This window comes from Thermopolyspora sp. NPDC052614 (genome assembly GCF_040678635.1).
Lineage (GTDB): Bacteria > Actinomycetota > Actinomycetes > Streptosporangiales > Streptosporangiaceae > Thermopolyspora.
The window spans coordinates 510,141-567,811 of record NZ_JBFATZ010000004.1 but is presented as its reverse complement, the minus strand read 5'-3'; the positions used below and the strand labels follow the sequence as shown (position 1 = coordinate 567,811).

45 protein-coding genes (1 of these 45 only partly in view) are annotated in these 57,671 nt (G+C 69.1%); 21 read left to right on the top strand and 24 right to left on the bottom strand.

All coding sequences use genetic code 11. The features are described from left to right. Positions 1 to 18: 18 nt before the first annotated feature. Positions 19 to 411, bottom strand: a complete 393-nt coding sequence (locus AB0K60_RS12150) for a hypothetical protein (protein WP_364052060.1) — start codon at positions 409 to 411, stop codon at positions 19 to 21. A gap of 268 nt (positions 412 to 679) precedes the next feature. Here AB0K60_RS12150 and AB0K60_RS12145 point away from each other — a divergent pair, with 268 nt between their 5' ends. From AB0K60_RS12145 to atzF, 8 genes are read left to right on the top strand one after another with little or no spacing between them, the layout of a single operon-like run. Next, positions 680 to 1,387: a GntR family transcriptional regulator gene (locus tag AB0K60_RS12145; RefSeq protein WP_364052057.1), complete on the top strand. Its 708-nt coding sequence runs from the start codon at positions 680 to 682 to the stop codon at positions 1,385 to 1,387. Beyond that, positions 1,359 to 2,876 carry an ABC transporter ATP-binding protein gene (locus tag AB0K60_RS12140; RefSeq protein ID WP_364052054.1) on the top strand — a complete coding sequence of 506 codons (1,518 nt, stop codon included), beginning with the start codon at positions 1,359 to 1,361 and terminating at the stop codon, positions 2,874 to 2,876. Before AB0K60_RS12145 ends, AB0K60_RS12140 begins: the two co-directional genes overlap by 29 nt. Continuing rightward, positions 2,873 to 4,066 carry an ABC transporter permease gene (locus AB0K60_RS12135; protein WP_364052051.1) on the top strand — a complete coding sequence of 398 codons (1,194 nt, stop codon included), beginning with the start codon at positions 2,873 to 2,875 and terminating at the stop codon, positions 4,064 to 4,066. The genes AB0K60_RS12140 and AB0K60_RS12135 overlap by 4 nt, the downstream gene beginning before the upstream one ends. Continuing rightward, a complete protein-coding gene (locus tag AB0K60_RS12130; RefSeq protein ID WP_364052048.1) occupies positions 4,053 to 4,967 on the top strand; it encodes an ABC transporter permease in 915 nt (304 codons plus the stop codon). Before AB0K60_RS12135 ends, AB0K60_RS12130 begins: the two co-directional genes overlap by 14 nt. A gap of 11 nt (positions 4,968 to 4,978) precedes the next feature. Beyond that, on the top strand, positions 4,979 to 6,127 hold the full coding sequence (locus AB0K60_RS12125; RefSeq protein ID WP_364052045.1) for a BMP family ABC transporter substrate-binding protein: 1,149 nt from the start codon (positions 4,979 to 4,981) through the stop codon (positions 6,125 to 6,127). Continuing rightward, positions 6,124 to 6,747 (top strand): isochorismatase family cysteine hydrolase, encoded by a 624-nt coding sequence (locus AB0K60_RS12120; protein WP_364052042.1) that lies wholly within the window; start codon positions 6,124 to 6,126, stop codon positions 6,745 to 6,747. The genes AB0K60_RS12125 and AB0K60_RS12120 overlap by 4 nt, the downstream gene beginning before the upstream one ends. After that, on the top strand, positions 6,744 to 7,436 hold the full coding sequence (locus tag AB0K60_RS12115) for an isochorismatase family cysteine hydrolase (RefSeq protein ID WP_364052039.1): 693 nt from the start codon (positions 6,744 to 6,746) through the stop codon (positions 7,434 to 7,436). The genes AB0K60_RS12120 and AB0K60_RS12115 overlap by 4 nt, the downstream gene beginning before the upstream one ends. Positions 7,437 to 7,447: 11 nt before the next feature. Next, positions 7,448 to 9,223, top strand: a complete 1,776-nt coding sequence (atzF, locus tag AB0K60_RS12110; RefSeq protein ID WP_364052036.1) for an allophanate hydrolase — start codon at positions 7,448 to 7,450, stop codon at positions 9,221 to 9,223. A gap of 308 nt (positions 9,224 to 9,531) precedes the next feature. On the opposite strand, the gene AB0K60_RS12105 is transcribed toward atzF, so the two are convergent. From AB0K60_RS12105 to AB0K60_RS12090, 4 genes are all read right to left on the bottom strand, one after another. Next, positions 9,532 to 10,467 (bottom strand): SAM-dependent methyltransferase, encoded by a 936-nt coding sequence (locus tag AB0K60_RS12105; RefSeq protein WP_364052033.1) that lies wholly within the window; start codon positions 10,465 to 10,467, stop codon positions 9,532 to 9,534. A gap of 60 nt (positions 10,468 to 10,527) precedes the next feature. Beyond that, a complete protein-coding gene (locus AB0K60_RS12100; protein WP_364052030.1) occupies positions 10,528 to 11,430 on the bottom strand; it encodes an SAM-dependent methyltransferase in 903 nt (300 codons plus the stop codon). A gap of 91 nt (positions 11,431 to 11,521) precedes the next feature. Further along, positions 11,522 to 11,833: a GNAT family N-acetyltransferase gene (locus tag AB0K60_RS12095; RefSeq protein ID WP_364052027.1), complete on the bottom strand. Its 312-nt coding sequence runs from the start codon at positions 11,831 to 11,833 to the stop codon at positions 11,522 to 11,524. A gap of 87 nt (positions 11,834 to 11,920) precedes the next feature. Continuing rightward, a complete protein-coding gene (locus AB0K60_RS12090) occupies positions 11,921 to 12,916 on the bottom strand; it encodes an NAD(P)-dependent alcohol dehydrogenase (RefSeq protein WP_364052024.1) in 996 nt (331 codons plus the stop codon). A gap of 264 nt (positions 12,917 to 13,180) precedes the next feature. On the opposite strand from AB0K60_RS12090, the gene AB0K60_RS12085 reads away from it, so the two are divergent. Beyond that, on the top strand, positions 13,181 to 13,891 hold the full coding sequence (locus tag AB0K60_RS12085) for a DUF2306 domain-containing protein (protein WP_364052021.1): 711 nt from the start codon (positions 13,181 to 13,183) through the stop codon (positions 13,889 to 13,891). A 33-nt stretch (positions 13,892 to 13,924) separates the two neighbouring features. Here the strand turns inward: AB0K60_RS12085 and AB0K60_RS12080 are convergent, their stop codons facing one another. From AB0K60_RS12080 to AB0K60_RS12070, 3 genes are all read right to left on the bottom strand, one after another. Next, on the bottom strand, positions 13,925 to 14,581 hold the full coding sequence (locus AB0K60_RS12080; protein ID WP_364052018.1) for a response regulator transcription factor: 657 nt from the start codon (positions 14,579 to 14,581) through the stop codon (positions 13,925 to 13,927). Continuing rightward, positions 14,578 to 15,714, bottom strand: coding sequence for a sensor histidine kinase (locus AB0K60_RS12075; protein WP_364052015.1), 1,137 nt, complete (start codon positions 15,712 to 15,714; stop codon positions 14,578 to 14,580). Before AB0K60_RS12075 ends, AB0K60_RS12080 begins: the two co-directional genes overlap by 4 nt. Before the next feature lie 158 nt (positions 15,715 to 15,872). After that, positions 15,873 to 16,517, bottom strand: coding sequence for a hypothetical protein (locus AB0K60_RS12070; protein ID WP_364052012.1), 645 nt, complete (start codon positions 16,515 to 16,517; stop codon positions 15,873 to 15,875). A gap of 415 nt (positions 16,518 to 16,932) precedes the next feature. Between AB0K60_RS12070 and AB0K60_RS12065 the strand changes: the two genes are divergently transcribed. The 4 genes from AB0K60_RS12065 to AB0K60_RS12050 all read left to right on the top strand — a co-directional run bounded on the left by AB0K60_RS12065 (position 16,933) and on the right by AB0K60_RS12050 (position 24,515). Next, positions 16,933 to 19,449, top strand: a complete 2,517-nt coding sequence (locus tag AB0K60_RS12065; RefSeq protein ID WP_364052009.1) for an FAD-dependent oxidoreductase — start codon at positions 16,933 to 16,935, stop codon at positions 19,447 to 19,449. 10 nt (positions 19,450 to 19,459) lie between these two features. Further along, positions 19,460 to 20,674: a sarcosine oxidase subunit beta family protein gene (locus tag AB0K60_RS12060; protein WP_364052006.1), complete on the top strand. Its 1,215-nt coding sequence runs from the start codon at positions 19,460 to 19,462 to the stop codon at positions 20,672 to 20,674. Continuing rightward, positions 20,674 to 20,955: a sarcosine oxidase subunit delta gene (locus AB0K60_RS12055; protein ID WP_364052004.1), complete on the top strand. Its 282-nt coding sequence runs from the start codon at positions 20,674 to 20,676 to the stop codon at positions 20,953 to 20,955. Before AB0K60_RS12060 ends, AB0K60_RS12055 begins: the two co-directional genes overlap by 1 nt. A gap of 86 nt (positions 20,956 to 21,041) precedes the next feature. After that, entirely contained in the window at positions 21,042 to 24,515 is a 3,474-nt protein-coding gene (locus tag AB0K60_RS12050; RefSeq protein WP_364052002.1) for a 2Fe-2S iron-sulfur cluster-binding protein, read from the top strand. 17 nt (positions 24,516 to 24,532) lie between these two features. On the opposite strand, the gene AB0K60_RS12045 is transcribed toward AB0K60_RS12050, so the two are convergent. Together AB0K60_RS12045 and AB0K60_RS12040 are read right to left on the bottom strand one after the other, a co-directional pair. Next, the gene (locus AB0K60_RS12045) at positions 24,533 to 25,795 is read right to left on the bottom strand and encodes an ATP-binding protein (protein WP_364051999.1); all 1,263 of its coding nucleotides are present in this window, start codon (positions 25,793 to 25,795) and stop codon (positions 24,533 to 24,535) included. A 192-nt stretch (positions 25,796 to 25,987) separates the two neighbouring features. Then, complete coding sequence (locus tag AB0K60_RS12040) at positions 25,988 to 26,482, bottom strand: ATP-binding protein (RefSeq protein WP_364051996.1); 495 nt, start codon at positions 26,480 to 26,482, stop codon at positions 25,988 to 25,990. Between the two features lie 299 nt (positions 26,483 to 26,781). On the opposite strand from AB0K60_RS12040, the gene AB0K60_RS12035 reads away from it, so the two are divergent. After that, entirely contained in the window at positions 26,782 to 28,392 is a 1,611-nt protein-coding gene (locus tag AB0K60_RS12035) for a hypothetical protein (protein ID WP_364051993.1), read from the top strand. A gap of 152 nt (positions 28,393 to 28,544) precedes the next feature. Here the strand turns inward: AB0K60_RS12035 and AB0K60_RS12030 are convergent, their stop codons facing one another. From AB0K60_RS12030 to AB0K60_RS12010, 5 genes are read right to left on the bottom strand one after another with little or no spacing between them, the layout of a single operon-like run. Next, the gene (locus tag AB0K60_RS12030) at positions 28,545 to 30,098 is read right to left on the bottom strand and encodes a protein kinase (RefSeq protein ID WP_364051990.1); all 1,554 of its coding nucleotides are present in this window, start codon (positions 30,096 to 30,098) and stop codon (positions 28,545 to 28,547) included. Between the two features lie 52 nt (positions 30,099 to 30,150). Further along, positions 30,151 to 33,267 (bottom strand): type I restriction endonuclease, encoded by a 3,117-nt coding sequence (locus AB0K60_RS12025; protein WP_364051986.1) that lies wholly within the window; start codon positions 33,265 to 33,267, stop codon positions 30,151 to 30,153. Positions 33,268 to 33,299: 32 nt separating this feature from the next. Then, positions 33,300 to 34,589: a hypothetical protein gene (locus tag AB0K60_RS12020; RefSeq protein ID WP_364051983.1), complete on the bottom strand. Its 1,290-nt coding sequence runs from the start codon at positions 34,587 to 34,589 to the stop codon at positions 33,300 to 33,302. Next, positions 34,586 to 36,607 carry a class I SAM-dependent DNA methyltransferase gene (locus tag AB0K60_RS12015; RefSeq protein WP_364051980.1) on the bottom strand — a complete coding sequence of 674 codons (2,022 nt, stop codon included), beginning with the start codon at positions 36,605 to 36,607 and terminating at the stop codon, positions 34,586 to 34,588. The genes AB0K60_RS12020 and AB0K60_RS12015 overlap by 4 nt, the downstream gene beginning before the upstream one ends. After that, positions 36,604 to 38,622 (bottom strand): N-6 DNA methylase, encoded by a 2,019-nt coding sequence (locus tag AB0K60_RS12010; RefSeq protein ID WP_364051977.1) that lies wholly within the window; start codon positions 38,620 to 38,622, stop codon positions 36,604 to 36,606. Before AB0K60_RS12010 ends, AB0K60_RS12015 begins: the two co-directional genes overlap by 4 nt. A 148-nt stretch (positions 38,623 to 38,770) precedes the next feature. On the opposite strand from AB0K60_RS12010, the gene AB0K60_RS12005 reads away from it, so the two are divergent. From AB0K60_RS12005 to AB0K60_RS11990, 4 genes are all read left to right on the top strand, one after another. Continuing rightward, positions 38,771 to 39,289, top strand: coding sequence for a hypothetical protein (locus AB0K60_RS12005; RefSeq protein ID WP_364051974.1), 519 nt, complete (start codon positions 38,771 to 38,773; stop codon positions 39,287 to 39,289). A gap of 143 nt (positions 39,290 to 39,432) precedes the next feature. Beyond that, positions 39,433 to 42,075 (top strand): AAA family ATPase, encoded by a 2,643-nt coding sequence (locus AB0K60_RS12000; protein WP_364051971.1) that lies wholly within the window; start codon positions 39,433 to 39,435, stop codon positions 42,073 to 42,075. Positions 42,076 to 42,108: 33 nt separating this feature from the next. Further along, on the top strand, positions 42,109 to 42,300 hold the full coding sequence (locus tag AB0K60_RS11995) for a helix-turn-helix transcriptional regulator (RefSeq protein ID WP_364051968.1): 192 nt from the start codon (positions 42,109 to 42,111) through the stop codon (positions 42,298 to 42,300). Positions 42,301 to 42,459: 159 nt separating this feature from the next. Beyond that, on the top strand, positions 42,460 to 42,942 hold the full coding sequence (locus AB0K60_RS11990; RefSeq protein ID WP_364051965.1) for a hypothetical protein: 483 nt from the start codon (positions 42,460 to 42,462) through the stop codon (positions 42,940 to 42,942). A 166-nt stretch (positions 42,943 to 43,108) separates the two neighbouring features. On the opposite strand, the gene AB0K60_RS11985 is transcribed toward AB0K60_RS11990, so the two are convergent. Beyond that, positions 43,109 to 44,290: an FAD-dependent oxidoreductase gene (locus AB0K60_RS11985; RefSeq protein ID WP_364051962.1), complete on the bottom strand. Its 1,182-nt coding sequence runs from the start codon at positions 44,288 to 44,290 to the stop codon at positions 43,109 to 43,111. Positions 44,291 to 44,507: 217 nt separating this feature from the next. On the opposite strand from AB0K60_RS11985, the gene AB0K60_RS11980 reads away from it, so the two are divergent. Further along, on the top strand, positions 44,508 to 45,092 hold the full coding sequence (locus tag AB0K60_RS11980; RefSeq protein ID WP_364051959.1) for a DUF488 domain-containing protein: 585 nt from the start codon (positions 44,508 to 44,510) through the stop codon (positions 45,090 to 45,092). A 60-nt stretch (positions 45,093 to 45,152) separates the two neighbouring features. On the opposite strand, the gene AB0K60_RS11975 is transcribed toward AB0K60_RS11980, so the two are convergent. Together AB0K60_RS11975 and AB0K60_RS11970 are read right to left on the bottom strand one after the other, a co-directional pair. Further along, positions 45,153 to 46,088, bottom strand: coding sequence for a sigma-70 family RNA polymerase sigma factor (locus tag AB0K60_RS11975; RefSeq protein WP_364051956.1), 936 nt, complete (start codon positions 46,086 to 46,088; stop codon positions 45,153 to 45,155). 10 nt (positions 46,089 to 46,098) lie between these two features. After that, on the bottom strand, positions 46,099 to 46,470 hold the full coding sequence (locus AB0K60_RS11970) for a hypothetical protein (protein ID WP_364051953.1): 372 nt from the start codon (positions 46,468 to 46,470) through the stop codon (positions 46,099 to 46,101). 304 nt (positions 46,471 to 46,774) lie between these two features. Here AB0K60_RS11970 and AB0K60_RS11965 point away from each other — a divergent pair, with 304 nt between their 5' ends. Then, positions 46,775 to 47,245 (top strand): hypothetical protein, encoded by a 471-nt coding sequence (locus AB0K60_RS11965; protein WP_364051950.1) that lies wholly within the window; start codon positions 46,775 to 46,777, stop codon positions 47,243 to 47,245. A gap of 325 nt (positions 47,246 to 47,570) precedes the next feature. On the opposite strand, the gene AB0K60_RS11960 is transcribed toward AB0K60_RS11965, so the two are convergent. From AB0K60_RS11960 to AB0K60_RS11935, 6 genes are all read right to left on the bottom strand, one after another. After that, entirely contained in the window at positions 47,571 to 49,124 is a 1,554-nt protein-coding gene (locus AB0K60_RS11960; protein ID WP_364051947.1) for a serine/threonine-protein kinase, read from the bottom strand. Positions 49,125 to 49,325: 201 nt separating this feature from the next. Next, positions 49,326 to 49,946, bottom strand: a complete 621-nt coding sequence (locus tag AB0K60_RS11955; RefSeq protein ID WP_364051944.1) for a DUF4276 family protein — start codon at positions 49,944 to 49,946, stop codon at positions 49,326 to 49,328. Next, positions 49,943 to 51,232 (bottom strand): AAA family ATPase, encoded by a 1,290-nt coding sequence (locus tag AB0K60_RS11950; protein ID WP_364051941.1) that lies wholly within the window; start codon positions 51,230 to 51,232, stop codon positions 49,943 to 49,945. The genes AB0K60_RS11955 and AB0K60_RS11950 overlap by 4 nt, the downstream gene beginning before the upstream one ends. Next, a complete protein-coding gene (locus AB0K60_RS11945) occupies positions 51,229 to 51,375 on the bottom strand; it encodes a hypothetical protein (protein ID WP_364051938.1) in 147 nt (48 codons plus the stop codon). Before AB0K60_RS11945 ends, AB0K60_RS11950 begins: the two co-directional genes overlap by 4 nt. Positions 51,376 to 51,524: 149 nt before the next feature. Continuing rightward, positions 51,525 to 53,561, bottom strand: a complete 2,037-nt coding sequence (locus tag AB0K60_RS11940) for a class I SAM-dependent DNA methyltransferase (protein ID WP_364051935.1) — start codon at positions 53,559 to 53,561, stop codon at positions 51,525 to 51,527. Between the two features lie 38 nt (positions 53,562 to 53,599). Continuing rightward, positions 53,600 to 55,804 carry an N-6 DNA methylase gene (locus tag AB0K60_RS11935; protein ID WP_364051932.1) on the bottom strand — a complete coding sequence of 735 codons (2,205 nt, stop codon included), beginning with the start codon at positions 55,802 to 55,804 and terminating at the stop codon, positions 53,600 to 53,602. A 417-nt stretch (positions 55,805 to 56,221) separates the two neighbouring features. Between AB0K60_RS11935 and AB0K60_RS11930 the strand changes: the two genes are divergently transcribed. After that, a protein-coding gene (locus tag AB0K60_RS11930) for a DUF6119 family protein (protein WP_364051929.1) crosses the window boundary here: on the top strand, positions 56,222 to 57,671 show its 5' portion. 197 nt of this gene lie beyond the right edge of the window; the window shows 1,450 of its 1,647 coding nt (coding positions 1–1,450); the start codon lies at positions 56,222 to 56,224; the stop codon falls past the right edge of the window.

The window sequence follows — 57,671 nt, the reverse complement described above, 5'->3', positions numbered from 1 at the left end:
TTCCCGGCCCTGCCGCCATCAGCCCGGTCGGTGACGATGGTGGAGGAACCAACTGGCGAGGATCACAGGAAACGAGATGGCGACGGCAACGAGCGCGCATGTTACCAGTGACCACGGCGCCAGGTAAGAGACCGAGATGAACGTCAGGGGAGGCAGCGCCGACAGCGATGCCAGCGGGTGAGCCCGGGAGAAGGCCACCTTGCGATCCCAGGCGAGCGTGCCCACCGCGAGCATGCCCCACACCAGCCCGGTCAGCACGGCCATGCCGAGCCCCCGCGTCTCCGCCAGCCCCCACGTGACCAACGCCGCCAGCGGCACCATCAGCGCCCGCAGCCACAGCGGCGGCTTGACCACCCTGGCCCCCCTGGGTGCCGCCGTGCCGTCCGCGGCCGGGCTTCCTTGTCTTTCCATGCCGTTCATTCGCGGCCTCTTCTCCCCGTTCGCGTCCCCGTCTTCTGGCGGGGATCACCTGCTTGGGAGGGCGTGACATTCCGTTCCACTCCGGTACTCGGCGCGCGGGCGGCCGTGCCGCGCGTACCGCACCGCGGCCGAGGGGTTTGGTGAGAAGAACGCCACGTCGAATTAACGTCGGCCGACTTATCGGGAAACGTCCCCTTTCTACCTTCAGGGCATGGATACGGGGCTGTATACAACGTCGGACACGACACCGGACACACCGGTGAAGCTGCGGCGTGACCAGGTGTACGGGGAGTTGCGCCGCAGGCTCATGCTGGGCGAGTTCGCGATCCGGACGCGCCTGGTGGAGGAGCGGGTCGCCGCCCTGCTCGGCGTCTCCCGCACGCCCGTGCGCGAGGCGATGGTCCGCCTGCTCGCCGACGGCCTGGTCGAGCGCGGCCCCGACGGCGGCTACTACGTGGCCCAGCCCGACCTGTCCGACCTCCGTGACCTGTACGAACTGCGCATCACCCTCGAACTGCGCGGCATCAGCCGCGCGCTCGACGCCAACGTCCGAGGGCACGACCCCGCCATCCTGGAGCCGCTGCGCGACCAGTGGCGGGCGCTGCGCGACGACCAGCCCGAGCCCGACCCCCAATTCGTGCTGATGGACGAGGACTTCCACGTCACGATGAGCCGCGCCTCCGGAAACGCGGTCCTCACCAGCACGCTGGCGTCCGTGAACGCGCGCATCCGCCAGGTGCGCATGTACGACTTCCTCACCGCCGACCGCATCACCCTGACGATCCTGCAGCACCTGGAGATCGTCGAGGAGGTCCTGGCGGGCCGCCTCACCGAGGCGCTGACCGCGATGCAGCGGCACGTGGGGGAGTCGATGGACGTCGTGGAGCGGCGCGCCGCCCACGCGATCACCCAGATGGCCCTCAACCGAGGCAGGCGCCATGACCCTGACCGAAACCGCCACCCCTGAGATCACCGAGAAACCCCTGCTCGCCGTGCGCGGGCTCACCCGCCGCTTCGGCGAGGTCCTCGCCAACGACGCCGTCGACTTCGACGTGCGGGCCGGCGAGGTGCACGCCCTCGTCGGCGAGAACGGCGCCGGCAAGAGCACCCTGCTCAAGCTCGTGTACGGTCTGCACCGCCCGGACGCCGGCGAGGTCCACGTCGCCGGCGAGCCGGTGCGCATGACCGGCCCCGCCCAGGCCCGCCGCCTCGGCATCGGCATGGTCTTCCAGGACCTGCGCCTCGTCCCCGCCCTCACCGTCGCCGAGAACGTCGCCCTCGCCCTGCCCGGCCGCCCCCGCCTGGAGCGGCTCACCCGCCGCATCGCCGAGGCCGCCGCCGAGCACGGCCTCGCCGTCGATCCGCGCGCCCGCGTCGCCCACCTGTCGATCGGCGAGCGGCAGCGCGTCGAGATCCTCAAGGTGCTGATGACCGGCTCGCGCGTGGTGATCCTCGACGAGCCGACCAGCGTGCTCGCCCCGCAGGAGGTCGGCGCCCTGTTCGAGGTGATCGGCCGCCTCGCCGCGAACGGCTACGGCGTCGTCATCGTCACCCACAAGCTGAACGAGGTGCGCGCCATCGCCGACCGGGTGACCGTGCTGCGCGGCGGCCGGGTCGTGCTCGGCGGCGTGGACCCGGCCGACTACGGCGACGCCGAGCTCATCGAGGCCATGGTGGGCCGGGCCGTACCGCCGCTGGCGGGCGAGCGGCCCGAGCCGCCCGAGGGGGATCATCCGCCCGCGCTGCGCCTCGCCGGGGTCGGCGCGTACGGCGACAGCGGCGTGCTGCGCCTGCGCGACGTCGATCTGGAGGTACGGCCCGGCGAGATCGTCGGCGTGGCCGGGGTCGCGGGCAGCGGCCAGCGGGAGCTGTGCGAGGTCGCCTGCGGCCTGCGCCCGGTCGCGTCCGGCACGGTCACGGTGGCGGGCGGGGATCCGCTGCGCGCCGGAGTCGCCGAGGTCCCCGAGGACCCGATCGCGGACGCCGTCGTCGCGGGCCTCGACGTCACCGAGCACATCGCCCTCGGCCTGCCGCAGATCCCGCGCCGCCGCCTCAACGTCGACTGGCGCCGCGTCGCCGCGGTCCGCGACGCGCTGAACGAACGCGTCGGCTTGCGCATGGCGCCGCCGCACCGCCGGGTGGCCGAGCTGTCCGGCGGCAACATCCAGCGCGTCATGCTCACCCGGGCGCTCGGCCGCGAGGACACCGCCCTGGTCGTCGCCGCCTACCCCAGCCGCGGGCTCGATGTCGCCACCACCCGCCGTACCCAGGAACTCCTGCTCGAACGCCGCAACGCCGGCGCGGGCGTGCTGGTCGTCTCCGAGGACCTCGACGAGCTGATGGCGGTCAGCGACCGCATCGCCGTCATGTACGACGGCCGCGTCGCGGGAATCGTCCGCGCCGACGCCGCCGACCGGCAGCAGCTCGGCCGCCTCATGCTCGGAGGGGCGGCATGAGCGCCCCGACCCCGGACGGCACCGTCTCCAGCGCCGTCGGCTCCGCGAACGGGGCCACCGAGGGCACAGCGGTCGAGAACGCGGCGACCGGCAGCGCGACGGTCACGAAGACGGCGACCGACCGTCCCGCGGCCTTGAACGCGGGAGCGAGGTCATTGCCCGCCATATCGGCCTCGTCCACCGTGCTGAGCACGGTCGGTCGATGGGCCGCGGCGATCGCCGGAGCGCTGGTGATCTTCAGTGCGCTCGTGCTCGTCAAGGGCGCCGACCCGATCGCGACGCTCGCCGACATGGTCGTGTCGATCCTCATCCCGGCGAGCATCGAGCAGATCGCGATCAAGGCAGCGCCGCTGATCCTCGCCGCGATGGCCGTGGTGCTCCCGGCCCGCGCCGGGCTCGCCAACGTCGGCGGCGAGGGCCAGATCATCATCGGCGCGGTGTGCGCCGCCGGGGTCGGCCTCGCCATCGACTCGGCCGGGCCGATCGCCCTGGTGGCGATGCTCGCGGCCGGGGCGCTCGGTGGGGCGCTGTGGGCCGGGATCGCGGCGGTGATGCGGCTCACCGTCGGCGTCAACGAGGCCGTCACGACGCTGCTGCTCAACTACGTCGCGCTCGACGTGATGCTCTACCTGATCTACGAGCCGTGGAAGGACCCGAACGGGTCCGGCCAGCCCGCCACCCGGCCGCTGGAGGTCGCGGCCCGGCTGCCGCTGATCGGCACCACGGCCGTGCACGTCGGCATCGTGATCGCGCTGGTCGCGGCGCTCGTCGTCTGGCTGGTGCTGCGCGGCACCGCGTTCGGGTTCCGGCTCGGCGTGACCGGCGGCAACCCGGAGGCGGCCCGCCGGGCCAGGCTGCCGGTGGCGCGGCTGCTGCTCATCGCGATGCTGCTCGGCGGCGCGCTCGCCGGGCTCGCCGGGGTCGTGCACCTGGCCGGGGTCGAGTTCAAGCTGCGCCCCGGGCTGACCGCCAACATCGGCTACATCGCCTTCCTCGCCGCCTGGCTGGCGCGGCACCGCCCGCTCCCGGCCGTCGGTGGAGCGTTCCTGCTCGCCGCGATCGTCGTCGGCGGCGACAGCCTCCAGCTCGACAGCGGCCTGCCCGCCGCGACCGTGAACGTGCTGATGGGGCTGGTGCTGCTGGCCGTACTCGGATGGACCTCAAGGAGGCCGCGCCATGCTGCTGGTTGACGTTCTCGCGGGCGGAGTGCGCGGCGGGACCGCGATCATGTTCGGCGCCCTCGGGGAGACCGTGTCGGAACGCGCCGGCGTGGTGAACCTCGGCACCGAGGGCTGCATGCTCCTCGGGGCGCTCGGCGGCTACGCGGTCGCCGCCGAGACCGGCAGCCCGTGGCTCGGCCTGCTCGCCGGGGCGGCGGCGGGCGCGCTGCTCGCCACGATCCACGCGCTGCTGGTGGTCTGGCGCGGCGCCGACCAGTTCGCCACCGGTCTGACGCTGATGTTCCTCGGCCTCGGCCTGACCAGCCTGTACGGCGCCGCGTACGTCGGCGAGGCCGCCCCCGGCTTCGCCCCCGTCCCGGTGCCGGTGCTCGCGGACGTCCCCGTCGTCGGCGAGGTGCTGTTCCAGCACGACCCGGTCACCTACCTGGCCTTCGTCGCGGCCCCCGCCCTGTGGTGGTGGCTGCGCTCCACCAAGGGCGGCCTGCTGCTGCGCACGGCGGGGGAGCGCGCCGACGCCCTGCACGTGCACGGCTACAACCCCGCCCTGATCAGGACCCTGGCGGTGATCGCCGGCGGCGCGCTGGCGGGGATCGGCGGGGCCCAGCTCTCCACGGCCTACGCCCACGCCTGGTTCGAGGGCATGACCGCCGGACGCGGCTTCATCGCCGTCGCCCTGGTCATCTTCGCCGCCTGGCGGCCCCTGCGGGTGATGGCCGGCTCCTACCTGTTCGGGGCGGCGCTCGCGCTCGCCCCGGCGCTCCAGGCGCGCGGCTACGCGCTCAACCAGTTCGCCCTCGACGTCCTGCCCTTCGTGATCACGCTCGTGATCCTCGCCGTCCTCGGCAAGCGCACGCTGCGCGCCGCGCCCGAGGAACTGCGCCGAGTTTTCCAGTCCGCACCATCCCGGTAGGAGACCCCCACATGCGTAAGCTCGTCATCATCGGCGCGGCGGCGCTGCTCGCCGCCGCCTGCTCGGCCAACACCGCCGGAACCACCCAGGCGGATCCGTCCGGGCCCGGAGCGGCCTCCGCCGCCCCCGGCAAGGACGCCACCGCGGTCGGCTTCATCTTCGTCGGCCCCAAGGACGACTACGGCTACAACCAGGCCGCGTACCAGGGCAGCCAGGAGGTCGCCAAGGCGTTCCCCGATGTCAAGGTGCTCACCGCCGAGAACGTTCCCGAGGACGACAACGCCGCCCGCGTGATGAACTCGATGATCGCCAAGGGCGCGAAGATCATCTTCGCCACCTCGTACGGCCACCTCGACGCGGCGCTGAAGGTCGCCGCCGAGCACCCGGACGTCGCGGTCGTGCAGCAGGGCAACCTGATCACCGGCACGCCGCCGAAGAACGCCGGAACGTTCTTCGGCACCGTGTACGAGCCCGTCTACCTGGCCGGGATCGCCGCAGGCAAGGCCACCAAGACCAACAAGCTCGGCTATGTGTACGCCTTCCCCATCAGCCAGACCCTCGACAACATCGACGCCTTCCAGCTCGGGGCGCGCTCGGTGAACCCGAAGGTCCAGACGTACACGGTGAACACCTCCTCCTGGTGCGACCCGGCCAAGCAGGCCGAGGCCGTCGCGAACCTGCTCAAGCAGGGCGTGGACGTGATCAGCCAGCACCAGGACTGCACCGCCACCGTCATCAAGGCCACCGAGGCGGCCGGCAAGTACACCGTCGGCTACCACGCCGACGCCTCGTCCATCGCCCCCAAGGGCTGGCTCACCGGCTCGCAGTGGAACTGGGGGCCGCTCTACACCGACATCGTCAAGACCGCGCGCTCGGGCGGCTTCACCGGCTCCAAGTACAACGGCAACTTCCGGGTCGGCTACAAGACCGGCGAGAACCCCTTCGTCCAGTCCCCGTACGGCCCCGCCGTCGACGACGAGACCAAGGCCCAGATCGAGAAGGCCCGCGAGGAGCTCACCAAGAGCTCGCCGTTCGCCGGTCCCGTGCTCGACCAGAAGGGCGAGGTCCGCATCCCCGAGGGGACCATCCCCGACTACGAGACCATCGAGAAGATCGACTACTTCGTCGACGGCGTCGTCGGCACCCTTCCCAAGTCATGACGCTCGTAGCCGGAACCACGCCCTATCCGTGGCCCTGGGACGGCGGGCTCGACCCCGCGCGGCTGGCCCTGCTCGCCGTGAGCTGCCCCGGGGGACCGGCGGAGGAGGACGATATCGCCCAGCGGATCGCCCTCCTCGCCGGGATCGTCCGCCGCGCGGGCGGCCTGGTCCTCGCGATCGAGGTCCAGGCCCCCGCCGCGGCCCGCCTCCGGCGGCCGAAGCCCGCCGCCGTTCCACGTCCGCCGTCCCCCGAGCCCGGGGACCGGGCCACCGCGTCGGCGCGATTCCCGCTTCGGCCGGATCATGTGCTGCGGGCCGCCGGATGGAGCGGCTTCCACGGCACCGGCCTCGACGCGGTGCTGCGCGCCGAGCGCCGCGACCTGCTGCTGCTGACCGGCTGCTGCCTGGAGATCGGGGTGCACTCCACGATGCGGGCGGCCAACGACCGGGGCTACGAGTGCCTGCTCGTCGCCGACGCCTGCGCGAGCACCGATCCCGGCCTCACGGCGAACGCGCTGTCCACGATCGAGATGTCGGGCGGGATCTTCGGGGCGGTCGGCGACGGGACGGCCGTCGCCGAGGCCCTCCTGCCCCTGGTGACCGAGAGGACAATGTCATGACATTTCCGATAGTTGACGCCGAGCCGTACGGCTGGCCGTACAACGGCACGATCGACCCCGCGACGACGGCGCTGATCTGCATCGACTGGCAGGTCGACTTCTGCGGCCCCGGTGGCTACGTCGACATGATGGGCTACGACCTGTCCCTCACCCGCGCGGGCCTGGAGCCCACCGCCGCCGTCCTCGCGGCCGTCCGCGAACGCGGCTTCACGGTCATCCACACCCGCGAGGGCCACCGCCCCGACCTGTCCGACTGCCCGCCCAACAAGCTGTGGCGCTCCCGGCGCATCGGCGCGGGCATCGGCGACACCGGCCCGTGCGGACGCATCCTGGTCCGCGGCGAGCTCGGCTGGGAGATCGTCCCCGAGGTCGCCCCGATCGACGGCGAAATGATCATCGACAAGCCGGGCAAGGGCGCCTTCTACGCCACCGACCTGGACCTGCTGCTGCGCACCCGCGGCATCACCCACCTCATCCTGACCGGCATCACCACCGACGTGTGCGTGCACACCACGATGCGCGAGGCGAACGACCGCGGCTACGAGTGCCTGCTGCTCACCGACTGCACCGGGGCCACCGACAAGGGCAACTACGAGGCGGCGCTGAAGATGGTGACGATGCAGGGCGGCGTCTTCGGCGCGATCGCGCCCTCGTCGGCGCTGCTGAAGGCGCTGGGGGCGGGAGCGTGACGCGGCACATCATGCGAAAGCCCCTGCGCGACACCACATCGGTCACCGGCACCACGCGGAAGGTCATGGGGGACGGCGACGGAGACGAGGCGGAGCACGGCGGCGGCGTCGACCCGGCCGAGGCGCGGGAACGCGCGGCGGCCGGGGTCGCCGAGACCTACCGGAGGATCAAGGAACGCGGCGACGACGGCGTGTGGATCACGCTGCGCCCGGAGGAGGACGTGCTCGCCGACCTGGACCGGCTCGACCCCGGCGGGCCGCTGTACGGCATGACGTTCGCCGTCAAGGACAACATCGACGTGGCCGGGCTGCCCACCACGGCCGCCTGCCCCGGCTACGCCTACCATCCGAAACGCACCGCGCCGCTGGTGAAGCGGCTGCTCGCGGCCGGCGCGCTGCTGGTCGGCAAGACCAACCTCGACCAGTTCGCCACCGGTCTATCGGGCACGCGCAGCCCGTACGGCGCGTGCGAGTCGCCGCTCGCGCCCGGCCTGATCGCCGGGGGGTCGAGCTCGGGGTCGGCGGTCGCGGTCGCCGCCGGCCTCGTCGACTTCGCCATCGGCACCGACACGGCGGGCTCGGGCCGGGTGCCCGCCGCGATGACCGGGACGGTCGGCCTCAAGCCGTCCCGCGGCCTGGTGCCGACCACCGGGACGGTGCCCGCGTGCGCCTCCCTCGACTGCCCGAGCGTCTTCGCCCGCACGGTCGCCGCCGGGTCGGCCGCGCTCACCGTCATGGCGGGGCCGTACCAGGACGACCCGTGGTCCCGCGACCTGCCCTCACCGGCCCCGGTCGCTCCCGGCCGTGGCCTGCGCGTCGCCGTGCCCGAGCACCCGGACTTCCTCGGCGACCAGGGCACCGAGGCGGGCTTCGCCGAGGCCGTCGCGCGCCTGCGCGGCCTCGGCCACGAGATCGTCCCGATCGACCTGGGCCCCTTCCTCGCCGCCGGACGCCTCCTCTACGAGGGTCCCTGGCTCGCCGAGCGCATCGCCGCCGTCGGCGACTTCCTCGCCGCCCACCCCGACCAGGTGCACCCGGTCACCCGCCGCGTCCTCGAACCGGGCACCCGCATCACCGGCGCGGACGTCTTCCGCGGCCTGCACCGCCTCGTCGAGCTGCGCGCCGAGACCGCCCGCGTCTTGCGCGACGTCGACGTGCTCGCCGTGCCGACCGTCCCCACCACCTACACCCGGGCCGAGATGGCCGCCGACCCGATCGTCCGCAACGCCCACCTCGGCCGCTACACCAATTTCTGCAACCTGCTGGACCTGGCGGCGGTCGCCGTCCCCGCCGGCACGACCCCCGCGGGCAGGCCGCACGGCGTCACGCTGATGGCCCCCGCGGGCACCGACGGCCTGCTCGCGGGCCTCGCCGCCGCCTTCCTCGCCGAGCCCGCCCCACCCGACCCGGCCGACCTCACCCTCCTCGCCGTCGTCGGGGCGCACCGCACCGGGCACCCCCTGCACCCGCAGCTCGCCGCCCTGGGCGCGGTACGGCACGGCCTCGCCCACACCGCCCCCGCCTACCGCCTGCACGACCTCGGCGACCGGCCCGGCATGGTCAGAGTCGAGCCCGGCGCCCCGATCGAGGTCGAACTCCACCGCATGACGCCCGAGGCCCTGGGCCGCCTCCTGGTCAGCATCCCGCCGCCGCTCGGGCTCGGCACCGTCGAACTCGACGACGGCCGCAACGTCCACGGCTTCCTCTGCGAGCCGTACGCCCTCGCCGGAACCCCGGATATCACCGCCCACCGGAGCTGGCCCGCCTACCTCGCCTCCCGCGGGTGACGCGGGGCCGTCGTGGCGTGGGTCGTCGTGGCGCGGACGCACACGCCCGCGCCACGACGGCCGCCGGGGACCGCCTGCTCGGCGAGGCTCAGGCGCGGCCACCGGAGACCAGCTCACGACCATGCTGGTCCCGATGGTGCGGCGGACAGGCGAACCGATTCTTGAGTGGTCGGTACGTAACTTGCCCGCATTCCGCAGCGTAAGGACCCGATGGGGATGCCCGGCGCGGGTGGCGGTCGGCAGGTCCGGCGCCACCCGGGCGGTGGGGATTCCCGGTCGATGACTTTGGCGCGTATCCGCAGGCGGGGTCAGCGGTCGATGCGGCCGATGCCGCCCATCATCGGGATGCCGGCCAGGAAGGAGCGATCGTCGATGGACACGACCCGGTCATCGGGGTAGGCGCGTCGCCGTGCCGCCGCGTCGCCGATGCTCCAGTCGGCGAAGTGGGCCAGGCCGGGGCCCACCATGGTGAGCCCGTCGAAGAAGCGGGCGATCTCCGCACGGCTGCGCACGACGGCCGAGGAGCTGGACCTGCGGTATACCTTCCGGACCTCCTCGACGTCGTCCCGTCCCTCTTGGGCCAGGCCGTGCGAGATCACCAGGTACGAGCCCGAGGGCAGCCCGTCGCACAGGTGCCTGACGCTCGCCAGCGCCGTGTCGAAATCTTCGATGAAGTGCAGGACCGCCACCATGAGCAGGCCCACCGGCCGGGAGAGGTCCAGGTGCCCGCGCAGCGTGGCGTCGTTCAGGATGGCCTGCGGGTCGCGCAGGTCGGCCTCGATGACGGCGGTGTTGCCGTCGGTCGCCAGCAACGCGTCCGCGTGCACCCGGACCAGCGGGTCGTTGTCCACGTAGACGACGCGGGCGTCCGCGGCGATCTCCTGGGCCACTTCGTGCACGTTCTGCTGGGTGGGCAGCCCGGAGCCGATGTCGATGAACTGGCGGATGCCCGCCTCCCCGGCCAGCCACCGCACCGCGTCGATCAGGAACCGCCGGTTGGCCCGCGCGCCCAGTCGCGTTTGCGGGAACATCGCGATGACCTGCTCGGCGGCTTCGCGATCGGCCGCGTAGTTGTTCTTGCCGCCGAGAAAGTAGTCGTACATGCGGGCGACGTGCGGCTTGGAGATGTCGATGTCCGGCGCGGGAGGCGTCTCCCCATCCGGCGTCGGGCCACCCGGCAGGCTCCCCGCCATCTCGCCCGCGAATCTCGTCGATTCATCACCATCGATGTCGCTGCGGGACACGGCCAGCCTCCAGGTGGGTCGCAGGGTTCTCAGGATCAGTACGGTCGGTGAGCTGGACGATCAGCGGTCGATGCGGGCGATGCCGCACATCAACGCGATGTCGGCCAGCAGGGAGGGGTCGTCGATGGGCATGACCGCGTCGCCGGGGCGCCCGCGACGGTGGAAGTCGGCGTCGCCGAGGCTCCAGTCGGCGACGTGGACCATTCCGGGGCCGATCGGGGTGAGGCGGTCGAAGAAGCGGGCGATCTGCTCGCGGGTGCGGGCGACGATGGGGGTACTGGCCTTGCTGTAGAGCTTGACGGCCGTGTCGATGTCCTCGCGCCCCTCTTCGGTGAGCATATGGGCGATCGCGACGTACGAGCCCGAGGGAAGCGCGTCGCACAGGGTCTTGACGCTGTCGTAGGCGACCTTGTCGTCATGGATGAAATGCAGGACCGCCACCATGAGCAGCGCCACGGGCTGCGAGAAATCGATCAGGTTGCGCACCGCGGGATCGTCGAGGATGCGCTGTGGGTCGCGCAGGTCCGCGTTGATGACGATGGTGCGGTCGTCGGCCGTCAGCAGCGCGTCGGCGTGCACCAGCACCAGGGGATCGTTGTCGACGTAGACGACGCGGGCGTCCTCGGTGATCTCCTGGGCGACCTCGTGCACGTTCTGCTGGGTGGGCAGCCCGGAGCCGATGTCGATGAACTGCCGGATGCCCGCCTCCTGGGCGAGCCACCGGACCGAGTCGATGAGGAACCGCCGGTTGACCCGCGCGCCGAGCAGGGTCTTCGGCAGGGTCTTGAGGAACTGCTCGGCCACCTCGCGGTCGGCCGCGTAGTTGTGCTTGCCGCCGAGCCAATAGTCGTAGATCCGGGCGGCATGGGGCTTGGACGTGTCGATGTCGGGTGCGGGAGCCGTCTCGGTTTCGGTGGTGCGCAGAAACCGGTACGGCTCGCCACCGGCGTCACTTCCTGGCAACGGCCTGCCTCCGGGTGTCGAGGGTTTCTCCGGCGTGAGCCGGATCTTGCCACCATTATGGCCCGAAATATCGGGCTTGTTGATGTAGGTGTTAACTGCCCAAAAGGTGCTTTTCAGGAATTATCTCATCGTGTATCGGGATTCCGTAGTTGTCCATCGTGGGGATCTCGGGTTTGAGGTCGGCGCGGCTGTCGTCGACGGCTCCAGCGCGGATCGCGGCGAACCGGAAGCCGCGGCGCTGGTAGAAACGCAGCGCGTCCACATTGTCATTGGTGGTGATCAGCGAGAGGCGGCCGAGCCCCAGTCCAGAGGCGACTTCTTCGACGGCTGCGATGACGGGCCACCCGGGTGCTGTGATTGCCGGCGAGGAAGGACTCCACCACCGGAAGGTCGGAGCTTTCACGTGGACGTACCTTCATGTCCGGGACCTTAACGAACGAGCCGCCGGATGTCTGCGGATGTTTGCCGGTATCGGCCGACTTCGTCTTGGTCAAGCGGCCTGGACCGTGACGGCGATCTTTCCCGTGGCGTGGCCCTGTTCGGAGTAGCGGATCGCCTCGGGGATCTCCTCGAAGGAGTAGAGGCGGTCGATGACCGGCGTGACCGTCCCCTCCTCGATGAGCCCGGTGAGGGTGATGAGGTTCTTCTTCGTCTCCGGGTAGCCGATCACGTCGGCCATGGCCATCCTCTGCGGCACCAGCGGGTTCGCGGCGAGCGTCGCCGTGATGTGGAGGACGGGCTGGAACCAGCGGGTGCCCTTGCCGCCGACGATCACGTGGACGCCCTTGCGGGTCATGACGCGGCGGCAGGCCGCGCCCGACCTGCCGCCGGCGCAGTCGAGGATGAGGTCGTAGCGGCGGTCGCCCCGGGTGAAGTCCTCCTTGGTGTAGTCGACGACGTGATCCGCGCCGAGGGAACGGACCAGGGCGACGTTGCGGGTGCCGCAGACGGCGGTCACCTCCGCGTCGTACGCCTTGGCGATCTGCACGGCGAAGGTGCCCACGCCGCCGGAGGCGCCGTTGATCAGGACGCGCAGGCCGGGCCGGATGCCGCCCTGGTCACGCAGGCCGATCAGGGCGGTGCCCGCGGCCAGCGGCACGGCCGCCGCCTGCTCGAAGGAGAGGTTCTTCGGCTTGGGGGCGAGCTCGTTCGCCGCGACGCACGCGTACTCGCCGAAGCCGCCGGACTTGGGCATCCCGTACACCTCGTCGCCGGGGGTGAACTCGGTCACGTTCCCGCCGACCTGCTCGACCACCCCGGCGATGTCGGCGCCCAGAATCGAGATCTTCGGTTCGCGCAGGCCGAGCGGGCCCGGCATCAGGCGCGCGATGTACGGCTCGCCGCGCATCATGTGCCAGTCGGCCGGCTGCACGTTGGTGGCGTGCACCCGGACCAGCACCTCGTCGTCCTTGGGCACGGGGCGGGGGATCTCCCGGAGTTCGAGAACGTCGGGCGAGCCGTACTTGGGCAGGACAAAGGCCTTCATCACACACTCCTGGCCGGTGGGGGATCGATGTGCGCCGCAGACGGCCCGTCCTGGCGGATGCCGAGCCTGCCGGAGCCACGAGAGGGCCACGAGAGGGGAACGGGAAGGGCGCGGGAAGGGTTCGCGGCGTGTGACCTCAGTGTGGTCACGGGCGCGGCGAAGGCTCAACCGCCGAAAGTACGACTTCTCCGGTGGCCGATGGGCCGACCGGAGTCGGACCGCTGGGCGGAAGATGGGGGCGGGCCCCGACGTCAGCATCGAGTCATGATTGACGAGAGCACGCACCCCCGACCTCGGCGCACGCGGAACGAGCCCGCCGCCTGGCGGGGACGGTTTGTGATCACCGGACTCCTCGCGCTCGGCTTCGTGCCCCTGCTCGCCGCGGGGATCCGCCTGACGGAGCTGAGCGTCGGCGCGGAGGTCACCCCCGCCAACGCGCGCTTCTCCGCCTCGCCCGTGCCCATCGTGCTCCACGTGGTGGGCGCGACCGTCTACACCGTCCTGGGCGCCTTCCAGTTCTCGCCCCGTTTCCGCCGCATGCGGTCCCGCTGGCACAGGATCGCCGGCCGAATCCTGATCCCGACCGGCCTCGTCGCGGCGCTCTCCGGCATCTGGATGACGCTGTTCTACCGGCTCCCTGCCCACGACGGCCCGCTCCTGGGCGCCTTCCGGCTGCTGTTCGGCACCCTGATGACCCTGGCGATCGTGCTCGGCTTCGCCGCGGTCCGGCGGCGCGACATCGCCCGGCACCGGGCCTGGATGATGCGCGCCTACGCCATCGGCGCGGGCGCCGGCACGCAGGCCGTCATCCTGGGCTCCGCCGTCGCCGGCGGCATCGACGTGGACGACGCGCACACCAGGGCGCTGCTCATGGGCGCCGCATGGCTGCTCAACCTCGCCGTCGCCGAAGTCGCCATCCTGCGCACCCGTACGGCCCGGCGCACCCGCCGCGTCGCGCCCCACGTCGGCTCCTGACGCGCCCGGCTCTTGGCGCCCGGTTCTTGTCGCTCAGCTCTTGACGCGCCTGGTCTCGTACGCCCACATGGCGATCTCGACCCGGTTCCGCACGCCGAGCTTCGTCATGAGGCTCGCGACGTGGCTCTTCACGGTGCTGAGCGAGATGTGCATCGCCTCCGCGATCTCGCTGTTGGTCAGGCCGCGGGCCACGGCGGCGAGGATCTCCTCCTCCCTGACCGTCAGCGCGTCGATCGGCTGGGGCGGCGGCGGGGACGGCGCGGCGTTCGCGAAGGTCTCCAGCAGGCGCGCGGTGATGCTCGGCGCGATCAGCGCCTCGCCGTTGGCGGCGGCGCGGACGGCCTGAGAGAGCATGTCGGGCCCGGCGTCCTTGAGCAGGAACCCCCGGGCGCCGGCCCGCAACGCCGCGTAGACGTACTCGTCGAGGTCGAACGTGGTGATGACGACCACCGCGAGCGGGTCGGCGACGGCGGGACCGGCGAGCATGCGCGTGGCGTCGATGCCGTCCAATCGCGGCATGCGGATGTCGAACAGGCACACGTCGGGGCGCAGCCGCTGCGCCAGTTCGACCGCCTGCCGCCCGTCCCCGGCCTCGGCGATCACTTCGATGCCCGGCTGGGCGTTGAGGATCATCGTGAGCCCGGTGCGGGCGATCTCCTGGTCGTCGGCGACGATCACCCGGATGCTCATCTCGCCTCACCGCTCCTGGGCAGCACGGCGGTCACGGTCCAGCCGCCGTCGGGGGCCGGGCCCGCCTCGCAGGTGCCGCCGAGCAGGCTCGCCCGTTCGATCATGCCGATGATCCCATACCCGGGGGAGGCGATCGTCCGGGGCGGGGCGGGCTCGCCGTCGTCGCTGACGCGCAGCCGTACCGTGGTCGCGTCGGCGGTCACGTCCACCCGGATGCGGCTGGCGCCCTCGGCGTGCCGCCGGGCGTTGGTGACCGACTCCTGCGCGATGCGGTAGATCGCGGCCCCGACCGACGCGGGCACGTCGTCCAGGTCCCCGTCGAGGCTCACCTCGACCGACGGCCCGAACCGGCTCTGCCCGGCCAGATGTTCGAGGTCGGTGAGGTGATGGCCGGGCGTCAGCTCCGCCGGCTCGTTACGGCGCAGCACGCGCACCATCGCCCGCATCTCGGCCAGGGTGCGGGCCGCCTCGGCCTCGATGACGCGCAGCGCGTCGGTCGCCGCCTCCGGACGCGACGGCGCGGTCGCCAGCCCGGCCTGGGCGCGGATCGCCATCGCCGAGACGTGGTGGGCGACGATGTCGTGCAGGTCGCGCGCGAGCTGCTCGCGTTCCAGCATCTTGACCTGGGCCAGCTCGCGCGCCCTCGCCCCCGCCCGGTACCGGAACGCCACCCCCAGCGCCATCGCCGTGATCATGACGGCGAACGCGCCGAGCAGGTCGGACGTGGTGTCGGCCGAGGCCGCGGAGACGGCGATCGAGCACAGCATGACCGGCACCCCGATCACGGCCTCGCGCCCGGACCCCCACCTGAACAGCGCGTACGGCAGCAGCACCACGAACACCATCGAGTACATGCCGCCGATGTCGATCCCCGCCAGCAGCGGGAACGCGCCCGTGACCAGGAACGCGACCACGACCATCGGCAGCGGCCTGGTCCGCCGCCACAGCAGCGTGGCCGTCAGCCCCACGGTGACGATCGTGGACACCGCCGGAGCCGGGAGATCGCGCCGCAGGACGCCCTCGACGAGCGCGGCCGACGCGAACAACCCGACGAGCACCCAGTCGCGCCAGACCCGTTGCGGGGGATCGGGGGGAGACGGTTCGTTCCACACGGAGCGAAGGAGGCCGTGCACTCAATCATGGTACGTGTGCCCGCCGTCACGTACCGGCCCTGAAAACGCGAACAGGGCGGCCCAGACCATGTGGCCGTACCTGGGGTCAGAACGCGACCTTGAGCGGCACCGTCCTCGCCCTTCCGGTACCGACGGGCCGCCGCGGCGGGTGTCGCGGCCTACTCCGCGAGGAGGTAGACGCCGAGCGGGACGAGCGCGCCGACCAGGGCGCCCGCGACGACCTGGGCGAAGGTGTGCACCCGCAGGGCCACCCGGGCGGCGGCGACCAGCAGGACCAGCGGCCAGCCGACCGCGGCGGCGTAGAGGCCGAACGTGATGGTGAGGGCGGTGGCCGCCCCGGCGGCGACGGCGGCGTGCAGGCTGATCTTCCAGAATGTCGTGATCGGCACGATGACGACCAGCGCGCCCAGCATGCCGAGCACCAGCACCACCACGGCCGGGGTCGCCCGGAACGCCAGCAGCGCGGCGAGCCCGGCCACGACCGAGGCGAGGGCGAGGGCCAGCGGCCCCATGCGCTGGTCGCGCCGCACGACGTGCCGGTCGGTCAGGCGGCCCGCGCGCACTCCGGCGAGGATCACCGCGTACGGCACGATGCCGCAGAACAGCGACGCGGTCAGCCCCCACCACACCCCGGCCGGATCCGGCCAGGTGGCCCGCCACCCGATCACCAGCGGCAGCGCGATCACCAGGTGCGCGGGCGCGAGGATCTCGGTGACCGCCCGCGCCCACAGCGGCCCCGGTCGGGGGCCGACCGGCGTCTGTTCGGGTGGTGGCCCGGCGTCCGACGGTCGGGCGGTGGTCACGATCTCCTCCGGATACGGGCCTGCGACGACTCGGCGAACGGCCGCCCGTCCGTTCGGCGCGACGACGCGGGCTGGCGGTGCGGTGGGCGGCACGGCGGTCGGCGCGGTGGGCGGCACATGATTCTCTCACCGCCGCGCCGACGTTTCGGACATGTACGCCGTACCGCCGTGTCGCACCTGCCGATGATCGTCCGGCGCGTCACGGTGCGTGCCGGAAAACAGCTTGGAGTAGTGCGAGGCACCTTGTGTTCCATATGATGGTTGGTTGGCCATATTCGGCCGCCGAGTGGCGGTCTTCCCCCTTCCCACCCTGTTGTTTCCTCCGGGGGAGTGGCTTTAATGTCGTGTCGTATTTCGGATGTCGTCCCACTCCAGGGGCACATTCAGGGCGACATGGCGCGTGACCGGAGGGTGCATGGCGAGCCGGGCTCGAGTAGTGATCGTTGGGGCCGGCATCGTGGGGTGTGCCCTGGCCGACGAGCTCACCACGCGTGGCTGGTCCGAGGTGACCGTGCTGGAGCAGGGGCCGCTGTTCGCCACCGGCGGGTCCAGCTCGCACGCGCCCGGACTGGTGTTCCAGACCAACCCGTCCAAGACGATGACCGAGTTCGCCGCGTACACGGTGAACAAGTACATGAGCCTGTCCCTGGACGGGCAGCGCTGCTTCAACCAGGTGGGCGGCCTGGAGGTCGCCACCACCCCGGAGCGCTGGCAGGACCTGCACCGCAAGCACGGCTGGGCGCAGTCCTGGGGCGTGCCGAGCGAGCTGATCGACCCCGAGCGCTGCGTGGAGCTGTGGCCGCTGCTCGATCCGGCGAAGATCCTCGGCGGTTTCCACACCCCGACCGACGGCCTGGCGTGGGCGCTGCGCTGCGCCGAGGCGCAGGCCCGCCGCGCGATGGGCCGCGGCGCCCGCTTCCTCGCCCACCACCGCGTCGAGGGGATCGAGCACAGCGGGGACCGGGTCACCGGCGTGTGGGTGACGACCGGCGGCGAGGCGGCCGACGGCGGCACCGGCAACCTGATCCCGGCGGACATCGTGGTGTGCGCGGCCGGGTTCTGGGGGCCGACGCTCGGCGAGTTCGCCGGGCTGACCGTGCCGCTGCTGCCGCTGGCCCACCAGTACGCCAAGACGGGCCCGATCCAGGCGCTGGTCGGCGACTGCGACGAGCAGACCCAGGCGGTGCGCCCGATCCTGCGCCACCAGGACCGCGACCTGTACTTCCGCCAGCACGTGGACCGCGTCGGCATGGGCTCGTACGCGCACCGCCCGATGCCGGTCCGTCAGCACGAGATCGCCGAGAAGGCGACCGTGATGCCCTCGGTGCAGGCGTTCACCGCCGAGGACTTCGAGCCCGCCTGGCGGGACGCGATCGAGCTGATGCCCGCCCTCGCCGAGTCGAAGTTCGAGGAGGGCATCAACGGCATCTTCTCCTTCACCCCGGACGGCTTCCCCCTGATCGGCGAGGCCCCGCACCTGCGGGGGCTGTGGCTCGCCGAGGCGGTGTGGGTCACCCACTCCGCGGGCGTGGCGCGGGCGGTGGCCGAGTGCCTGGTGGACGGGCGGTCGAGCTTCGACCTGCACGAGTGCGAGCTGGGCCGGTTCGAACAGGTGCAGCTCGCCCCGGCGTTCATCGAGGAGCGCGGGCGGCGGAACTTCATCGAGGTGTACGACGTCATCCATCCGCTGCAGCCGATGGAGTCGCCGCGGCCGATGCGCACCAGCCCGTTCTACGTGCGGCAGCGGGAGCTGGACGCCTACTTCCTTGAGGGGGCCGGCTGGGAGCGCCCCCACTGGTACGGCGCGAACGCCGCCGCCCTGGAGGAGCTGGTACGGCGCGACGACGCCGAGCCGCCCGCGCACGACCGCCGCGTCGGCGCGAGCCTGCGCGACGAGTGGGCCGCGCGGTACTGGTCGCCGATCGCCGCCGCCGAGGCGATCGCCACCCGCGAGCGGGTCGCCCTGTACGACATGACCCCGCTCAAGCGCATCGAGGTCACCGGCCCCGGCGCGGCCGGGCTGCTCCAGCACCTGACCACGAACAACGTCGACAAGCCGGTGGGCGCGGTGACGTACACGCTGCTGCTCGACCACGCGGGCGGGGTCCGCTCGGACCTGACGGTCGCGCGGCTCGGCGAGGAGCGGTTCCAGGTCGGCGCGAACGGCAACCTCGACCTGGAGTGGATCGCCCGGCACGCCCGCGACTGGCCGGACCCGGTGCAGGTCCGCGACATCACCGGCGGCACCTGCTGCGTGGGCGTGTGGGGCCCGCTCGCCCGCGAGCTGGTGCAGCCGCTCACCGATCTCGACCTGTCGAACGAAGGCTTCCGCTATTTCACCGCTAAATCTGGATATATCCAGCAGGTGCCGGTGACCGCGATGCGCGTCTCGTACGTCGGCGAGCTCGGCTGGGAGATCTACACCACCGCCGACCTGGGCCTGAAGCTCTGGGATCTGCTGTGGCGGGCGGGCGAGCCGCACGGCGTGATCGCCGCGGGCCGGGCCGCCTTCAACAGCCTGCGCCTGGAGAAGGGCTACCGGCTCTGGGGCGCGGACATGACGCCCGAGCACAACCCGTACGAGGCCGGCCTGGGCTTCGCCGTACGCAAGAACAAGGACTTCATCGGCCGGGACGCGCTGGAGGGCGTGAACGCCGAGACCGTGCGCCGCCGCCTCGTGCCGCTGCTCACCGAGCGCGTGGTGATGGGCTCGGAGCCGGTGCACGCGTCCGGGCGCGAGGGCGCCGCCGGGTACGTGACCAGCGCGGCCTTCGGGCACACGATCGGCCGCCCGATCGCCTACGCGTGGCTGCCCGCGGAGCTGTCCGAGCCCGGGACGCGCGTGGAGGTCGAGTACTTCGGGCGGCGGGTCCCGGCGGAGGTCGCCGCCGAGCCGCTGTTCGACCCGGACATGGCGAAGATCAAATGCTAGGGGCCCGCGCGTGAGAGAGGTCGTCCACCCCGAGTTCCTGTGGCGGAACCCCGACCCCAAGCCGTCGTACGACGTGATCATCGTCGGCGGCGGGGGGCATGGCCTCGCCACGGCGTACTATCTGTCGAAAATTCATGGCATAACGGACGTGGCGGTCGTGGAGAAGGGCTGGCTCGCCGGCGGCAACATGGCCCGCAACACCACGATCATCCGCTCCAACTACCTGTGGGACGAGAGCGCAGCGATCTACGAGCACTCCCTCAAGCTGTGGGAGGGCCTGTCGGAGGAGCTCGACTACGACCTGATGTTCAGCCAGCGCGGCGTGCTCAACCTCGCCCACACCCTCGCCGACGTGCGCGAGGGCGTGCGCCGCGTCAACGCCAACCGCCTCAACGGCGTGGACGCCGAATGGCTCGAACCCGACGAGGTCAAGAAGTTCTGCCCGATCGTCAACACCTCGCCCGACGTGCGCCACCCGGTCCTCGGCGCCACCCTGCAGCGGCGCGGCGGCATCGCCAAGCACGACCACGTCGCCTGGGCGTACGCCCGCAAGGCCGACGAACTGGGCGTCGATCTCATCCAGGGCTGCGAGGTCACCGGCTTCGACATCTCCGGCGGCAAGGTTCGCGGCGTACAGACCAGCCGCGGCAGGATCGGCGCCCGCAGCGCCGTCGCCCTCGCCGCCGCCGGGCACACCTCGGTGCTCGCAGCCAAGGCCGGGATCCGGCTGCCGCTGCAGTCGCACCCCCTCCAGGCGCTGGTGTCGGAGCTGCTGGAGCCCGTGCTCGACTGCGTGGTCATGTCCAACGCCGTGCACGTGTACGTCAGCCAGGCGCACAAGGGCGAGCTGGTCATGGGCGCGGGCATCGACGCCTACAACTCCTACGGCCAGCGCGGCTCCTTCCACGTGATCGAGCAGCAGATGAGCGCGGCGCTGGAGCTGTTCCCGGTGTTCGAGCGGGTACGGGTGCTGCGCACCTGGGCCGGCATCGTGGACGTCTCCCCGGACGCCTCGCCGATCATCGGCCACACCCCCGTGGAGAACCTCTACATCAACGCCGGGTGGGGCACCGGCGGCTTCAAGGCCACCCCCGGCTCCGGCTGGGTGTACGCGGACACGATCGCGAACGGCCGACCGCATCCCCTGGCCGAGCCGTTCGCGCTCGACCGCTTCACCACCGGGGCGCTCATCGACGAGCACGGCGCGGCGGCGGTGGCGCACTGATGCTGCTCATCGACTGTCCCTGGTGCGGGCCGCGTGACGAGATCGAGTTCCGGTACGGCGGGCAGGCCGGCGTGGCCTATCCGGAGAACCCGGCGCAGACCTCCGACGAGGAGTGGGCGGCGTACGTGTTCATGCGCGACAACCCCAAGGGGTGGTTCCACGAGCGCTGGTTCCACGCGTCCGGGTGCCGCACCTGGTTCACCGTGCGGCGGCACACCGTCACCCACGAGATCAAGGGGCATGGGGGCGCGGAAGGGGCGCCGCCGGATGATCGTGCGTGACGCCGCCGGACCCGGCGCGACCGGGAAAGGAACGGGCGGGCGCCATTCAAGCGGGCGCCATGCGAGTAGGCGCTGTTCAAGCGGATATGAGCCGCGCGAGGAACGACGTGGGCGGGCATGACGTGGCTGGACACACCGGCGAACACAGTGACGGACACACCGGCGGACACCCCGGCGGAAATGGCGGCGCGAACGCGCAGCCGTACCGGCTCGCCTCGGGCGGGCGCGTGGACCGGAGCCGGGTGCTGCGGTTCACCTTCGACGGGCGGGAGCTGACCGGCTACCAGGGCGACACCCTCGCCTCGGCCCTGCTCGCGAACGGCGTGCGCGTCGTCGGCCGCAGCGTCGACCTCGGACGGCCGCGCGGCGTCTACACCTGCGGCGTGGAGGAGCCGAACGCCCTGCTGCGCGTCGACCGCGAGCCGATCATCGCGGCCACCACCGTGGAACTGCGCGACGGCCTCACCGCCACCAGCCTGCGCGGCAAGGGCAGGCTCGACCTGGACGCGGCAGCCGAGCCCGCGGGCCGCCACGACAAGGCGTACCTGCACTGCGACGTGCTCGTGGTGGGCGGCGGCCCCGCCGGTCTCGCCGCGGCGCTCGCCGCCGGAAGCACCGGCGCGCGGGTCGTGCTCGTGGACGAGCAGACCGAGCCGGGCGGCGACCTGCTCGGCTCGCGGGTACGGCTCGACGCCGCCCCGGCGACCCGCTGGGTGGCCGGTACGCTGCGCCGCCTCGCCGGCCTGCCCGAGGTGCGGGTGCTGAGCCGTACGACGGCGACCGGCTACTACGACCACAACTACGTGGTGGCGGTCGAGCGTCGCGGCCCCCACTCGACGCGGCTGTGGCACATCCGGGCGAAACGCGTGGTCCTGGCGACGGGCGCGCACGAGCGGCTCATCCCCTTCCCCGGCAACGACCGCCCCGGCGTGATGCTCGCCGGCGCGGCGCGCACCTACGCCAACCGGTACGGCGTACTCCCCGGGCGGCGGGCCGTCGTGTTCACCTGCGCCGACTCCGGCTACACGGCCGCCCTCGACCTGCTGGACGCCGGCGTGGAGATCGCCGCGATCGTGGATCCCCGCCCCGGCGACGGCCCCGCCTCGGCCGCCGCCACGGCGCGCGGCGTCGAGGTGCTGCGCGGCGCGACGGTCGCCGGCACGGGCGCCGACGACGAGGGCGTACTCACCTCCGTCACCGTGCGCGGCATCGCGCCCGGCGCCACGGACGGCGCGGCATCGGACGACGACCGGGCGCACGAGCCGGGGGAGCGGGTGTTCCCCGCCGACCTGCTGGCGGTGTCCGGCGGATGGAACCCGGTCGTGCACCTGTTCAGCCAATCCCAAGGCCGCCTCAGGTTCGACGAGGACCTCCAGGCGAACGTGCCGCACCTGTCGGCGCAGGCCGTACGCTCCGCCGGGGCGTGCCGGGGCGTGTTCGGCACCGCCGAGGCGATCGAGGACGGCATCGCCGCGGGCACCCAGGCGGCCGAGCTGTGCGGATTCACCCTCGGGCAGGCGCCGCGCCGCCCGGAAACCGACGCGCCGGACGGCGCGGGCGAGCCGACCGCCCCGCTGCGTACGCTGTTCGAGAACGAGCCGAACGTGGACGCCTTCGACGAGGCGTTCGTGGACCTGCAGCGCGACGTGGCGGTGACCGACGTGGCGCGGGCGCTCGAAGCCGGGCTGCGATCGCCCGAGCACGTCAAGCGGTACACCACCGCCGGAACCGGCGCGGAGCAGGGCAAGACCGCCGTCACCTCCGCCGTGGTCTCGGTGCTGCTGGGGGTGCCCGCCGGACCGACCACGTTCCGCCCGCCGTACACGCCGGTGCCGTTCGCGGCCCTGGCCGGACGGGACCGCGGCGCGCTGTCCGACCCGGTGCGGGTGACCGCGCTGCACGAGCGGCACGTGGCCCGGGGCGCGGTCTTCGAGGACGTCGGCCAGTGGAAGCGCCCCCGCTACTTCCCGCTCCCGGGCGAGGACATGGACGCGGCCGTGCTGCGCGAATGCGAGGCGGTGCGCACCTCGTGCGGCGCGATGGACGCCTCCACCCTGGGCAAAATCGACATCCAGGGCCCGGACGCCGGGGAATTCCTCGACCGCATCTACACGAACATGTTCTCCACGCTGCCCGTGGGTTCGTGCCGCTACGGCGTGATGTGCCACGCCGACGGCATGGTCTTCGACGACGGCGTCACCGCGCGCCTCGCCGAGGACCACTACGTGATGACCACGACCACCGGCAACGCCGCAACCGTGCTCGACTGGCTGGAGGAGTGGAAGCAGACCGAGTGGCCGTCCCTGCGCGTCTGGTTCACCTCCGTCACCGAACACTGGGCCACCGTCGCCGTCGCTGGTCCGCACGCGCGCCGAATCGTCGCCGCCCTCGCCCCCGAACTCGACCTGGACGACTTCCCGTTCATGACCGCCCGCCAGACGACCGTCCTCGGCGTCGAGGGCGCCCGCATCTTCCGGATCAGCTTCTCCGGCGAACTCGCCTACGAGATCAACATCCCCTCCTGGTACGGCGCCGCCGTCTGGGACGCGGTCCTCGACCTGGGCGCGGTGCCGTACGGAACCGAGACCATGCACGTGCTGCGCGCCGAAAAGGGCTTCATGATGGTCGGCCAGGAGACCGACGGCACCGTGACCCCACACGACCTCGGCATGTCCTGGATCGTCTCCACCCGCAAACCCGACTTCGTCGGCAAACGCTCCTACGCCCGCCCCGACACCCGCCGCCCCGACCGCAAACACCTGGTCGGCCTGCTCCCCGACGACCCGTCCGAACTTCTCGACGAGGGCGCCCAGCTCATCGCCGCCAACGGCGACATCCCCGAGCCCCCGGTGCCGATGCTGGGCCACGTGACATCCAGCTACCGCAGCGCCGCACTGGGCCGCACTTTCGCCATGGCCCTCTCCAAGGCATCGACGGGAGACCGCGTACTGGCCTGGTCCAACGGCCGGGCGGTCCCGGCGACAGTGGTCGACCCGGTCTTCTTCGACCCGGACAACGAACGCCGCGACGGCGACCCGTCCGCGCCCGAGCCGCCGCCCCCGCCGGCCCCCCTCGGCACGGCAATGGCCCGAAGCCCTCTGGAGTCCTACCGCCGCCGCTTCGCGGACATCGGCGAAGCGCCCGGAGTAAGCATCCGAGAGATCCCGTTCCTCTCCACCTGGGAGGTACGCGCCCTGGCCGTCCCCTCGGCCCCGACCGGCGACGTCCTGGAACTGGGCCCCGGCTGGTGGCTGATCGTCGGCGGCGCCGAACCCGTCGTCCACGCCGGCTGCGCCGTCGACGTCTCCGCCCAGCGCACCGTGATCGAACTAACCGGCCCCGGCGTCCGCGACCTCCTCATGACCGGCTGCCCAATCGACCTCCACCCCGCCGTCTTCGAGATCGGCCAGCACGCCCAGACCCTCCTCGCCCAGGCCCAGGTGATCCTCCAACGCACCGAACCCGACACCTACCGCGTCTTCGTCCGCCCCTCGTACGCCCCCTACCTCGCCGACTGGCTCCTGGACGCCTGCCAATCCCATCCGAGCGACTCGACCTGACCACCGATCAAGGACGCTCAGGATCGGTCGCCCAGCATCCAGAGAGCCGCCATGGGAAGAGCTCGCAGCTTCTCGCCGAAGGGAAGCACGAGTTCGCCCGTGTAGAGGACGTATCCGGCGCGGAATCTCGACCCCAGGCGTTCGGCCAGATGGCGCAGCCCACGGAAGTCATCCCCGCGTACGGTCGCCGAGGCTTTGACCTCTATGCCGACCACCTCTCCGGAGGCATGCTCCAGGACCATGTCGACCTCAACCTTGTCCCTGTCCCGGTAGTGAAACAGTTGGACGGGTTCCTCCGCCCAGGTGAGCTGGCGCGCCACCTCGGCGATCGCGAAGTTCTCCAGCAGTTGCCCGATGGGAGCCGTCACATCCTTCGCCCGCTCGGCGGACAAACCGATGAGCCGACCGCCGAGCCCACTGTCCGTGACGATCAGCTTGGGGGTGGACACGGCACGGCTCGTGAGGTTCGACGACCACGCCGGGATGCGCTTGATGACGAAGACCAGTTCCAACAGGTTCATGTACCGGACGAGGGTGGTCCGATGAAGCCCGACGGCATCGGCGATCGATTGCGCCACGGCCAGTCCGCCCATGCGTGCGGCTATGACATTGAGCAGTCGACGCATTTCCGCCGGGCGTTCGATATCGGACATCTGACGCACGTCACGGCTGATCAGATCGGTGATGTAGGAGTCGAAGAACCTGTTACGCCTGCGTCCGGCATCCCGGCGGACGGCCTCCGGGTATCCGCCGCGCAACGCCCTCGCGACGTAGTCACGTTTATCGAGCGGGCATGCCGGCATGCTGATGTCCGGGCCGTACGTGAAGACATGATCCACGAACCCGTCCGGCGCGTTGTCGATCTCCCCTTGGGACAGCGGCCATAGCTCGATGGTCTCCGTACGGCCGGGCAGTGCGTCAGGTAGATCACGCAGCCCCAGCAGGCGGGCGGACCCGGTCAGGAGGAACCTGCCCGGGCGCTGATCGCGATCCACCTCGTATTTGATCGGCAGCAGCAGTTGGGGAGCCCGTTGGATTTCGTCAATCAGCAGCAGCCCATCATGCCGGACGAACCCCACGGGATCCTCCTCGGACGCGGCCAGGACCGCGGGATCATCGAGGTAGCGCTGCTGGGCACCGTCCAAACGCTCGATGATCATCTGGGCCAGGGTGCTCTTCCCGACCTGGCGCGCACCGTTCACGATGACCACGCGGGTGTCGGCAAGCGCCTCGAGGGTCATCTTCTCGGCATGGCGCGGGAACAGGATGGGCTCACTCATCGGTCCCGATGTTATCCCAGTTCATCACCTATACGTGCACGTTTTGCCGAGGCTGGCGTGCACGTTCTGCCGAAGATCAATGCACGTCTCGCCGAAGATCAGTGCGCATTCTGCCGGAGGTTATGTGCGCGTTCTGCCGAAGGGTACGTGCACGTTCTGCCGAAGATCAGGTCCAGCAGTGCGTCAGGCCGCTCAGGTTAGGAGCAGGTCGGCCCAGACCGCGTGACCGAAGGTCGGGTTGCCACGAAGGCCCGCGCGGGCGGCGAGCCGGGCGATGGTGCGCAGCCCGTAGCCGTGTTCGGCGTACGGCAGGCCGGGCACGGTCGGGGCGAAGGTCGGCCTGCCTCCGCCGCCAAGGTCGCACACGATGAGCCGGGCGACCCGGCGGGTGCGGCGCAACTCCAGCACGTACTGGCCGCCGGGCTCGCCGGACCTGGTGTGCAGCACGGCGTTGGCAGCGAGCTCGCCCACGATCCAGGCGGCGTCGTCGGCGTACGGGGTGTCGTCGAGGAACAGGCCGGCCAAACGGCGCGCCTCGGCCACCCGCTCGGCGGTACCGGGAAAGATCTTCCGCCATGTCACGGCCTCGCCGGGCCTGACGGCGGCGGCCCAGATCAGCTCAGGGCACGGCTCGGGAAGCTCCGCCTGGCTCGCCACGCCGTTGTACCGGTCGGGAGGAGAGGACATGATGAAACTCCTTCGTCGTTCGCGATGTTCGCCGCGACAAAGGTGGCGTGCGGTCGCCGCCGCAAGGAGATCCACAACAGACCCTTGATCTTCCGCCCCAGCGGCGGCAGCGACGTGCGGAAACGCTCTCACGCCTGAGCGTGTCTCCCCGAGGGAAGCGGACGGAGTTCCGATACCTGCCACACAGAACGTGACTTTGGTGCCGCCCGGATTTTGATTTATCCTGCACGGAACGTGACTTTGGCTATACGATCCGTGTGTTCCCGCTGGTGGGGGCGAGGTAACGGAAGGGGCCGCCGATGTCCGGTGAGGGCTATTCGATCCTGTTGCGCTGCCGGTCCTGGGGCGAGGCGCTGCGCGCCAAGCGGTTCACCTGGGACCAGATCGCCTACGTCATCGCCCTGGTTCAGCAGGTCGGCCCGCTGCGGTGCTACCGGCTGGCGCACGGCCGGACCGCCGTCGATGTCGTGGACGCGATCAACGATCTGGACCCGGCGGGCACGGCGTCGATGCGCGAGTGCCGTTTGTACGACTTCGAAGGATGGCCTGCGGCGGGCCGGCGGCCCACGGCGCGAGTGCTGGCCGCACTCGCGCAGATCTACCAGACGCGGGCGCGCAACCTGATCTCGGATGAGGAGTTTTCGACCTACAGCGCGTACGACCGAGATTTGATCGATCAGGCAGACTTCCGTCACCTTGACCCGTTTCAGCCGGTTACATCCTGCTCTGTTCCGCAGCAGCGTGTCAGCATGGACGAGGGAGAGCAGGTACGACCGCGCCAGCAGACCCGGTACGCACAGATCGCCTCCGACGTCGTTGCCATGAGCGCGGGGAAGTGGAAAGAGCTGCTTCGCGCCGTCAACGCCGAGGAGGCCGACATGAAGCGACGGGAGTTGCTGCTGGAGTTGTCCCTGGCCTTGGGCGGCGTGCCCGCCTTGACGCTGCTTCGCCAGTTGAGTCCGGACGAGGAGGCGCGGCTGGCCCGCGTCATCAGTGCCCAGGGCAGGGTGGACGCCGAGACCGTGGCCACGATCGAGAAGCTCATAGCGCAGTGCCGCCGCTTGGACGACACCTACGGCCCGGCCAAGGTTCTGCCGGTCGCCGAGGCCCAGCGCGACATGGTCTCCCGCCTGCTCAGCGCGCAGTCCCTCCTTCCCGGGCTCCGCACCCGGCTCATCCATGCCTACGCCGAACTGGCTCAGTTGACCGGGTTCCTGTATTACGACCGGATGGACTTTCCCGCAGCGGCGCGTTCGCTCGATCTCGGGCTTGACGCCGCGCAGGAGAGCGGGGACGCAGTGCTGACCGCCTACATCCACCATTGGCACAGCGAGATGGCCAGCCTTTCAGCCCAGCCGGGGAAAGCCCTGGATCACGCCTTCGCCGCCCAGGGATGGGCACGTCGCGGCGCGAGCAACCTGATGCGAGCGCGCGCCGACATCGTCGAGGCATGGGCACATGCCCTCGACGGTAACCCGACAGAATCCCTGCGCAAGTTGGAGGCTACGAGAACCTGGGCGGGAAGGCCGACGTCATCGGAGCCTTCGTACCTCTATTGGATCAAGGACTACTCCCAGGGCATGGGAGGAACCGCCTGCTTCATTTACGACGCCCTGGGGCGTCAGGGTGATGTGATGCAGGTAGCCACTTCACGGCTCGCAGGACTCGGCCCCGGCTTCAGCCGGGAAAGGTCGTTCGGGCTGATCCATCAGGGTATGGCGCTTACGCAGAGCAAGGAGATCCCGGAAGCCACTGCCAAGCTCTCGGAGGCGATCACACTCATGCGCACGCACAGCTCGGCACGACTGGGACATTTGATCACCCAGGCCCGCAAGCGCCTGGAGCCCTGGTCAGGCAATGCGTATGTGCGAGATCTGGACGAGAGATTGCGATCGGCCGCGGTCGTGTGATTGACGCTTCAGCGGTCCGCAACGTCGGATGCCGGTATGGACACCTGATCAGGTACCGACAGGGCTCCTTGGCCCGCCGGGCGGCGGTTTCGTTAACGGCTTGATGACCGCCGCCCTGGTGCGAATGAGATGGTGAGCCTCGTATTTCGCGATCAGGAACCGGCCAGGCGATCGAGGTTTTCCAGGAGTGCCTGGGCGTGCTGAGTGTCCGGGTGTCCGGCCCCATGAACGGCTCGCATGTCGGGGAGGAGCGTGCGCAGGACCTCGCGCGCACCGTTGTGGTCGCCCACCTTGACGAGGAGTTCGCCGAGTTCCAGGCGTACTTCCAGGGTGAGCGGGCTCCGAGCACCCAGGGCGTCGCTCATCTCCTGGGCCAGGGAGCGCATCTGATCGAGGGCCTGCTCGTCCTCGCCGAGGGCGGCCGAGCAGAGGGTTTCGTTGAAGCGGGAGGCGAGCACCGTGGGATGGTGGGCCCCGAGCATTCGGGCCAGCTCGGGCAGGATCTCCTCGTACTCCGCCGCCGCTTGCCGGTAGTGGCGTGCGGCGAACAGGGACTCGGCCAGGCGCATGCGGATGGCGAAGACCGTGGGGTGCGCGCGTGGCAGCACCCCCTCGGCTCCGGCGAGCGCGGTCTCCAGCAACTCGATCGCCTGGCTGAAGCGGCCTTCGAGGGCGAGTTCCTCGGCGCGGTGGCCGGCGGCGACGAGGTCCGCCTCGGAGAACTCGGGGGCGGCGGGTGCGGGGCGAGGTGCCGGGACGCGAGGGCCGATGAGTGCGGTCTCGGCGATGCGCTCGACGACGGTGGCGTACATCCGCATCGGGTCGGGGGACGGGGCGGCGACGGTCGCGCCGGGGAGCGGAGGCAGGGCCGTCACGAACGGGAGTAATCGCTCGTAGACCTCGGCCGCGCTGGACGGGCGGTCCGCCGGGCTCTTCGCCAGCATCTCTAGGACGAGCCGTTCGATCTCGACAGGTGTGTCGGGGCGCAAGGTGCGGAGCGGGGGCGGGTCTTCCGAGTAGTGCCGGCTGATCTCGACGAGGGTGTGGGCGGACTCGAACACGCGGCGGCAGGTGAGGATCTCGTGCAGGACGCACCCGAGGGCGTACAGGTCGCTCTGCGGGCTCGCCTTTCCGGTCACAGCGAGCTCGGGCGACATGTAGCAGGCGGTTCCCACGCCTTCGCCCGCGCGGGTGATCTGCGTGACGTCCGTCGGACCCAGCACGGCCACGATGCCGAAGTCGAGCACCTTGACGGTCCCGTCGCCGCACAGGATGAGGTTGCGGGGCTTGAGGTCGCGGTGGATGAGGGAGTTGGCGTGTGCGACCTCCAGCACCGCGCAGATCTGGGCGGTGATCGCCGCCGCCCAGGAGATCGGCAGCGGATGCTGTTCCTCGATCAGGTCGTGCATGCCGACGCCGTCGACCAGTTCCATCACCAGATAGAGGGACGCCTCGTGGGCGCCGACGTCGTAGACGATCGGCACCCCCGGGTGTCGGATCTTCGCGGTGACGCGGGCCTCGCGCCGGAACCGCTGCTCGGCTTCACGGCGGCGTTCGGGGGTGGGGAACGCGTCGGTGCGGATGAACTTCACCGCCACGTGCCGGTCGAGGAACTTGTCGAAACCCTTCCACACCTCGCCGTATCCGCCGCGGCCGAGGAACTGAACCAGCTCGTAGCGGCCCGCGATGACGTTGCCCTGCTGCACTGCGGCCCTCACTAAGATCGGGAAGATCCACAGTGTCTCGCGGGGGAGCGGATCAATCCACCCCCTCGCTGTCGCGGATCATCTTGTAGACCTGCCTGCGGCCCAGCTCGGTGATCCGCGACCGGAAGAGCGAGTCGTCGAAGAACCGCTGCACCAGGTCGGTGTTGCCGGTGTGCCGTTCGACGACGACCTTCTCCAGGTGGTCGGCGAACACCTCGCCGAAGTTCACCTCATCGTTGACGAGAGCCGCGGCCTGCAGCGAGTCGTTCCCTGCGGCCTCCCGGAACTGCTGCTCCACCCAGACCTGGTCGGCCTCGGAGAGGCCGAGGCCGTACTTGTCGTTCAACTGGCCGATCAGATCGCGCAGGGACACCATTTCGGGCTCGGGGGCCGCCGCCCCCGCACCCGACGGCGCGGGCAGCACCATCTCGCTCTGCTCTTCGAGCGTGATGCTGTGCTCGCCCGTCTTGCTGATCCGCAGGTGGGTCAGGTCGACGTCGCCGACGTCGACCGCCGGGTCCTCGCGGCGCGGCAGCCGGTTGAGCAGGAAACGGCCGAACAGGTACAACCGTTCCAGGTCGGCGTCCACGTACGGCACCACCTGGGAGAGGAAACCGTACAGGCGCACGTAGCCGCGCAGGTCGGCGCGGAACTCCTCGGCCGAGTCGTCGTTGGTCGCGGCGTCCTGGCGCTGCCGCTCGACGAAGCGCCGGACGGCGGGCTCGGTGAAGCGGTAGAGCGCCGCGTGCGCCTTCTCCAATTCGCGCTGCGTCGTCGATGTGCGCTCGGCCTCCAGGTACGCCTCGGCCAGGGCCTGCATCTCCGACTCGACGAGCAGGGCGTGGCCCATGACGGCCGACGCGCGCCGGTAGAGCAGATTGGGGTCGATGTCCTCGCTCGCCGTGCCCTCGTAGTACGGCTGGAACGCGGCCTGGATCTCCTCGGCCTCGTTCGCGAAGTCGAGGACGAAGATGTCGCCCTGCGACTTGAGGCGGTGCGTGCGGTTCAGCCGGGACAGCGTTTGCACGGCCGCGACGCCCGACAGTTGCTTGTCCACGTACATCGTGGTGAGCAGCGGCTGGTCGAAGCCGGTCTGGTACTTGTCGGCCACCACGAGGATGCGGTACTCCGGCTTCTCGGCCGCGTTCGGCGCGGTGTCGTCGGCCCGGCAGTAGGCGAACCTGTCGGGCAGCTCCTTCTCGCCGAAGCCGTTGAGCTTCGCCTCGGTGTACTCGACGCCGTCGATCTGCAGCGACTGGGAGAACGCGATCAGCGTGCCGCAGTCGGGGTAGCCGAGGTCGGCGGCGTAGTCCCGGATCGCCTGTCCGAGGCGGACGGCGTGCTCGCGCGAGCGCGTGACGACCATCGCCTTGGCCCGGCCGCCCATCTGGTGGGCGGTGTGCCGCCGGAAATGCTCCACGATGATCTGGGCGCGCTGCTGCATGCTGGTCGGGTGCAGCTCGGCGAAGCGGGCGAGCAGCGCCTGCCCCTTGCGTCGCTCCACCTCGCGGTCGTCCGGCTCCGAGCTGATCAGCCGCCAGAACGTCTTGTACGTGACGTAGTTCCGCAACACGTCGAGGATGAAGCCCTCCTCGATCGCCTGCCGCATCGAGTACGTGTGGAAGGCGCGAGGCTTGCCGTCCTCGCCCTCGACGCCGAACAGGTGCAGCGTCTTGTTCTTCGGCGTGGCGGTGAACGCGAAGTAGGACAGGTTGTCGTGCCTGCCGCGGGCGAGCGCGCTCGCGGTGAGCAGGTCGCCGTCCTCGTCGGCGTCGCCGTTGCCGAGTTTGAGCAGCACCCGCTTGAGGGCGGCGGCGTTCTCGCCCGTCTGCGACGAGTGCGCCTCATCCACGATCACCGCGAAACGCTTGCCCCGAAGCCGTTCGATCTTGGGCAGGACGTGGCCGAACTTCTGCTGCGTGGTGATGATGATGCGCGCGGTCTCGCCCTGCAGCGCCTCGGCGAGCTGGTCGGAGTTCTGGTCGATGCGCTCGACCACGCCGGGCGTGTGCTCGAACTGGTAGATCGTCTCCTGCAACTGCCGGTCCAGCACCACCCGATCGGTGATCACGATGACCTTGTCGAACACCGGCTGGTTCGGCCCGTAGCCCCGCTCGATCGCCGGCGGGTCGATCTCGGCGAGGTTCGCGGACGTGTGCAGGTTGGACAGTGCGTGCGCCAGCCAGGCGATCGTGTTCGACTTGCCGGACCCGGCCGAGTGCTGGATCAGGTAGTTCTCGCCGGCGCCGTGGGTCTTGGCGTGCGCGGTGAGCCGCTGCACCGTGTCCCACTGGTGGTAACGCGGGAAGATCAATGGCAGCTTGTGCGCCTTCCCCGGGTTCGCCCTGCGCCCCTTGCCCTTCTTCACGTCCTCGTCCTCGACGTGCAGGAAGCGCTTGATCAAGTCCATCCAGGTGTCCGGATGCCAGATCCGCTCCCAGAGGTAGGAGGTGGCGTAGCCGTCCGGATTCGGCGGGTTCCCCGCTCCGCCCGGATTCCCCGCGCCGGCCGTGCCCATGTTGAACGGCAGAAACCTGGTGTGCTTCCCGGCCAGCCGGGTCGTGACGAACACCAGGTCCGGGTCCACGGCGAAGTGCACGAGCGTCCGCTTCGCGAACAGTGGCTCCCGAGGGTCGCGGTCCTCGCGGTACTGCCGCTTGGCGTCCTCGACGGTCTGGCCCGTAAGCGGGTTCTTCAACTCCGCGGTGGCGACCGGAATGCCGTTCACGAACAGCGCCAGGTCCAGCGTGTCGTTGCTTTTGGCCGAGTAGCGGAACTGGCGGACCACGCTGAGGATGTTCTTCCGGTACGGCTCCAGCGCGTCGGCGGCGATCGTGTGCGCGGGCCTGAAGTAGGCCAGCTTGAAGGTGATGCCCCGATCCTTCACCCCGTGCCGCAGCACCTCAAGGGCACCCTCGTCGTCGATCGCCTTCGCGACGACCTCCGCGAGACGGCGCGCGGCCCCCCTGTCATCCCCGGCCTGCATAGTGACCAGGCGCTCCCACTGCTTGGGCTGGGTCGCCTGCACGAAATGCATCAGCTCCGTGGGGTTAAGACCGAGAGCGTGGTCGTAGAGCTCACCTGCGCCCTTCACCCACCCCGAGCTGAGCAACGTGCGCTCGATCGCATCCTCGAAAACCTTCTCATGATGCAGAGGGCTCGCCATCATGTTCACAACTCCCAAAGAGCCGTTTCGGCCTCTCAGGCGATCCCGCGAGCAGTCGTCACGTCGATCTGCCCGGTCACCGCCGCTGTTATCAGTGCTCTTCTTCGTTCCTGAAGCAATCTACGCTGACTCTCAATTGCTTCTTTAGCTGTATCGATCGAAGTGAGCTCGGTATGAACTCGCTCAACCAGCAGTCGCTGTACTTCCAAACTAGGGAGAGGGATAGGGAAACTTAGAATTTTTGCACTGCTCGTAGAAGCTAGGTTAGTGGTCTTGACGCCCGTGCTCTCAAAATAGCATCGACCGTGAAGTGTTTGCGTCATTAGAGCGAGATAGTCGGCGTCCAGTTTATCGGGATGAGGGCGAACGGCAAATATGTGATTCTGATGCAGGCAGTTTGGCAACTCTCCGCGCCAGACGGTTCCTCGCCCTAGCTTATCGAGATCACCTCCCTCTGTCATGAGTACATCCCCTGGCTGTAGTGTGCTGCGCTCCGCGATCTTCCTAGGGACTGTAGTTTCCGTGACTGACTCCAGGTCAAGTCGCCCTGCCTGAACATTTGCCACGCGAAGGTATGGTCGCGTTACGACATCATCGTCAAGGGAGCGTGACCCGTCGATAGTGAGCCCGGATTGCAGGCGGCAAACATATCCGAGGCGAACTAGCGGCGTACCAACCTCCATTGCTGGCAGCCATTCCCATGGCCACTTTCCGGTAGGGCTGGACAGAGACCCGGGAAGAAGAATTTCCGTGATCAAGGCGGATGTGCGTTCACGGAGGAGAGTGAGTTGCCTGCTGCGAACGTCATCGATACTCTTGATCTGAGCCGTTGCTGTATCGAGGAAATTCGCTATGCGTCGCTGCTCGTCTAGATTGGCCAAGCTAATGGGAAAGTCTCGAACGAAACTGTCGGGAACTCGTTTCTGGCCTGCGACACCGTACATCTCCGCCTCGCCCAGCTTGAGGAAATGATGGGAGTGCGTGAGATATAGTAGAAAGCGCGGGTCGATGTCGGGCCCTGCCCGAAGAACGTGGAGCTCTGTAGTGCCAGCTCCTACTCCATTAACAAGCCCGTCGGTGATCCAAACGGATCGTGAGGCTTCGAAGGTGGGTGTGATCTTCGGTACGAGGACATCTCCGTCCTGAAAACGGGTATAGCCGATAGATACGCTGCTTTTAATCCGTCGCTGACTTAGGTTCAATCTATCATCGGGCCAAATACTTTCCATAGGAAGGAAAGTGAGCTCGGCGTCGTTCGGGAGGCGATCGAAGGCGGGTGTAGAGGGGTTGACCTGGACGAGGTGGCGAAGGCGTACCTTTCTCATTCGGTCACCTCGCTAAGAAGTTTCTGAATCTCGCCTTCTAGTCTCTTGAGTTCGGTGTTAATTTCCTGTAGCGGCCGAGGTGGTGTGTATCTATAGAAGTGTCGGGTGAACGGAATTTCAAATCCAATTTTGGTCTTGGAGGCGTCCACCCAGGCATCCGGGATGTGCGGGAGCACCTCCTGCTTCAGATAGGCCTCGACTTCGGCCTCCAACTCCGCCGGGGTGGCGTGCATCGAGGTGAGTGGCACGTTCTCGTAGTCCCGCAGGTCGGGGTCGGGCAGGGAGTTGCCCTTTCGGTCCGTCTGCAGCTCGCCCTCAGGGTCGCTGATCGCCACCTCGGCCCAGATCGCCTTCTCCACTGGGGCCGGTAGCTTGTTCAGACCGTGTCCCCGAAGCGCGGCATCGAGCTTGCCGACGAACTCCAGCTTGGTGCGGCACACCGTACCGGCGAGGGACCTCAGCGCCGCGAGCAGCGCGTCGCGGTGCTCGTACCTGCCGACCGCCTTGGCCTCCGCCACCGTGTCGGCGGTCTCGGTGGTGGCCTCGAAGCGCTGGTGGAGGGGGCGTTCGACGGTGATGCGCTGGTAGCCGAAGGCGTGGCGGGGGAAGGCCTTCACCTTCGCGTGGTGCTCGTGCTCCGGGTCGGCCGCGATCGTCAAAGCGTCCTTGTAAATCCTGGTCAGCTCGTCGATCTGCTCGTCGGTGATGTACTTGCGCTTGTCGCCGAGGGACTTGCGCATCTTCGCCCAGTGCTCGCGGCCGTCGAGCAGGATCACCTTGTCGCGCAGGGCCGGGACCTTGCGGTTGGACAGGATCCAGAAGTAGGTGGCGATGCCGGTGTTGTAGAAGAGCTGGTCGGGGAGGGCGACGATCGCCTCCAACCAGTCGTTCTCCAGGATCCAGCGGCGAATCTCCGACTCGCCCGAGCCGGCACCGCCGGTGAACAACGGTGAGCCGTTGAAGACGATCGCGATGCGAGAGCCGCCCTGCTCGACCGGCTTCATCTTCGAGATCATGTGCTGGAGGAACAGCAGCGATCCGTCGTTTATGCGCGGCGTGCCTGCGCCGAAACGACCAGCCCAGCCGAGCTGGTCACGTTCGTCTTCGATGTGCTTCTGGACGTTCCTCCACTCAACGCCGAATGGCGGATTGGCGAGCAGGTAGTCGAACGTCCGGTCCGGATGTCCGTCCTGTGTGAAGGAGTTGCCGAAGGCGATGTCGGCCGCCTCCTCCTGACCTTTGAGCATCATGTCCGAGCGGCAGATCGCCCACGACTCTGGGTTGAGCTCCTGGCCGAATACCTTGACCGTGGCCTTCGTGTTGTAGCGGGTGATGTGCTCCTCTGCGGCCGACAGCATCCCGCCTGTGCCGCATGCCGGGTCGTACACGGTGCGGACGATGCCGGGCGTCATCACGTCCACGTCGTCGGGGGCCATCAGCAGGTTCACCATCAGGCGGATGACCTCGCGCGGGGTGAAGTGCTCACCAGCGGTCTCGTTCGAGATCTCGGAGAACTTGCGGATGAGCTCCTCGAAGATGTAGCCCATCTGATGGTTGTCGACCGCATCGGGATGCAGGTTGAACTCGGCGAACTTCGCAGCCACGCTGTATAGCAGTCCGGCTTCGTCGAGCCGCCGGATCTGCTCCTCGAAGCGGTACTTCTCCAGAACCTCCGCCGCGCCCTTGGAGAATGCCCCGATGCAGGCCCGCAGGTTACTGGCCACGTTGTCGGGGTCGGCGATGACTTTTTTCATGTCGAGTTCGCTGGTGTTGTAGAAGCCGGCACCGGCCACGGACCGCAATATCCGGTCCTTGGCGCCCTCCGGCAAAGGGCTGCCCTCCAGCTCCTTCACCTTCGCCAGCACCGCGGGCTTGCTGGGTTCCAGCACACAGTCGAGTCGGCGTAGCACGGTGAACGGAAGGATGACCTTGCCGTACTCCGACTGCTTGTAGCTGCCTCGGAGCAGGTCGGCGACAGACCAGATGAAGTTCGCGTACCTCTGGTGGTTGGTGCTCACCGTGTTCCCTTCATGTGTGCTCCGACCGGCCGCACGATGCCCTGCGTGAGGCCGTCGGATATCAGTCGGATCAGATCCTCGCCCATACCGGCCGCTCGGCGCAGGCCGCGCTCGAAATCCGCCAGCCGCCGGAACGCCTCGCCGTACGCGCGTTGCTCCTCGATCGGCGGGAGCGGGATCTCGGCGCGGCGGATGTCGGTGTGCAGGCGGCTGCCGGTGCCGGTGTAGTGGCGGACGTTCATCGAGCTGTTCACGAAGCCGGCGAGGAAGTGGGGGGCGAGGCGTTCGGGGTCCGGGCGTAGCAGCGTCATGCGGAGGCCGAGGACGACGGCGCGCTGCGCAGCGACTCGGACGATGAGGCGGGTCGCGGCCTGCGCGACGAGCACGTCGCCGGGCTCGACCACGAGCTCGTGCTGGACCGGGACGGGGGTCGCGGGCTCGCCCGGCGGCCCTTCGCCCAGGAGGTCTTCGATGGTGAGGACGGGCAGATCGGCCGAGGCCGGGGAGCGTTCGCCATCTTTGGTTGGTTTGTGGGGCTGGATGGTGAGCATGCCCAGTCGGACGAGCTCGGCGAGCGGGACCACGGGCAGGCTCTGGGCATCGCGGGCGGCCTGGACGGCGGGGAGCAGGTCGGCGGTCGTGCGGAGCAGGTCGGCCACGGTGTCGCGTTCGGTGATGAGCCGCTCGGGTGTCAGGTCCTCTGCGGACGAGGCGAGGTGGCGGGCGGGGGTGAGGTCGACATCCTCGTCGAGCAGGTCGATGACCGGTACGGCTCTGCTGATGCCGGGCTCGTCGGCGTGTTCGCCGAGGTCGAAGCGTGTCCAGGCGTCCGTCGCGACGCGGGCGAAGTCGTTCGGGCGCGTCGCGGTGTCGACCATCAGGACGTGCTCGGGGGTGCGGGAGTCGGCGGGGCGGCGTAGCAGCCAAAGGGCCAGGGCGACGGCCGTGTTCGGCACCGCGCCGATCGGGAGGCCGATCACCGCCCGGAGCGCGCCGCGGCGGATGAGCTGGGTGCGGATGCGGCGGCCCGATCTGCGGTTCGCGGCGGCCGGGGGCATGAGCAGGACGGCGGTGCCGCCCGGTTTGAGGTGGGCGAGGGCGTGCTGCACCCAGGCGAGCTCGGACTCCATCTTGGGCGGCAGGCCGTACTCCCACCTGGGGTCGGAGTGCAGGTCCTCGTAGCCCCAGGCGCGGTCGTTGAACGGCGGGTAGCACACGACCGTGTCGACCAGCGTGCCGGGGAAGGCGTCCTGCCGCAGTGAGTCGCCGGCGACGACGTTCACCCGGGCGAGGCCGAACGCGAGGTGGAGGGCGGTGAGGCGGGCGGTCGCCGCGTCGATCTCCTGGCCGAGGAGCATGCCGTGTGGCCGGTCGCGGAACGGCTCAAGCAGGGCGCCCGTGCCGCAGGTCGGGTCGAGCACCCGCTCGGCGTCGGGGCCGCCGAGCTCGGCCATGAGCCTGGCGACGGCGTCGGGGGTGGGGTACGTGCGCCTGCTGTGCAGCTCGAAATAGCGTTCGCGCAGGAACGCGAAGGTGTCGCCGGGGCCGTCGGCGAGGTCGGCGAGGCGGCGCAGCAGCGGCACGCCGACCTTCGCGAGGGAGCGCGGCATCGGGGGATCGACCAGGGCATCGGCGCAGGCCGCCTGGACTCGCCGGGGGAGTTCGGCCGCGATGGTCGACTCGTCCTTGGCGGACAGTTCGGTCCAGTTCGCGCGGTCACGGCCGAGATAGACGAGGAAGGCGCCCAGGTCGGCGATGAGCTGCGCGGGCTCGTCCGCCGCCGCGCTCGCCCGCAGGTCCTGCATGAGCCACTCGCGCTCGGGCAGCGGCCTGCCCTCGGCGTGGGCGAGCAGCCACCGCCGTACCTCCGCGAGTGAGAAGACGGGGCTGAGCGAGGTGCCGCCCACGGGCTGCGGGAAGTCATCGTGCCGACGGCGCCAATTGCTCACCGCGGCGCGTCCGACGCCGCCCAGCCGGGCGATGTCCGCCACGGTCACCTCGACGTCCTTGTCCACGTCGCTCCTCTACCTCTGATGTTTGACATGACCCTAGAGCAAGACATCTCATCGATGCAACGTCGCGGAAGGTATTGGTCGATGGAATCAACACGTGCTTTAATGGATTTCGTCGGCCACCGATCCTCGATGAGAGAGGAGAACGGTCATGTCCCCCACTGCCAGCCACTCGACATCCGGCCGGACACGCGCCCGCACCCGACGGGGCAGGCGCCTGTTGCGGCAGGGCCGCGGGGTCCACCTGCTCGACCTCGAAAACCTGACGGGCTCGCCCTGCCCCACCACCGCGCAGGTCACCGAGTTCATGACCGAATACCGCGAACTCGTGCCGATCGGCCCCATGGACCAGTTCGTCGTCGCGGTCAACCCCAGTGCCGGTCTCTCCGTCGGGATGGCACTGCGCGGCATCCAGCTGCTGATCCGCGCTGGTCGGGACGGCGCCGACCGGGCGCTGTCGGAGTCCGCGTACGCCGCCCGTCTCCCCGAGCGGTTCGAACGGGTGGTGATCGGCTCCGGCGACGGCCACTTCACCGATCTGGCCGCCTGGCTCGCCGGAAGCGGCACGCACGTCACCGTCGTGTCGAGAAGGGGCGCGCTGAACCGGCGCCTCTACGCGGCCGCCTCCAAGGTCGTCACCTTCGGTACGCCCACCGCCCAGGCCGCCTGACGCGGCGACGTCCCAGCATCGACGTTCCAGCGACGACACCGCCCGCGGGCCGGGGCGGACCGACCGGCCCCCGCCCGCGGAGCGCTTTACACCCCGGCAACCGCCGCTTCCCTCTCCCTCGGCCCACTCGTGGAGGAGAACCAATGGGTCAGGTCGACCGCGCCGCCGTCATCGCCGACGAACAGCGCGAAGTGGATCACATCTGCGACTGCGTCGAACAGGATCGGCGCTCGATCGACGCCGTCCGGGTGAAGCTGCGCTCGGACTGCCCCGACGCCGGACTCGCCCCCGTGCCCGACGTACCCGTCGAGTTCGGCGACCGCGAGGACCTGGGCGGACGGTCCCTCGTCACCACCCGCGTCGACCTCACCGACGACCCGGACGGGCGGCTCACCTGGTACCTCGGGCGTCGCAGCGTACGCGACCGCGACGGCGACCTGGTCCTGGTGAAGTGGACGAGCCGGCAGGCCACCCGGTGGCGGCTGGCCACCCCCGACGCCCCTGACGACGTGTGGCGGCTGCGTACACTCCGCTGCGAGGGACCCAAGGTCCTCGACTACAGCGACCAGGTGATCCGCCCGGAGGCGGCGCCCGCGAGCGCCGCACCCCGCGCCGACACCGCCACCGGGACCGCCACCGCCACCGAAACCGGGACCGGGACCGATCGCCCCGAGGACATCGACCCCTTCCTGCTCGCCGAGCTCGACAGCGCCCGCGACGGATCGATGCGCGACATCGTGGAGACCATCCGGCGCGACCAGTTGCTCCTGGTCTCCGACGAGCGCAAGGGACTGCTGATCGTCCAGGGCGGTCCCGGCACCGGCAAGACCGCCATCGGGCTGCACCGCGTCACCTGGCTGCTCGACAACAGGCACTTCACCGCCGACGAGGTGCTCGTCGTCGGCCCGCACCGGGCATTCCTGCAGTACGTCAAGGACGTCCTGCCCCGCCTCGGCAGCCGCGGCGTCGCCACCGTCGAGATCTCCCAGCTCTGGGACGGCGAGGTCCGCGGCGCCGACACGCCGCAGACCCGGCTGGTCAAGTCCGACGAGCGCATGGCCGCGGTGCTGCGCAACGCCGTCGAGAACTGGATCCGCCCCGACCGGATCACCGCCGATCTCGAGTTCTCCTTCCGGGGAGCGCACCTGACGATCGGCCGCGCGGAACTCGCCGGCCTCGCCCGCGAGGCGCGAGACTCCGCAGGCCCCTACCTGGTACGGCGGCGGCGCTTCGTCGACCGCACCCTGGACCTGCTCATCCAGCGGTACCAGGAGGCCACCCGGCTCAAGAAGGCCGACGACAAATTCCGCTCCCAGGCGGAGAAACAGCCCCGCCTCGCCGCCCTCCTCAACGCGGTCTGGCCGACCCTCACCGCCGAACGGGTGCTGCGCCACCTGCTGAACGCGGCGGAGGCCGTACGGGAGGCGTCGTTCGGGGTGCTCACCGGCGAGGAGCAGCTCGCCCTGGTACGGCCCCAGGCCCGCCGGACCGCCGACGAGCCCTGGACGCCCGAGGACCTCGTGTGCCTTGAGGAGCTGCGGTTCCTGCTGTCGGGCGACGAGCCGCAGCGCTACCGGCACATCGTCGCGGACGAGGCCCAGGACCTCACCCCCATGCAGGCCCGCTCCCTGGCCCGCCGCTGCCCGAGCGGATCCATGACCGTCCTCGGCGACCTCGCCCAGAGCGTGGGCGGCCGCCAGTACGACGTGTGGGGCCGCCTCGCCGGCATCCTCGCCGGCGCCGACGGCTGGCACATCGCCGAGCTCGCCGTCGGGTACCGCGTCCCCAGGGAGGTGATGGCGTTCGCCCGGCCGCTCGCCACGGCCCTGTCGCCGTCGACGGCGTTCCCCGAGTCGATCCGCCCGCCCGCCCCGGGCTCGCTGACCGTCACGTCCGTCAGGCGTGCCAAGCTCGTGGGGGAGACGGTGTCCCGCGCCCTCGGCCTCGCCATGCGCAGCGAAGAAGAGGTGCGGTCGGTCGCGATCATCACGCCCGACGACGGGGAACTGCTGCGCGAGATCGACCGGGAGGTCGCCAAGGCACAGGAGGCGACCCTCACCGGGCTCAGCCGTCCCATCAGCGTCCTGCCGGCGCCGCTCGCCAAGGGACTGGAGTTCGACCACGTCATCGTCGTGGAGCCGCAGCGGCTCGCCGACCAGGGGCCGGTGGGTCTGCGCCGCCTCTACGTCGCGATCACCCGTTGCACCCAGTCGCTGACCGTCCTGCACTCGGCCCCGCTTCCCGCCGAACTGGGCGGTCCCGCCGACGCCGCCCGGAAGGCTCCGAAGGGCGGGCCCGCCGCCGAGCCCGCCGTCGCCACCGACGCCGTGCCGTACGAGAGCCGTGAGCACCTCCTCGCGGCGTTGCGCGAGCGGATCTCCGCCGCCCGCGCCCAGGACGATCACGGCTATCTCCGCCACGTCCTCGCCGCCGACCTGTACAAGAACGGGCTCCGGCCGTCCACGGACTCCGAGTTCGCCGACGTCATCCGCACGACCCCACGCGGATCGGCGATCTATGTCGTGTCGGGCACCGCCCTCGGCACCTACCCGGAACTGCGCGCGGCGGCCGTACGCGCCCTGGAGGTCGAATGGGCAGGCGGGGAACGCGCGGACGAGGTCTTCCTGGTCCTGCCCGAGGAGCCCCGGGAGATGTGGGCCGTGGACGTCATCGGCGAAACCCTCAAGGTGTCGCTGATGTGGAGAACGCCTGCAGGCTGGGGAGGCCCGCATGTGGACCTCGCGCTTGGCCGTACGCCCGATGCGGACGAGTCGGCCGCGGATTAAGCGTTTCGACCTCGCCGCACTGATGTAGGTGACATGGTCCGCTCGCGTCGGATCGAGCATGGCCTGACGCAGGCGGAAGTGGCGCAGCGAGCGCAGATCAGCCAGTCGGCGCTGTCGCGGATCGAAGGTGGAGGCGGAATCCCGACGCTGGCCATGCTGGACCGATTGGCCAGGGCGATGGGGACCACCTTCACCATCACCGTCGGACAGGGCGTGGCGGCCTGACCTGTGGCGGCAGGAGAGGACCGGACACGGTCGGCGTCGCCGACCTGGGAGTTCTCCGGCTTGGAACGGAACGGCTCGCGTCGTGGCCGGGGTGGAACGGCGAGGGCCGACGTGGAACGCCTGAGGGGTAAAAGCGGATCGACCTACTCAGGAAAACTCATGAACAAGATCTTTTCGCGGGCCGGGCGCGTGCTCGCGCTCAGTGCCGTCACGGCCGCCGGGCTCGGGCTCGGGCTCGCCGCCGCCCCGGCGGAGGCCGCCGCCGACTCGGCGGTCATCGCCGTCACCGAGCAGCCCGGGAACTACCTCAAGGTCAACATCGATGTGGTCTTCCACATGACCCCGGCTCAGGCCCAGCAGTTGAAGAACAGCGGCCACCCGATCGTCCTCAGAACCTGGGGCGAGGACCCGGCCAGCGACGATGTGCTCTACGGGCCCGACACCTTCAAGGCCTACGACGTCACGTCCCGTGGCATGGAACTTCACACGTACTACTACTTCAAGCGCGGCACGACCCTCAACGAGGACTCGGGCGTGTTCGACGGCGAGGTCGACGACATCTACATCGGCGCGCGCCTGCTCAATCCGGCGGGAAGCACCCTCCGGTCGGTACGGAGCAACACGGTACACGGAAAATTCTGACCCGAAACGAGGCCAGCGCCGCGCCGGTGCGCCGGGTACTCATATCAGGCCATTATTTGACCTGATATGAGGAGGGGCACGCCGGGGCAGGAGACCCGCCGGCGAGGCCAGCCGGACCCGGCCGGCCTCGAACCGCTCGACGGCCTGGGCGTCCACGCGGTCGGCTCTAGGCGACGGCCGCTTCGCCGGAGTGCGTGAGCGCGGCGGTGGCCAGGCGATGCCTTCGGGCGGGCAGGCCGAACGTCGGGTGATCCATGATCCAGACGGCGCCCTTGAGGATGCGGTCCTTGACACGCGCCGCCGTACGGCCCCGCAGGAACCAGGACGTCGCCCGGACGTCGCGTCCGACCGGCTGAACGATCGCGTCCCGGCGCCCGAGGCTCATGTGATTGCCGTAGTAGTACAACGGCACTGACGTGATCTTCCTGCCGGTCAGGTGCCCGACGATCGTGTTGGCCGCCTGCATGGCGGTGAACCCGGCGGACGCGCACGACATCGGCAGCGGCCTGCCGTTCGCGCCGATGACGTGGACGCTGTCGCCGGCGGCGTACACGTCGGGATGCGAGACCGAGCGCATGCCACGATCGACGACGATCAGGCCGGTGCCGGTGACCTCAAGGCCGCTCCCGGCCGCGATCGGGTGCACGGCGAACCCGCCGCACCACACGGTCGCGTCGGACGCGAAAACGGTGCCGTCGGCGCCGACGACCCGCGTCGGCTCGACGCGTTCGATGAGCGTGTGCACGTGGACGGTGATGCCGAGCCGTTCGAATGCCCGGCGCAGATGGCGGCGGGCGCCGGGGGAGAGCCATTCGCCCGGCTCGCCGCGTGCGGCCAGCGCCACCTTCAGCCAGGGCCGCGACTCGGCGATCTCGGTGGCGGTCTCGATGCCCGTCAGCCCCTCGCCCACCACCAGCACGTGCGCACCGTCGCCCAGGCCGTCCAGGCGATCCCGCAGCCGCAGCGCCGCGGCCCGGCCGGTGACATGGAACGCGTGCTCGGCGACGCCCGGGACGCCATGGTCGGCGACGGTGCTGCCGAGCGCGTAGAGGAGGGTGTCGTAGGAAATCTCCCCGTCGTCGAGGGTGACGATCTTGCGCTCGGCGTCGAGGGCCACGACGCGGGCCAGACGCAGCCGGATCCCGGTCCCGGCGAACATGTCGGTCAGCGGGCGCATCTTGAGGTCCTGCCCGGCCGCGAGCTGGTGGAGGCGCGTCCGCTCAACGAAATCGGGTTCCGCGTTGACGACGGTGATCTCGGTTTCGGCGGGGTCGAGGCGGCGGGCCAGGCTACCGGCCGAAGGGGTCCCGGCATAGCCCGCACCAAGGACAACAATGCGATGCTTCATGGCCTTCTCTCCTGTCTGTTCGCTCGACACTTGAGCGAGACGGCAGGCCGATCCCTGACAGGACCGCGCTGTGATATGGGCCACACATCGCCCGGCCGAAGCGAATCGGCGGCCCAGCCACCAGGTGACGCCGCAACGAGGACACAAGCGCATTGGCCGTGATCGCATGGCGGCGATGACGGCGGGGAAACAGAGGCGGGTGTGAGAGCCTGAGGACATGGATTTTCGCCGGCGTAGCGGCGTCATGGGGATCGGATACCAGGGCACTGATCTCGACACGTTCGTGCACCGCATGCTGACCTACGGCCTGCACACGCTGGTCGATGTCCGGCTTACCCCAATTTCTCGCAAACCCGGCTTCAGCAAGGGACGCCTCGCCGAGGCGCTGAGCGAAAGCGGTATCGAGTACATGCATCTACCGGCGCTGGGCAACCCCAAATGGAACCGGGCCGGTTTCGCGGGCTCGGCGGCCGAACTCGCCAAGGCGCAGGCCGCCTATCTTGAACAGCTCGATGGCGACCAGGCGCGTGAGGCCATCGAGCTGATCGTGGAACGGGCGGGCAGAGGCCTGACCGGCGTCCTGTGCTTCGAGGCCGACGAACGCCGATGCCACCGTCAGCTCGTCCTGGCCCAGGTGCTGGACCGTCTCGCCTTGGCCGGTGGCGATGCCGATTCACCGGCGAGGGTAGAAGACTCCGAGCACGCTGAAAACGTGCTGCCGCTTGGCCTGATTGCCGACGTAGAAGACGGTGTCGCGGTCAGCGGCGCACATCTGTTCCAGCCACCGTTTGCAAAGCTCTGACCGGATTGCCCGATGGATGACCTGCCAGTCAACCCGCGGTACGCGGCTGACCGGGCGGCATCACCAGGATTCGACGATCGGGGCGTCGTGTTCCTGTTTCGACCAGGTCGCGGTGAGGCGGCCGAGCCGTTTCGGGGAGGCGACGGCGCAGGCGAAGGCGACCTTGCCCTTGTGGGTTTCGAGGGCCAGGACGCCTACCACCCGGTTGTCGATTACGGCGATCAGGGCGGGGGAGCCGTTGACGAGGCCGGTGTGCAGGGCGGGGCGGCCGCCGATGAGGCGGCGTTTGCTTTCGATGGGCTTGATGAAGGCGCGGGCCGCGGCGGCTATGCGTTCCGGAGTGGGGTACAGCAGCGGCTTTCCGGTGAGTCCGGCGCCGTCCGAGACCGCGGTGGCGTCCTCGGTGAGCAGCGCGACCAGTCGCTCGGTCTGCCCTGACGCGGCGGCGTCGAGGAATGCCTCGACGATCCGGCGCGCGTCGGCGTCGGTGACGGCGTCGCGGCGGCGTCCCGTGGTGACGCGTCGGCGGGCCCGGTGGAGGTGCTGCTGGCTGGCGGACTCGGTGATGTCGAGGATGCCGGCGATTTCGGCGTGGTCGTACGAGAACGCCTCGCGCAGCACGTAGACGGCGCGTTCGTGCGGGGAGAGGCGCTGCATGAGGAGCAGCATGGCCAGGGAGACCGATTCGCGTTGTTCGGCGGTGTCGGCCGGGCCGAGCATCGGGTCGCCGTCGAGGAGGGGTTCGGGCAGCGACGCGCCGGCCGTGTGCTCGTGTCTCGCCTGCGCGGAGCGGAGCCGGTCGAGGCACAGATTGGTGACGATCTTGGTCAGCCACGCCTCCGGCACCTTGATCCGGTCGCGGTCGGCGGCCTGCCAGCGCAGGAACGCGTCCTGCACGACGTCCTCGGCATCGGCGGCCGAGCCGAGCAGACGGTACGCCAGCGAGGCCAACCGGACGCGGCTGGCCTCGAACCGCTCGACGGCGAGGGCGTCCACGCGGCCGACTCTAGGCGACGACCGCTTCGCCGGAGCGCCTGGACATGATGGCCAGACGACGCCTGCGGGTGGGCAGGCCGAGGGTCGGATGGCCCATGTTCCAGGCGGCGCCCTTCAATGCGACGGTCTTGCGTTCGGCGTCGAGCGCTTCGACGCGCGCCAGGCGCGGCCGTACCCCGGTCCCGGCGAAGATCTTCCCTAGCGGGCGCCTCTTGAGGTTGTGACCGGCCGCGAGCTGGTGGAGGCGCATCCGCTCGACGAAGTCGGGTTCGGCGTTGACGACGGTGATCTCGATGTCGGCGGGGTCGAGGCGGCGGGCCCGGTTTCCCGCCGCGTAGGCCCCGGCGTATCCGGCTTCGAGAACGACGACGCGATGCTTCACGACTGTGCTCCCTGTCTTCTCGCTCACCGCTCTTCTCGCTGGCTGTTCTGTTCGCTCGACACTTGAGCGAGAGGGCGGCCCGATCCCTGACAGGAGAACAGTGTGATGTGGATCACACATCAACACGCCGGTCGGGGCGGACGACCGGCACGACGCCACGACGGCCACAAGGCCGCGTGCGGACCCGTCCGACCCGGTAGCTCGCATTAGGCGAGGCCCTCGCCGCCGTCGATGTCGATGATCTGGCCGGTGATGCAGTTGTTGGCCATGAGGAAGAGGGCCGCCGCCGCGGCCTCCTCGGCGCATGGGACTGATCGCCTGGAACTTCGCGGCACTAAGGTTGTGCCGCCTCGTCCTGGACGAGGAAACCGACCAGGCAGCCTTGGCCCGCCGCCGCGAGACGGTGGTCGAAGCCGAGGCGATGGATGGATCGGCCTGTTTCATCTACAACGCCGCGGGTCGGGCAGGTGACGCGGTCAATTCGGCCGCTGCGCACCTCGCCACCCTCGGGCCGGCCTTCACTCGGGAGAGGACGTTCGGACTGATCCATCAGGGGATCGCGCTCACCCACGCCAAGGACATCCCGGAAGCCACGGCCAAGCTGTCGGAGGCGGTCACGCTCATGCGCACGCACAGCTCGGCACGGCTCGGACACCTGCTTACCCAAGCTCGCAAGCGTCTCGACCCCTGGGCGGGCAACTCGTACGTGCGCAGCCTGGACGAGTGGCTGCAAGCTGTGGCGCTCCCCGCGATCGGTGATTCAACTCCGAACTGAGCTCGGCGGACCCTCCTTCTTGGTGTCTCCCAGCTCGGCCTCCAACTGTCCAACTGCGCGATCACGTGGTCGACGATTCCTTTGAGTAGAGCAGTGCGGCGGCGGGCTACAAGATCATGGCTGCCGTGTGCTCTGCTCGCCCTCGCGCGGGCATGAGGTGATGTGGAGGCGTCGGTCCGGAGCCGATAGCCGGGGTCAGTAGTCGGCGGCGAGCACCGCTGCCAGGCTCCCCGGGGTGCCTCGGACGTACCCTGTGCTGTCGGCGAACGCGCGCGAGCCACCTTAGGACCGCAGCCGTACCGTGTCTGGTCGGCCGACCGCCGTATCACGTCCCTGCGGAGCGTAGGCGGGCCAGCAGGTCGCGTACCTCCAGCGTGCGCGGATGCTCGGGACCGTACAGAACGGTGAGATCTTCGTGGAGCGGTTGCAGGACGGCGACCGCGCGCGGCGTCTGCCCGTCGACGGCGAGCAGCGAACCGATGTCGCGCCGTAGGTCCAGCACGACTTCGTCGCCATCGCCTTTGCGCTCCCGCAGATATCTCAGCACAAAGCGGAACGGCTGGAGCGCCCCAGCCACCTCTCCCAGCTCGGCGCGGCAGTAGGCCACCTGCCGCCAGCATTCCAGGCAGTCGGTCCCATATCCCTCCTCCAGCCGGGAGTAGGCACCCGCCAGCCACTCGAATTCGTGGAGGGCCCGCTGAAAGTCACCACCGATCATTAGGATCGCAGCGCGCCGCTTCCGGAGTCCCAGCACACGCGGGTTCTCGGCCCCCAGCGCCTCGGTGACCGGTGTGAGCACCGACTTGAGGACGTCGGCGGCCTGCGAATACCGCCCCTCGTCCAGCAACTCGTCGGAGCGGGCCAGCGCCGCGTTGAGAGCGGCCTGGGCCTCGCCGATCGAGGCAGAAGCTTCGCCCACCGGCCTCATCCGGGCCCACTCGGGGTACGGGCGAGGCGCGCAGGGATCGCGATAGGGGCGCGTCGGGTCCGGCATTCTCTCCGTAGGCCGTTCGGCCGGATCTGGGCGGGAGCCACGAGTCGGCAGAAAGGGAATCAGTCGCTCGAAGACCGACCGGGCGTTGCGGGGGCGTTGCCTCGGCCGCTTGTCCAGCAGTTCGAGCGTCAGCCGTTCGAGCTCCGCCGGTACGTCGGCACGGAGCCGCCGCAACGGCGGTGGCTTCGCGAAAAGGTGCTGCTGCATGATCGCGGAGCCGTCGCTTCCGCCGTCGAACACGGGTGTGCCGGCACAGAGCTCGTGCAGGATGCATCCGAGCGCGTACAGGTCGCTGCGCGGCGAGACCTGGACACCTTGAATCTGCTCAGGCGACATGTAGAAGGCGGTCCCCATCGGCACCCCGGTCGCCGTGAGCCTGGTGGCATCGGTCCCCAGAATCGCGGCGATCCCGAAGTCGAGGACCTTCACGGTGCCGTCCGTCGTAACCATGACATTGGCCGGCTTCAGATCGCGGTGAACGACGGGGATCGCGTGCGCGTGGGACAGCACGGCGGCGATCTGTGCCGTCACCGCCACCGCCCACGAAATGGGAAGCGGGTTATCCGGGGAGACGAACTCGGTCAGCGGCGTGCCGCGCACCAGCTCCATCACCAGATACAACTGCGTGTACGAGCGGTCCAGCACCGCGTCGTACACCTGGGGAACGCCGTGATGCCGGATACGCGCCGTCACCCGGGCCTCCCGGTGAAACCGCTTGGCCAGTGCCTCGGCCTGTTCGGCGGACGACACGATGTCCGGGCGGATGAGCTTGATCGCGACCTCGCGGTCCAGCACCGCGTCGTACCCGCGCCAAATCTGACCCATCGCCCCGGCATCGATCTCCTCGACCAGTTCGTAACGGTCGCTGAGCGCCTGCGATCGCACTACCGCTCTCCCGGTCATCTCGAATCCACTGCCGTTTGGGAGTCCAATCTGGTCTCTGCGGGCATGGGCCGTCCAGAGGCGTCCGCGGCACTATCCCACCCAGCGTGCGATCGTTCCAGGAATTATCGGGATAAAGCACCCAGATAATCGTCAAGCCACGTCGTCCCGGATCGCCGAACGCGGACTCGTGGTGGATGGGACTCATGGAGGGTTCCTTTTCCCCGTGATGAGGTATTCGACGTCCCGGTAGAACTTGGCGAATGAGGGGGAGTTAGCGCGCGCCATGTTCAGGTCGAACCGCTGCGCCAGTCCCGGTTGATGATTCTTGGGCCGGTACGGCGCGCCGCTGGGACGCCGACAGGTCAGCCATTCCTTGCAGCCGCGGATACTTTCCGGATCCGCTGGGGCTTCGAGGTCGGAGGGGAGCCCCTGGCAGCCGCGGAGGGAGACGGCCGCCGCGAGAAACCAGGCTTCGAATTCCCGATGCGCCAGAACCACGGCGGCGGAAAGACCCGGCCGGGCTTCCTCGACACGGGCTAGCAGACCGGGACCCAAGCTGGCCGGGCAGTCGTCGTCCGAGTCGAGGAGCACGAGAAGACCCGCCAGATCTCCGAATTTCCGCGTGATCTCGTTGACCGTGGCCTCGATCCCGTGTTGTTTCATCAGCGTGTCCCGTCCCACGCGGTACGGGCGGAGAAACACCGGCCACACCTCGGGCATGATCTCGGCCGTGATCCTGTTCAGCAGGATCGGAACCGCGTCGACCTCACCGTGTCCCTCGACAACGACGGCGATCTGACGAGTGGGCGCGCTCTGAGTCATCGCCGTCCCTGCTCGTGATCGGCAGGCCGGAGATGTCCCTGCCGGTGCATCGCTGCGAGCATGGACGGTTGCTCGGCGAGGTACTGGCGGGTGTGCTCGTCGAGTTCGCCGATGCGGGTCACCCCGTTCACCATCTCGACGAGGCGTAAATGTTCTGCTTTGGCGTACTCGGTGTCGAGGATGTCGGCGCTCTGGGTTGTGGCGATCACCTGGGTATGGGCGGACGCGTCTTCTAGAGCGTCGTACAGCGCGGCCACCTTGGCGGGGTGAATCGCGGTCTCCGGCTCCTCGATGGCGACCAAGGGAATCGAGCCATGCCGCACACCGGGTTGGAACAGCGCCGCCAGTACGCCGGCGGCCCGGAGCGTCCCCTCCGACAGTTCCTGCCGCTGGAACACGTCCACATGCGGGGCGGGCGGATACACCTTACCGGAGTTGACCGCTTCCCAAAAGCCTAGTGCTGGATCGCCGTTCCAGAAGCGTGCCCGGATGGTGGAGAACTCCTCCTCACGCCGTTCGTCGACTCCCAGGAGCTGCGGAACCACCGCTCGCAAATAGCTGTCGAGATGCTCCTTGACCGTCGGCATTGTTTCGGCGAGGGTTCCGAGCACATGCCCGATGTGCTCGCCACGAGGACCAAGCGTGGTGTGCCGTTCGGTATCGTCGTCGATCCTTCGCAGAACCGTGGTGTCGAACTCGTAGAACCGCATGCTGGTCAGGGCCGTCTGGAGGCGCTGAAATGCCTTGTCGAACACGGAAACGGCTTGAAGCAGCAGTCGGTCTCGAGGCCTTCGCTCTGCGAGTTCCGGAGTAGAGAGCGACGAACTGGACGTGAAGCCCTCCGGTGACACCGCGAACCACTTGCCGCCGCCGTCCGGTTCCTTGATATGACATTCCTCGCGCAGAACCATCGGAGAACTCCGACGGGACGATGCACGGCCGATCTCGAATTTGTACGAAGCGGGTTTCGCCTCGCCGGTCTCGTTGGCGGGAAGCTCTAAGTCAAGCTCAATGGAGAAAGACTCAACCGCTTCACTCGTGGCTGGGCCGTGGTGGAGGACACGTTCCAAGCCACCGCGAACCGACAACGCGTGTCCGGGTGAAGCGGCCAGCGCATCAGCGGTGAAGCGAAGGGCGTCGAGGAAGTTTGACTTGCCGGCAGCGTTGAACCCGACCAATACCGTAAGCGGCCCCAACGGGACGTCACACTCGGCAATTGAGCGATAGCCTCGTATGCGGATTTTGTCAACGAGAACAACCGGTGAGCCCTTGGCGGCGATGGTCACGACACATCAATTCCTTGTCCGCTGGCGTTCGACATATCGAAGGCGCCAATGACGGCCGCCGTGATCAAAGCCTGGCGATGTTCTTCCAATAGGGTGATTCGCCGCGTAGGACGAGATTTTACTTTCGACAGGTTGTCCAACATTGTATCTAATTGTGTAACGCGTCTTTGCTGCACGGGCAGCGCCGGAACGGGAGCAATGAATGAGGCGACCTGGCCAGGTCCGGGTTTAGCCACCCATCGTATGGGCATAGTAGGCCACTTTGATTGCTCAAGCCATGGTGCCAAGGTGCTCACCGAGTCACCTCGCCCAGGAGACTCTGCATCTCTGTTTCAAGGGCCCTGAGTTCCGCATCGATCGCAGCCAGAGGACTGGGAGGATTGCAGACGTAGAAATGCCGGGCAAAGGGGATCTCGTAGCCGATTTTGGTCTTAGTGTGGTCGATCCAGGCGTCGGGGATATGTGGCAGGACTTCGCGTCGCAGATACTCGTCCACGTCCTGATCCAGCGGCACGTTCTCATGGTCGCGCAACTCGGGATCGGGCTCGGGTTCGCCCTTTTTCAGTTGCACCTCCCCTTCCAGGTCTCGGACACCGATGGCGTCACGCAGGGCGGCGCGGAAGGGCTGGGCGGAAGGCCACATCACCCCGGCTTCGGCCATCGCCTTGCGAACGGCGTCGAAGGCGTCGGCCTTCTTGTCCCAGCTCTGGCCGAGAAGCGGCTTGAGGGCATCCGCCATCACGTCCGGCTTGACATGCTTGGCCAGCGCCTTCGACTCGCTCACTGCCGTGAGGGTCGCGTCGGTGATCTCGAAGCGGAGTTTCAGGGGGCGCTCCACGGTGATGCGCCGGTAGCCGAAGTCGGTGTTCTTGAAGACCTTGACCTTGGCGTGCAGTGGGTGTTCGGGGTCGGCGGCCACCTGGAGCGCTTCGCCGTACAGGTGCGTCAGTTCGGCGATGTGGGCCTTTGAGATGTACTTGCGCTTGTCTCCGAGGGATTTGCGCATCGTGGTCCAGTAATCGCGGGCGTCCAGCAGGATGACCTTGCCCTGGTGGTCGGCGTCCTTCCGGTTGGTGAGAATCCACAAGTAAGTGGAGATGCCGGTGTTGTAGAAGAGCTGGTCAGGGAGGGCGACGATGGCTTCGAGCCAGTCGTTCTCCAGGATCCAGCGGCGGATCCGCGACTCCCCGGAGTCGGCCGCGCCAGTGAAGAGGGGAGAGCCGTTGAAGACGATGGCGACGCGACTGCCGCCCTTCTCGACCGGCTTCATCTTGGAGATCATGTGCTGGAGGAAGAGCAGCGAGCCGTCGTTGATCCTTGGCAGGCCGGCACCGAAACGGCCGCTTTCGCCGAGCCGTTCGTGTTCCTCCTCAACCTCCTGCTTCACCTTTTTCCAGTCCACCCCGAACGGCGGGTTGGCGAGCATGTAGTCGAACGTCGCGCCGCGATGCCCGTCGTCGCTGAAGGAGTTGCCGAACTTGATGTTCTCCGCGTTCTGGCCCTTGATCATCAAATCGGAGCGGCAGATCGCCCATGACTCCGGATTGAGCTCTTGGCCGAAGAGCTGGACCGACGCGTCGGGGTTCAGGCTGCGGATGTGCTCCTCGGCCGCGCTGAGCATGCCGCCGGTCCCGCAGACCGGGTCGAGCACCTGGCGGGACGCGCCGGGAACGGCCAGGAGATCGTCGTCGGGGGCAAGCAGCATGTTGACCATCAGTTCGATGACCTCACGCGGTGTGAAGTGCTCACCGGCGATCTCGTTGGACTGCTCCGCGAAACGGCGGATCAGGTCCTCGAAGACGTACCCCATGTCATGATTTGAGACGATCACGATGGGGTTGCCCTCCGCGTCGCGCTCCACCTTCCCGTCCGCGTCGAGCCGCACCGGCCGCAGGTCCAGATCGGCGAACCGCCCCACGACCTTGTACAGCAGGTTCGCTCCGTCCAGTCTCTTGATGTGCTGGGCGAACTCGTACTTCTCCATCACCTCTTGGGCGTTGGGGGAGAACGCCCCGATGTAGGAGAGAAGGTGCCTGGCCGTTTGGTCGGCGTCCCCGGCGATCGCCTTCAGCGTGTAGGCGCTGGTGTTGTAGAAGCTGTGGCCGGATGCCCGGCGGAGGAAGGCGTCCACGTCGATGTCCTGGCCGGCGAGTTGTTTGACGGTGGCCAGAACCTTGTCCCGCGTCGGCTCCAGCACGCATTCGAGACGGCGCAATACGGTGAACGGCAGGATGACCTTGCCATAGTCCGACTGCTTGTAGTCACCACGCAGGAGATCGGCGACCGACCATGCGTGGTTCACAAGTTCGGCGACCTTGCTGTGGTTCAAAAGATTCCTTTCGGTGCTCGGGGTCGGTCGGCGGGCCGTCAGTCATCCGGCGGGAGGAGCACTCCGCTGGTCAGGCCAGCGGTGTACTGCCGAGCGGTCTCCGCGGCCAGTCGGGCGGTGAGGGTGGCCGATCTTCGCAGGGCGGCCATCCTGCGAAACGCCCTGCCGTACCGCCGCTGCTCCTCGAGTGGGAGCAGCGGGACACGGAGGCGGCGCGCGTCAACGCGCACGATCGTACTGCCAGTGGCGGTGCTGTTCAGGTTTTCTTCGGCTGACAAAAAGCCTGCAAGAAACCATGAATCGATACGATTCAGGTCAGGACGGAACAGGTAAAGATTCGGGCCGAGAACGGTGTCCACGTCGCGATCCTCCGCGACGCGGGCGGTGCCAGAACCGTCATGCAGGATCTCTGGAAGCAGGACATCGCCGCGTTGTATTCGCAGAGGTTCGGCGATGGGACTTTCCGGGAGTCTGCCCGAAGCCGGTTGATCTGTAATGACATCGCCCGCTGTGAGGACACGTGCGTCGGCCTGTTGTACTGCATCATCCGGGTCTGTCGCTTGTTTCTCGCGCGACGGCACCTTCGCCCGATGAAGTCCGATGGCACCACCGCGTACGAGATCGGCGACGGTGGCGGTGCGCCATGAGGCGGCCCTCGCGCCGACGGCCTTCCAGTCCTCACCGCCGCTCGCCGCCGACAGTAGATCGAGCGCGCGTCTCAGTTGCAGCCGGGTGGCTCGTGTGTCCTCGGCGTACGACTGCGGTTCAGCGGCCGGAGGCGCCGCGCGAACGTGACGGCTGGGCGTCAGGTCGACGCTCTCGTCGAGGAGGTCCAGCGCGGGCACGGCACGCGCGATGCCTGATGCCGTCACGAAGTCTTCTGGCGCATCTTGGAAGCTTCGCCAGTCTTTGAGTATGACGTCGCGAAGTTCTGTCCGCAATGAATAACGCGGTTCCTCCCCCTCAATGGTCTTTCTCAAGGCCGCGACCCATGCTGTGGACTTCCCGCTGCCAGTTCCGAAAGTGATCACGGAGGGCTTCGCCGTATCGATGAAGAGCACCCGGGGCGTGTCCGGCCGGGCCGCGGAGGGTCGGCGAAGGATCCACAGATGTAGGCCTACATGCGGAGGCGGTGCCGCTCCCGGGGGCAGGGCGATGATCGCTTGGAGGACGTTGCGCCGTACCAGCTCGGCTCGGATCTTCCGCCCGCCGGGTCGTTCGGCTACCGAGGGTGGCAGCAGGATGACCGCCTGCCCATCCGGCTCCAGATGGGCCAGGCAGTGCTGCACCCAGGCGAACTCGGGCTCCTTCTTGTTGGGCACCCCGTACATCCAGCGGGTGTCGTAGCCCAGTTCGTCCTGCCCCCAGCCACGGTCGGCGTAGGGCGGGTTGCACAACACGGCCTCGGCGGTCAGTTCCGGGAAGGCGTCCTGTCGGAGGCTGTCTCCCGTACGCAGCCGCACTCCGGCCTCCGGCACGAGGACGCCGACGCGGAATCTCGCCATATCGGCCTGGGTGGAGGACAGGTCCTGCCCGAAGAGCTTCGCGGCACCGCGCCGCCCGGCCGCAACCAGAAGTTCGCCCGAACCGCAGGCGGGGTCGAAGACGCTCGCCGGGTACGGTCGCCGCTCGACGAGCGCGGCCATCAGGTCGGCGACGTCCTCCGGGGTGTCGTGTCCGGCTCGGGCGGAACTCGCGTCGGGCCACCGCGCGCTCTGGAATACGTCCAGGACCTCGCGGACATCACGGTCCTTCAACGACAGGAGGAGAGTGCGTGCCATGAGCGCCATATACGAAGTGAGCCTGGGCTGGGTGGGCTTCACGGGGTCGGGGATCAGGTCTCCTATCGCCGCCCGTATGTGCGGGAGAAGGTCCTCGTCCGGAAGTTCGCTGAGCCTCCGGCGCTCGGCCTCGTCCGTACGGCGAACGGCGAGGAACAGGGCCGCCAGACGCTCCGGCGTCGCGTCGTCCGACAGCTTGCGCAACTGGTCCAGCAGTTCCTGATGAAGCGACGGCTTCGGGAGTTGCCCACGCGCGGCCAGCCAGCTTTCGACCGCCTTGCGGTCGTAGGTCGGGCTTGCCGCCGAGCCGCCTGAAGGCTGGGGAAAGTCCGCATGACGACGCCGCCAGTTGCTGACCGTCGCTCGCGTGACTCCCGCGAGACGTGAGATCTCGGCGGCCGTCAACTGCTCCGATTTCGGTGACACCTCCTCATCCTGCCAAAAGAGGAGGTTTGTCGGCACTCGCCCCGTGTAAACGTATGCTTAGTCATGGTAATAGGTTTGACAGTGCTTTCACCCTATGTTGTCCTATGAGAGTGCTTGCAGTGCCGCTGCTGGTCCCCGGGCGGCGCTTCTGCTGTAGCAGGACCGAAACCCTCACACCGTTCCTTCACGGCGCACGTCACCGCGAGAGGTCCAGATTGATGACCAAGACGTAAGCCGAGCAGGCCCCCCGAGCAGATGATGACTCGGGGGCACACTCATGGCGCGGTCGTTCCACATCGGGCTCGTCCTGCCCTTCTTCAAGCCGCTCCGTGACCGCAGGCACCTTTCATGCGCGGATTCGTCCACGCCGCGCACCCTGGGCCGGTTCCACGACGGCCTCCGTTCCTCACCGGCCGTGCTTGGAGACGCGGCCCGCCATTCCTTGGAGCCTTCATGGCCGAGAACCGTGTTGTCACGCTCTACCGCCTGCAGGGCGTCGAGCCCACTCTCGAAGGACTGTTCTACGCGCTCGACGGGGAACTTCTCGACGAGCGCGAGTTCGCGCCGATCTTTCCTGAGTTTCCCGCCGGAGCGGTCGCCTACCTCGTCCGCGGGCACTTCAAGATTGCGGAGGTCGACTGGTCCGCCGACCTCGCCCGGCTCGTCGGCGAGGACACCTCGCTCGACGACAAGAAGGCCGCCGCGCTGCTCTTGGTCGCCGTGGAGGGCAAGGTCTTCGCCATCGGGTTCGGCCAGGGCTTCCGGCTCGTGCCGGACGAGCTGAAGGAGGCCGACTTCGGGCTCAGGTTCGCGGTCCGCGCGGTCGACCCCGACCGCGTGCGCGACATCTTTCGCCGGTCGATGACCCGCATGGGCCGCCAGGACGCCACGTTCGTGCCGTCCGGCCTGCCCATCGACAGCATCGGGATCCGGCGGCACGACGAGATCGTGCGCAGGCTCGGCGGCGAGCTGGCCACGGACGCCTTCGGCCTGGAGACGGGCGGGACGGTGACGGTCGAGGGGGCGGCGGGACTGCGGCTGCCCATCCCCTTGGACAACGTCAAGCTCGTCGCCATGCTCAAGCAGATCAACAAGATCTGCGCGACGGAAGCCCACCCGAGCTTCGCGTTCATCGAGGCGATTCGGCCTGTGCGGGACGCCGGCCTCATCGAGCGCCTCGACGCCGGGCTCGACGAGGGACTGCGTGGCGCGGTCGACATTCCCCTCGGCCTGGCCGTGCCCGTCGACCTCATCCCCCGGCTGGCCGAGACCGTGTCGTACAACATCAGGATCGGATCGGCGTTGCTGCGTGGCAGGCCCCATCTGGACCTGGACGACATCCTGAGCCGATGCCGCGTCCTGAACCGCAGCACCCCGGCTGCGGCGCTGCGACACGGCCGAATTGAGCTGTCGGACAGTCGCGACGGGGCGAGGTCGATCGGGAGCGCGTCGGCCATCCGCTTCATAGAGGCCGGCTTGACCATGGGAGCCCGGCAGTACTTCCTCATTGACGGCGAATGGCACGAGAGCGGAACCGAGTTCCTGAACTCCATCCGCAAGCAGGTCGACGAGTTGATCGTCGCGAACCCCAAGACGGTTCTGCCGCCATGGGAGAAGGGCGAGCACGAGCCACACTACAACACGCGTGTGCAGCACGAACTCGGCCAGGCCAGATACCTGTGCCTGGATCGCAAGAATGTCCGGACCGCACTCCACCGTCACACGGGGTTCGAAGTCTGTGATCTCCTCGGGCCGGACGGCGAGCTCGTCTGCGTCAAGCCCGCGAACGGTTCCGGACCTCTGAGCCACCTGTTCAACCAAGCGCTCGTCGCCGTCGAAACGCTTTTCAACGAGCCCGAGGCCAGGCGCGGCTTCAGCGAGATCGTCGCCGAGGTCAGCGCGG

What these genes read in the sequence shown, in the direction of transcription:
- AB0K60_RS12050 (WP_364052002.1), top strand. Translation starts at nt 21,042, where the DNA reads ATGAGCCGCGCGAGGAACGACGTGGGCGGGCATGACGTGGCTGGACAC.
- AB0K60_RS11995 (WP_364051968.1), top strand. Translation starts at nt 42,109, where the DNA reads ATGGTCCGCTCGCGTCGGATCGAGCATGGCCTGACGCAGGCGGAAGTG.
- atzF (WP_364052036.1), top strand. Translation starts at nt 7,448, where the DNA reads ATGCGAAAGCCCCTGCGCGACACCACATCGGTCACCGGCACCACGCGG.
- AB0K60_RS12055 (WP_364052004.1), top strand. Translation starts at nt 20,674, where the DNA reads ATGCTGCTCATCGACTGTCCCTGGTGCGGGCCGCGTGACGAGATCGAG.
- AB0K60_RS12080 (WP_364052018.1), bottom strand. Translation starts at nt 14,581, where the DNA reads ATGAGCATCCGGGTGATCGTCGCCGACGACCAGGAGATCGCCCGCACC.
- AB0K60_RS11945 (WP_364051938.1), bottom strand. Translation starts at nt 51,375, where the DNA reads ATGTTGGACAACCTGTCGAAAGTAAAATCTCGTCCTACGCGGCGAATC.
- AB0K60_RS12135 (WP_364052051.1), top strand. Translation starts at nt 2,873, where the DNA reads ATGAGCGCCCCGACCCCGGACGGCACCGTCTCCAGCGCCGTCGGCTCC.
- AB0K60_RS12040 (WP_364051996.1), bottom strand. Translation starts at nt 26,482, where the DNA reads ATGTCCTCTCCTCCCGACCGGTACAACGGCGTGGCGAGCCAGGCGGAG.
- AB0K60_RS12045 (WP_364051999.1), bottom strand. Translation starts at nt 25,795, where the DNA reads ATGAGTGAGCCCATCCTGTTCCCGCGCCATGCCGAGAAGATGACCCTC.
- AB0K60_RS12115 (WP_364052039.1), top strand. Translation starts at nt 6,744, where the DNA reads ATGACATTTCCGATAGTTGACGCCGAGCCGTACGGCTGGCCGTACAAC.
- AB0K60_RS12090 (WP_364052024.1), bottom strand. Translation starts at nt 12,916, where the DNA reads ATGAAGGCCTTTGTCCTGCCCAAGTACGGCTCGCCCGACGTTCTCGAA.
- AB0K60_RS11990 (WP_364051965.1), top strand. Translation starts at nt 42,460, where the DNA reads ATGAACAAGATCTTTTCGCGGGCCGGGCGCGTGCTCGCGCTCAGTGCC.
- AB0K60_RS12065 (WP_364052009.1), top strand. Translation starts at nt 16,933, where the DNA reads ATGGCGAGCCGGGCTCGAGTAGTGATCGTTGGGGCCGGCATCGTGGGG.
- AB0K60_RS11965 (WP_364051950.1), top strand. Translation starts at nt 46,775, where the DNA reads ATGGGACTGATCGCCTGGAACTTCGCGGCACTAAGGTTGTGCCGCCTC.
- AB0K60_RS12035 (WP_364051993.1), top strand. Translation starts at nt 26,782, where the DNA reads ATGTCCGGTGAGGGCTATTCGATCCTGTTGCGCTGCCGGTCCTGGGGC.
- AB0K60_RS12120 (WP_364052042.1), top strand. Translation starts at nt 6,124, where the DNA reads ATGACGCTCGTAGCCGGAACCACGCCCTATCCGTGGCCCTGGGACGGC.
- AB0K60_RS12000 (WP_364051971.1), top strand. Translation starts at nt 39,433, where the DNA reads ATGGGTCAGGTCGACCGCGCCGCCGTCATCGCCGACGAACAGCGCGAA.
- AB0K60_RS12005 (WP_364051974.1), top strand. Translation starts at nt 38,771, where the DNA reads ATGTCCCCCACTGCCAGCCACTCGACATCCGGCCGGACACGCGCCCGC.
- AB0K60_RS12085 (WP_364052021.1), top strand. Translation starts at nt 13,181, where the DNA reads ATGATTGACGAGAGCACGCACCCCCGACCTCGGCGCACGCGGAACGAG.
- AB0K60_RS12025 (WP_364051986.1), bottom strand. Translation starts at nt 33,267, where the DNA reads ATGATGGCGAGCCCTCTGCATCATGAGAAGGTTTTCGAGGATGCGATC.
- AB0K60_RS12150 (WP_364052060.1), bottom strand. Translation starts at nt 411, where the DNA reads ATGGAAAGACAAGGAAGCCCGGCCGCGGACGGCACGGCGGCACCCAGG.
- AB0K60_RS12130 (WP_364052048.1), top strand. Translation starts at nt 4,053, where the DNA reads ATGCTGCTGGTTGACGTTCTCGCGGGCGGAGTGCGCGGCGGGACCGCG.
- AB0K60_RS11955 (WP_364051944.1), bottom strand. Translation starts at nt 49,946, where the DNA reads ATGACTCAGAGCGCGCCCACTCGTCAGATCGCCGTCGTTGTCGAGGGA.
- AB0K60_RS12020 (WP_364051983.1), bottom strand. Translation starts at nt 34,589, where the DNA reads ATGAGAAAGGTACGCCTTCGCCACCTCGTCCAGGTCAACCCCTCTACA.
- AB0K60_RS12125 (WP_364052045.1), top strand. Translation starts at nt 4,979, where the DNA reads ATGCGTAAGCTCGTCATCATCGGCGCGGCGGCGCTGCTCGCCGCCGCC.
- AB0K60_RS11980 (WP_364051959.1), top strand. Translation starts at nt 44,508, where the DNA reads ATGGATTTTCGCCGGCGTAGCGGCGTCATGGGGATCGGATACCAGGGC.
- AB0K60_RS12140 (WP_364052054.1), top strand. Translation starts at nt 1,359, where the DNA reads ATGACCCTGACCGAAACCGCCACCCCTGAGATCACCGAGAAACCCCTG.
- AB0K60_RS11985 (WP_364051962.1), bottom strand. Translation starts at nt 44,290, where the DNA reads ATGAAGCATCGCATTGTTGTCCTTGGTGCGGGCTATGCCGGGACCCCT.